Origin of the sequence: Pseudomonas sp. B40(2017) (assembly GCF_002112855.1) — a bacterium.
GTDB classification, from domain to species: Bacteria; Pseudomonadota; Gammaproteobacteria; order Pseudomonadales; family Pseudomonadaceae; genus Aquipseudomonas; species Aquipseudomonas pharyngis.
Genome location: NZ_NEIT01000008.1, coordinates 1 through 54869, shown reverse-complemented (window position 1 = coordinate 54869; position 54869 = coordinate 1). Strand labels below are relative to the sequence as shown.

Sequence of the window (54869 nt, the reverse complement as noted above, 5' to 3'; positions counted from 1 at the left end):
TCAGCCTGGTGTTGCTGGTGTACGGCGTGTCGGTGGCGGTCGGCAACCTCTGGGGCGGCAAACTGGCGGACAAACGCGGGCCGATCAGCGCGCTGAAAATCATCTTCGCCCTGCTCGCCGCCGTGCTGTTCGTGCTCACCTTCACCGCCGCCAACCCGTGGCTGGCACTGGCCACCGTGCTGGTCTGGGGCGCGGTCGCCTTCGGCAACGTGCCGGGCTTGCAGGTGTACGTGGTGCGGCAGGCTGAACATCACACACCGCACGCCGTGGACGTGGCATCGGGCCTGAACATTGCCGCGTTCAACCTCGGTATTGCCGGTGGCGCGTGGGGTGGTGGTCTGATCGTCGAGCACATCGGCCTGATTCACACCGCATGGATCGGCGGCCTGGTGGTGCTGGTCGCGTTGGCCCTGACGGCATGGAGCGGTCGCCTCGATCGCCTGGGCCCGGTGTACGCCGAACCCGCCGAAGGCTCGGCCCGGATCGTCACCGGGCACTGATCCGTAGCAGCCCGACCGTCCGTAATCCCGTCGAAACTTTCCGCGACCGCTCGCAGTCATCCACAGACAGAGGCCGTATGGGGACTTTCGACGGGAGGGCGGCATGGCAACGATTCATATCGGTATTTCAGGCTGGCGTTACGCCCCGTGGCGCGGGGACTTTTACCCGAAGGGGCTGGCGCAGAAACGCGAATTGCAGTTCGCCTCTCGGGCGGTCAACAGCATCGAAATCAACGGATCGTTCTACGCCTTGCAGCGGCCTGAACGTTATGCCCAGTGGTACGCCGAAACGCCGGACGATTTCGTGTTCAGCATCAAGGCGCCCCGCTTCATCACCCACATCCGCCGTCTGCGCGATATCGAAAAACCCCTGGCCAATTTTTTCGCCTCCGGGGTGCTGGAACTGAAGGAAAAACTCGGGCCGGTCCTTTGGCAATTTCCGCCCAACTTCACTTTCGACCCCGTGCGTTTCGAAGCCTTTCTCGACCAGTTGCCCCACGACACCCAGGCCGCTGCCGCCCTCGCCCGTCAGCACGACTCACACCTGCACGGCCACGCGAGCCTGAAGGCCTACGGCAAAAAACCGCTGCGCCATGCCGTGGAAATCCGCAACGACAGTTTCATCGATCCCGACTTCGTGCGCCTGCTCAAGCGCTACAACACTGCGCTGGTGATCGCCGACACCGCCGGGAAATGGCCGTACCGCGAAGACCTCACCAGCGACTTCGTCTACCTGCGCCTGCACGGTGCCGAAGAACTTTACGCCAGCGGCTACACCCCAGCTGCGCTGCAACGCTGGGCCGAACGGATTGATGACTGGCACCATGGCCGGCAACCGGGCGACGCCCATTTGATCGCCCCGCGCCTGAAGCCTCGGGCGCGTAAATCCCGTGAGGTTTTCTGCTACTTCGACAACGACATCAAGGTCCGCGCGCCGTTCGATGCCCGCAGCCTGCTGCAGCGCTTCGATCTGGATAAAACACTCGAAACCGTGCCCGGCGAACCGGCTGCCGAGGGGGTACTCGCATGAGCATTCCCGAGCCGCTCGGCTTCACCGACGAGCAGTCCACGGTCATCACCACCGAGCGCCGTTTCACTGTGCTGACGGTGAACACCCACAAGGGTTTCACCGCGCTGAACCGGCGCTTCATCCTGCCGGAATTGCGCGAAGCGGTGCGCAGCGTGTCCGCCGACGTGGTGTTTCTTCAGGAAGTTCACGGCACCCACGAACATCATCCCAAGCGCTACAACAATTGGCCGACGATGCCGCAGTACGAATTTCTCGCCGACAGTCTCTGGCCGCAGTTCGCCTACGGCCGCAACGCCGTGTACCCGGAGGGTGATCATGGCAATGCGGTGCTGTCGAAATTCCAGATCGTGCGCCATGACAACCTCGACGTGTCGATCAGCGGCCACGAAAACCGCGGGCTGCTGCATTGCGTGCTGCGCCTTCCGGGAGACGACCGTGAGGTGCACGCGATCTGCGTCCATCTGGGCCTGCGCGAAAGCCATCGCAACGATCAGTTGGCTCTGCTGAAAAAGCGCCTGGCCGAACTGCCTGAGGATGCGCCGGTGATCGTTGCCGGCGATTTCAACGACTGGCGCCAGCGCGCCGATGCCTTGCTTGAACCCTGCGGTCTGCGTGAGGTGTTCGCTGCGCATCATGGCCGGGCAGCGCGCAGTTTTCCCGCACGTCTGCCGTTGCTGCGCCTGGACCGGATCTACGTGCGCAACCTCAAAGCCAGCCAGCCCAAAGTGCTGGCGAACCGTCCCTGGTCACACCTTTCCGACCACGCGCCGCTGTCGGTGGAGATTGAACTATGAGCAGTGCACCGCTGGAGAAATCCGCCGTAGAGCCGGTCAGCATCAACCCACCCGTGCGCCAGCCCGGCACCGTCGATGTCGAGTATCGCTGGCAGGGTAACAACCGCGTCGAGTTGCTGGAAAACGGCGAAGAGTATTTCCCCCGGGTCTTCGAAGCGATGCGCGCAGCGAAAAGCGAAATCCTGCTGGAGACCTTCATCGTCTTCGAAGACAAGGTCGGGAAAGAGTTGCAGGAAATTCTGATCGATGCCGCCCGCCGTGGCGTGCGCACCACCGTCAGCCTCGACGGCTTCGGTTGCGGCGAACTGAGCACCGGTTATCTGGCCGCGCTGAGCGAAGCCGGCGTCCACCTGCAGATCTTCGATCCGGCCCCCAAGCATCTGGGTATTCGCACCAACTGGTTCCGCCGTTTGCACCGCAAGATTGTGGTGGTCGACGGGCTGGTTGCGTTCATCGGCGGGATCAATTTTTCCGGCGATCACCTGGCCGATTTCGGTCCCGAAGCGAAGCAGGATTACTCGGTGGAAATTCAGGGCCCGGCGGTGGCCGACATCCATCATTTCGCCCTGCTGCAAAGCGGCCGCCCGGGACGCGCAAGGTTCTGGTGGCAACGCCGTCGACAGCGGCGCGCCGAGATGGCATTCGATGATCACGACGGTCAGGTGCGTCTGGTGTTCCGCGACAACGACCGCCACCCCACCGATATCGAAGACGTCTATCTGCAGGTGCTGCGCCGCGCCAAACGGCGGGTGGTGATCGCCAACGCCTACTTCTTTCCTGGCTACCGCCTGCTGCGCGAGCTCCGCAACGCCGCCCGGCGCGGGGTCGAGGTGCGGCTGATTCTGCAGGGGCAGCCGGACATGCTGGTGGCCAAACTCGCCGCGCGCATGACCTACGACTACCTGCTCAAGGCCGGGGTGCAGATTCACGAATATTGCGAGCGGCCGCTGCACGGCAAAGTGGCACTGGTGGACGAGGAATGGAGCACCGTCGGCTCGAGCAATCTCGATCCGCTGAGCCTGTCGCTGAACCTGGAAGCCAACGTGCTGATCCGCGACCGCGCCTTCAATCGCCACCTGTTCGAACGCCTCGAAGACCTCAGCCACAACCACTGCAAGGCGATGGACGCCGCGAAGTCGCCGCGCGGGCGGATCTGGCACATGACCGTGGGCTTTCTGGTGTTTCACTTCCTGCGGCATTTTCCGGCCATGGCCGGTTGGCTGCCGGCGCACAAGCCACGACTCAAACCCTTTTCCCATGCCGCCGGGAGTGATCCTTCATGAGCCATTCCGAAGCCCACGCAGCCGTGCATCCGGCACCGGCGAGCAAGTCCCGCTGGAGTCGCTGGAAACGTCCGCTGACCCTGCTGTTTTTTCTGGCGCTGATCGTCCTGCTGACGATGTTCGCCAGCCGCATCGAATGGGCCGAGGTATTGCAAACCCTTGCCGACTTCAAGGTACGCACGCTGATCATCGCCTCCAGCCTGACCTTGCTGAGCTTTTTGGTGTACGCCAGTTTCGACCTGATCGGCCGCACTTATATTCGTCAGGACCTGACGTGGAAACAGATCCTGCCGGTGGGCGTCATCAGCTATGCATTCAACCTCAACCTCAGCGCATGGGTCGGCGGGATCGCCATGCGTTATCGGTTGTACTCGCGGCTCGGGGTGAGCAAAAGCAACATCGCCAAGATCCTCGGCCTGAGCCTGGCGACCAACTGGTTCGGCTACATGACCATCGCCGGCGTGGTGTTCGCCAGCGGGCTGGTGCGCATGCCACCGGGCTGGAAAGTCAGCAGCGGCGCGTTGCAGGGCATTGGCGTGTTGCTGCTGTTGGTCAGTGTCGGTTATCTGGTTGCCTGCCAGTTTTCCCGGCGTCGCGAGTGGTCGATTCGTGGGGTGGAAATCAACCTGCCGTCGCTGCGCATGGCGGTCCTGCAATTGCTGCTCGGGGCGCTCAACTGGTCGCTGATGGCGGCGGTGATTTTCACCTTGCTGCCGAGCAAGCTCGACTATCCGCTGGTGCTCGGGGTGCTGCTGATCAGTGCGATTGCCGGGGTCATCACCCACATTCCCGCCGGCCTCGGCGTACTGGAAGCGGTGTTTGTGGCGCTGCTGCAACACGAGGCTTCGCGCGGCAGTCTGGTGGCGGGGCTGCTGGCGTATCGGGCGATCTATTTTCTGCTGCCGCTGCTGATCACCGTGGTCATGTATCTGGTAGTAGAAGCCAAGGCCAAGGCGTTGCGGATCGAGAAGAAGCCGTCCTGATTTTTTTGTTATGGCTGGTGGCCCCTTCGCGAGCAAGCCCGCTCCCACAGGCAGAACGCATTTCAAACGTGGGAGCGGGCTTGCTCGCGAAGGCGTCCGAAGAGACACCACAAATCATGTGGACTGAATGATGCTCAACCGCTCACCCACCACCATCTCGGTGATCCAGTCGACCAGGATCGAGGTGTAGGCCTGCTGCGAGGTCGGATCGCTCAGGGCATGGTCGGCGCCATCGATGATGCGGTGGGTCAGTGAATGGGTCTGCTGGCACGCGGCGCGGTAACTCATGATGGTCGCGTGGGGCACGTAGTCATCGGTTTCCGACTGCACCAGCAGCACGTCCCCGGTGAATTGCGAGCAGGCGTGCAAGGCGCGGTTGCTGTCGGCGCGGATCAGCGTGCTGCGATAATCGCGCAGATCGGCCTTGTCCAGCTCGCGCTTGGGCGTGTGCCATTGCTCGTCGCGGTACAGCGCCGGCACCCGCAGCGCCAGCCAGCGCACCGGACGCAGCGAGGTAAGAATCGAGGCGAGGTAACCGCCATAGCTGGTGCCCACCACCGCGATGGCCGAAGTATCCAGCGCCGGGTGGGCGAGCAGCCGGTCGTAGGCCGCCAGCAAGTCACGCAGATTGTCTTCACGGGTGACCCGGCTCAGCGGAATGCCGGTACCGCCGGTGTGCCCGCGCAGGTCGAACGTCAGACACACACAGCCCAGACCGGCGATGCCTTTGGCCCGTTCCAGATCCCGCTCCTGGCTGCCACCCCAGCCGTGTACGAATAACACGCCGGGGACTTTCGATTTGGGACTGAGGAAGGTCCCGCTCATCTGCTCGTCATCAATGTCGATTTGAATGCTTTCGCTTCTAGCCGTCATAGGATTTGACCATCACGTATTTGAGAAGAAAGTCGCTGTTTTCGGCCGGCCCGCGATACACCTCAATGGCATCCGCCGGCAGGGCTTGATCGGTATAGGTTTCCACCGATGACACGCGGATCGCGCGCATCGAAGGATCGTTGACGAAACTTTGCAACGCCGCCACTTCCGCGCTGCTGGCGCCGCCCATGCGCCAGGACTGCTCGAGCACGCCACTGCGCGGCCGGCCTTCGCTGTCCAGGCCCTGGGCGATGTCGTAATTGCGCCGCGAGGCATAGAAGCGCGGATAGGCCTCGTCCGCCGCCCGGTCGAACACCTGCGCCTGCCGGATCGCCAGACGCACGTCGTCGGGCAGATCCAGCGCCAACAGATCCTCGTAACCGCCCTGCACCACCAGCAGGTTCGAGCCGCCGTACACCTCTTCGCCGTGGGCGTCCTTGGTCAAGTATTGATCACCGCAGTAACTCAGCACCCTGCCGCCGATGAACGACTGGCCGACGCTGTGGGTAACCACCTGACTCAAATCCTGCTCCAGCACCACGCCATCGCTGAACAGTTCTCCAGCCTCGGGTCGGGCGAGGATTTCGTCGAACGCATCGAGACTCTTGATCACTTCCTGCCCACGCCCGGCACAGGCATGGATCGGCTTGATCCGGATCGGCCCGCTGTACAACAGATGTTCGGCGGCGAGCCGTGCATCCTCAAGCGCAAAAACACTGAGCCCGTCCAGCACCACGGTGCGCACCCGCTCGGAGAACAATGGCGACCAGCCGTGCGGCGCATGGGCCTGATGGCTGCGCAAACCGTGGCTGATGGCTTTGGTGCAGATGAAATCGTGCTCGACAAAACCACCCCACAAATCGTCCGGGCCGCTCACGCCCAGTTCGCGGGCCGCAGCGCCAACGAGGGTCTGGGTCGGCAGCAGATAAATATCCCGGCCGCGATGTTTTTCAGCGTCGTAACTGCCGCCGAACTTGAGGCCGAGGATCTGCGCCAGCCATCGCGCGAGGGCCTTGTTGGTCTGCACTTCATGTTGTGGTGCGCCGGGCCGGACCGAATGGGCGACGACCACTTTCCTGCGGGATGTCGGGGTCATGCGTCCCCCTCCAACGGCGGGTTGAATGTAGGTCAGAGGGTGCAGAGATCAGGCCAACCGGGGCTCGCCTGAAACACTCTGAAAATCAGCCACTTGAAAAAACCGTACTGGCACCGCGCCCGTTTCAATCTGCACGACCGCGCTGCAGGGTCCGGCATTTTGCACGACAGATGCGTATTACTTCGCCACGGTCGCCTGCGGACTCACGCCGAATCGCGCTCGGTATTCACTCGGCGCCAGCCCGGTGATTTTCTTGAACGTCGCGCGAAAGGCGCCCGGATCCTGATAGCCCACCGTCCACGCGATGTGATCGATGGTGCCATTGGTGAATTCCAGCATCTCTCGCGCCTTGCCGACTCGCAGGTGCTGGCAGTATTCGGTGGGTTTCAGGCCGGTCGCCGCACGGAACCGGCGCAGGAATGTTCGCTCCTCCAGACCCGCACGTTCGGCCATTGCCGTCAGCGAGACATCGGTCGCGCCGGTGCCCTGCAGCCAATGCTGAACCTGAAGAATCGGCCCGTCGCCATGATTGAGAATCGGCGCAAAATTGCTGCCGCACGCACTGGCGCTGTCGCTGTGCTCCACCACCAGAAACCGCGCGGTGCTGCTGGCGATGCTCGGCCCGAGCAATCGGTCCACCAGACGCAAACCAAGCTCTGACCAGGCCATCAGCCCCGCCGTCGTTATCAGGTCACCGTCGTCGACAATCGGCGTGTCGGCCTTGAGCCTGATCTTCGGGTAACACTCGGCAAAGGCCTTGGCCGAAGTCCAGTGCGTGGTAGCGCTGCGACCATCGAGCAACCCGCTCTCCGCCAGCAGCCACGAGCCGACACAAACCCCGCCAAGCGTCGCGCCACGAGCATGTTGTTCACGCAGCCAGGGCAGCAGCCCGGCCGGCATCTGTGCCGCGGAAAAACCGGCAATGGACGGCGGGATCAACACCGCCAGCAAACCGTTGTCGGCTCCGGGATGACTGTCGTAAACCCGCACGGGCGGGTGGTCGTCATCGACCTGCCAGTGGCTGATCCGCAGCAGCGGCAGCTGTGTGGACTGGTGTTCGGCGGCGATCCGGTTGGCGACCCCGAACAGGTCGGTCAGGCCATGCACCGCCGCCATTTGCGCCCCGGGATACATCAGCACGCCCAGTTCCGCGACGGTCCTTTCTGCACCCATTGTCAGTTTTCCCCTGTGTATTGTCGGTGCGGCCAATCCTCGAAACCGTGGCCAGCGCCAATACTGAACCCACGCCAACCCACACTTCGAGGACACATCCATGGCCAAGCAAGCGCTCATCGTAGTCGATATCCAGAACGACTACTTCCCCCAAGGCAAGTGGCCGCTGGCCGGTGCCGACGCCGCCGCCGACAACGCCGCCCGGCTGATCGCGGCCTTCCGTGAAGCCGGTGATTCGGTGGTGCATATCCGCCACGAATTCACCTCGCCCGAGGCACCGTTTTTCACCCCGGGCTCCGAAGGCGCGAAACTGCATCCGAAAGTGCTCAACCGCACCGACGAGCCGGTGGTGCTCAAGCACTTCGTCAACTCGTTCCGCGAAACCGAGCTGCAATCGATCCTCGACGAACAAGGCATCAAGGAGCTCGTGGTGGTCGGCAGCATGAGCCACATGTGCGTCGATGGCATCACCCGTGCAGCGGCGGATCTGGGTTACACCGTTACGGTGATCCACGATGCCTGCGCCAGCCGTGACCTGGAATTCAACGGTCTGACCGTGCCCGCCGCCCACGTGCATGCGGCGTTCATGTCGGCGCTGGGCTTTGCCTACGCCAGCGTGGTGTCCACCGACGAGTTCCTCGCCGCCAGCCGCTGAGCCCGCTCTGATACAACTGGAAATACCTGCGCCCGCCTCGTTGCGGGCGTTTTTCCGTGGGTCATGAAAATCTCACGCGTGAGCCATTGATGGCATTTTGATTTGGTTGTAGTGTGGCTCACGCGTGAGATGTTCATAACGGAGTCATCGCCATGAAAAGCCGCTCCCCTGCCACCAAGTCAGAGAGCCCAAAGGGAGTGCGCTCGACACCGTCCGCGAAAAAACCGTCGAGCTTCTACATGAAGCAGATGCGCGCGGGCCTGGCTGCCGCCGGTTATGTGAAACACGAAACTTGGGTGCTTCCGGAAAACCGAAGCTTGCTCAAGCAAATGGAGCAACAGCTACGCCAACCGATTCTGGCTGGCTCTTTCATGTCGGAGAATTACATGAGCGCAGGCAACAACTGGGACATCGATAGCCTCTACAACGCTTTCAAGGCGCTGGACGAGGTGGCTTCGCAAGAGATCACGCTGTCTCTGATCCAGAGCTCCGAACCCAGCCTCAAGCTGGAAATGAACGAATTCGGCGGTCTGCCGATTCACATCGCCCTCGCCGGTCAGCAGATCATCGTCGACACCGTGCTGGTGGACATCGATTCGATCACCGACGTGCGCGCCTTCAACGACGCCGTGCTGCGCAGCCGGGAAATGTTCCCGCTGTCGTCGATCGGCATCGAGACCATGCCCAACGGCCAGACCGTCTACAACATGTTCGGTGCACTGAGTGCCGACTCGAGCCTGACCAACGTGGTCACCGAGGTGAAAACCCTGGTCGACAACGTACAGCGCGCCAGCGAAGCCTTCGAACACTTCTTCAAGTAATCAACAGGGAATATCCAATGACTCAGTCCATCTGGAGCAAGTTGTTCACCGCGCTGCGCGGCGGCGCCAACGAAGTCGGCGAAGCGATCGCCGATCAACAGGCCCTGCGCATCCTCGATCAGGAAATCCGTGACGCCGACAGCGCGCTGTCCAACGCCCGTCGCGAACTGGTCACCATCATGGCCAAGCACAAACTCTCCGCCGACCGCGTGAGCGAATACGAAGCCAAGATCAGGGACCTGGAAGCCAAGGCCGTTTCCGCCCTGAACGCCGGCCGCGAAGACCTGGCGCTGGAAGTGGCCGAAGCGATCTCGACCCTGACCAACGACCTGGGCGTCGAGAAGAAACAAAGCGACGAGTTCGGCACCTACGCCGACAACATGCGCAAGGACATCAACAAGGCCGAAGCGCGGATCAAGAGCCTGCGCCAGCAAGTGGACATGGCCAAGGCCCGTGACAGCGTGCAGAAGGCTCAGGTCAGCGCCTCGATCGCCAGCGGCGGCGCCAACGGCAAGCTGGAAACCGCCGTCGGCACCCTGAACCGTCTGCAAGCCAAGCAGCAGCAACGCGCTGCCGAGCTGAGCGCTGCCGACGAGCTGGCCGATGCGTCGACCGGCAACGACCTGGATCGCAAGCTGCGCGAAGCCGGCATCACGCCGAACGAAGGCAGCGCCAACGCCATCCTCGAGCGTCTGAAGCAGAAGTCCGCCCAGTAACGGCGGCGGGAGTAAAGAAGGGCACCGGGTGCCCTTCTTTTTTGCCTGCTCGTTCGCCGCGCGCCCGGTACACTAGCGGCGTTTTTGCAAACGAATACCTCCACCCGCTTCAAGGAATGTACCCATGGGATGGTTCAAAGATTTGCTCGGCACCAGCAACTGGCAGTCGGCCGCGCCGGCGTCCGGGTCTGCCGGCGGCCCCCTCGGACTGGCGCAGGGCAAGGCGATCCGCTTCGACACGACCCTCGGCCTGTTGCTCGACGGCAGCACTTCAGTGCGGGTTCCCGACGCCCAGGCCATCTGGAGCGCCGGCTGGCTCGACCTCGGACAGTCGAACAAACTGCATCGCTACTACCTGAACGATGAAGAATTCTGGGTACAGATACATGTCACGGGCGACGATCAGATCGAATCGGTGACGCTGTTCAATTACGTCAGCTATGTGACGGTCAACAGTGACGCCGAACTGCAACGCCTGGCCGGGCCGAACAGCCTGATCGGCCTGCCGACCTATCGCCACGAAGGTGTCGAATACACCCGTGAATGGGGCACCGAACGCGGCCAGACCGAACTGGTGCCGCTCACCGAACAGGTGATCAACCCCGACGAGTCCTACACCATCAACCATCACTCGATGCTCTACGCCCGGGAGACCGGCCTGACCGATCGCCGCGAGCTCTTGCTGTTCTCCGTCGAACAGGACGAAGAAGGCACCGTCAGCCTGAGCACCTCGCTGGGCATCTCGCTGTACACCACCGATTTGAGCACCATCTAAAAGGAAGTTTTCCATGCTGGAAGCGTTGTCCATCTCCCTGAACAAAGCCGCGCTGGTCGGTTTCGTCGCCTACCTGATCGGCGCCGTGCTGCTGTTCATGCTGTTTCAGTTCGTCTACACCCGCATCACGCCGCACAAGGAATTCGAGCTGATCCGTGCTGGCAACAGCGCCGCCGCGATCGCACTGTCCGGCGCAATCATCGGCTTCGCGATTCCGGCCAGCAACGTGATCGCTCATTCGATCAACGTCCTCGACTTCGTTCTCTGGGCGGTGATCGCGGCCGCGGTGCAATTGCTGGCTTTCCTGGCGACCGGGCTGGTGCTCAAAGGCACGTCCCAGCGCATCGTTAACGGTGAAATCGCCGCCGGCATCTATGTGGCGGCGGTGGCGATCAGCGTCGGCATGCTCAACGCCGCGTGCATGACCCCGTCCTACTGATCGGCAGGAAGCCTGAGATGAAACGAAGCAAGTACGTTCAACTGTCGCTGGCCGCTTCGGTAGCCCTGGCGATTTCCGCTGAAGTGGCCGCCCAGGAGCAGCAACGCAACTTCCAGAGCGTCGAACAATGCGTCGACGCCGAAGTGGCGCCGGATGTCTGCTCGAACGCCTACGTCGCAGCCCTGGCCGAACACCGGCGGATCTCCCCGGCCTACGACGACAAGGCTGCCTGCGACGCGGACTTCGCCGCCGACTGGTGTCAGAAAAATTCCGCCGGCCGTTTCGTACCGAAACTCGGTGGCTTCAAAGTGCCGCAGGACGGTGAGCCGGCGCAGAACCTCGATGCGATCGCCAATGCCCAGATGCCCGCCGGCGACGCGGCCGCCGTGCAGAGCAATCAGACCAGCACTTCGCACTCGTCCAGCGGTGCAGGCAACGGCTGGCTCACCGGATGGCTGATCGGCAATGCCATGAGCAACAACCGCGCGATCGACTCGCGGCCGGTTTATCGTGAGCGCAATACCCGCCAGACCTACGACACCTCGACGCTGAACCGTCGCATCGAATCGGCGCCGAGCCGCAGCCAGCGGGACTACGACAGCGATTACCGCAAACCGGTCAACGTCGCGGCGTCCACCTCTCGTGGCGGCTTCGGCAGCCAGTCCAGCGCACGCAGTGGTTGGGGCGGCTGGGGCCGTTCGAGCAGCTGACCATGAAGAAGATCCACTGCGCCGAGCGCCACGACTGGAAGCAGACCGCCGAGAGCCTCGGTTTTCTGTTTCACACCATCGACGACGAGCCCTACTGGGACGAGCGCGCCTATTACCAGTTCACGCTCGCACAGATCGAAAACGATCTGGAGGATCCAACCACCGAGCTGCACGAGATGTGCATGGACCTGGTCGACCGCGTCGTGCACAGCGAAGAACTGCTGGATCGCCTGAGCATTCCGGCGCCGTACTACGACATGATCCGAACGTCCTGGCTGGAAGGTCATCCGCATCTGTACGGGCGCATGGACTTCTCCTACAGCGGCAACGGCCCGGCGAAGCTGCTCGAACTCAACTACGACACGCCCACCAGCCTTTATGAAGCGGCGGCGTTCCAGTGGGGCTGGCTGGAGCAATGCATCGAGCGCGGGATGCTGCCGCGCCATGCCGACCAGTTCAACAGCATCGACACCCGGCTGCACGAAGCCTTCGCCCAACTGAAACTCACGCGGCCGTTTTACTTCGCCTCGATGAAAGACTCGGTCGAAGACAAGGGCACCACGGATTACCTGCGGCTGATCGCAGAAAAGGTCGGCATCGAATCTAGACACATTGACATTGAAGACATCGGCCTGAGCGCTGACGGTCGTTTCGTGGATCTCGAAGATCGCTGGATCCCGCACCTGTTCAAGCTGCACGCCTGGGAGTTCATCTTCCACGAACCGTTCGGCGCGGCGATCGCCGAATGCGACACCCAGTTTTTCGAACCGGCGTGGAAATCCATTCTCTCCAACAAGGGCGCCCTGCCCCTGCTATGGGAGTTTCACAAGGGCCACCCGAATCTGCTCGCCGCGCACCTCGACCCGAATCCGGGCAGCGCGGTGCCCAAGGGCTGGGTGCGTAAACCGTACTTCTCGCGGGAAGGCGCCAACATCGAGTTGCAGACCGCTGAAGGCCTGATCGTCAAAGAGGATGGGCCCTACACCGATGCGCCCTTCATCCTGCAGGAACTTGCCCCTTTGCCGAAGTTCGACGACAGCTACACGCTGATCGGTTCCTGGGTGATCGGCGACCAGGCGGCCGGGATTGGCGTGCGCGAAGACAACAGCCTGATCACCAAGGATTCGAGCCGGTTTTTGCCGCATTTGATTCTTGACTGAAAAACCTGCGGGCATGAAAAAGGCCCGTCGTGTTCAGCGACGGGCCTTTTTTATTCAGCGCGAATTCAGCAGCGACTCAGAACGGAATATCGTCATCGAAGCTGTCGAAATCCGGGGCCGGTTGCGGTGCGGCCTGCTGTGGAGCCGGGGCCGAACGCTGCTGAGGTGCCGACTGCTGCGGACGCGGAGCCTGCTGGCGTGGCGCCTGCTGCTGGTAGTTGTTGCCACCGCCTTGTTGGTCGCCCTGTTGTGGACGGCCGCCCAGTAGTTGCATGGTGCCCTGCATGTCGACCACGATCTCGGTGGTGTAACGCTTGATACCGTCTTTTTCCCACTCACGGGTCTGCAGCTTGCCTTCGATGTAGACCTGCGAACCCTTGCGCAGGTATTCGCCGGCGATTTCGGCAACCTTGCCGAACATCGATACGCGGTGCCACTCGGTCTTCTCGACCTTCTGACCGGTCTGCTTGTCGGTCCACTGCTCGCTGGTCGCCAGACTCAGGTTGGTCACGGCGTTACCGTTGGGCAGGTAGCGTACTTCGGGATCCTGGCCGCAAGTACCGACCAGAATGACTTTGTTAACCCCACGGGCCATAACGTTCTCCTAGGCTTCGCACGCAGTCTGCGCCGGGTTGTTCACCAGGCGTTCGAGAGTGGTGCGATCCATTAATTCGGTGTCCAGTTTGATGTAGATCGCCGCTTCATCAGCAACTATCACTGCATCAGTTACCCCTACGAGGGCCTTGAGACGCTCGACCAGACCCGCTTCGCGGATCGCTTCGGGCGACAACGGCAGGCGCAGGCTCGTCACGTAGGGAGGTTCGCGCATGGTAACAGCAAAGGCCAGCCAAAGTGCAGCCAGCCCGGCACATCCGAGGAACACAACCGACAGACCGCCATGCTGGAACATCCAGCCGCCGAGAATCCCGCCGAGTGCCGAACCGAGGAACTGACTGGTGGAGTACACGCCCATGGCCGTGCCCTTGCCACCTGCCGGTGAAACCTTGCTGATCAACGACGGCAGCGAAGCCTCCAGCAGATTGAACGCGGTGAAGAACACCACCGTCCCGATCACCAGAGCCCGCAGGCTGTCGCCGAACTGCCAGAAGAATAGCTCAGTCAGCATCAGCGTCATCACGGCGCCGAGCAGAACTCGTTTCATTTTGCGTCTCTTCTCGCCGTAGATGATGAACGGAATCATGGCGAAGAAGGAAATCAGCAGTGCGGTGAGGTACACCCACCAGTGCTGCTCCTTGGGCAGACCTGCCTTTTGGACCAGGGCCAGGGGCAGTGCGACGAAGCTCGACATCAACATCGCATGTAACACAAAAATGCCCAGGTCCAACCGCAGCAGGTCCGGGTGCTTGAGCGTCGGCATCAACGCCTGGCGTGCAACGCCGGACTCGCGATGACTCAGCGGCCCGGTGGACTTCGGCACCATGAACATCACGATCACGATCCCGACCAGGGCCATGCCGCCGGTGGCGAGAAACAGGCCGGACAGGCCGAACGCACGGGTCAGCAGCGGGCCGACCACCATGGCCACGGCGAACGACAGGCCGATGGTCATGCCGATCATGGCCATGGCTTTGGTGCGGTGCTGTTCGCGGGTCAGGTCGGAGAGCAGGGCCATGACCGCCGCGGAAATTGCCCCGGCGCCCTGCAGGATCCGCCCGGCGATCACGCCCCAGATCGAATCGGCCTGAGCCGCCAGCACGCTGCCGAGAGCGAAAACGATCAGCCCCAGGTAAATCACCGGACGCCGGCCAATGCGGTCGGAAATGATCCCGAACGGAATCTGGAAAATCGCCTGGGTCAGGCCATAAGCGCCGATCGCCAGCCCGATCAGGGCCGGGGTCGCTCCCGCCAGATCCATGCCGTAGGTCGCCAGTACCGGCAACACCATGAACATGCCAAGCATACGGAAGGCGAACACCAGGGCCAGACCGCTCGCCGCGCGGGTCTCGCTGCCACTCATGCGTTCGCTGTGGGGATCGTGCATGGAAAAACCTCGTGTGAACCGGCGGCGATTCTACCAGTCCCATCGAGAGACGGGGTATATCGCGACGCTTTGACGCGTACAGATGAAACTCTCTTCATGTAAGGCAAAAAACCCTTCACTTGATAGTGTGCATCCATCCAGTATTTGGCCGTATACTCCTGTGTTTTCGACGCCCGCCGAGCGAGGCCATTTTGGACAAGATCCTGATTCGTGGGGCCCGCACCCACAACCTGAAGAACATCGACCTGACCCTGCCACGGGACAAACTGATCGTCATCACCGGCCTGTCCGGATCCGGCAAGTCTTCCCTGGCTTTCGACACGCTGTACGCCGAAGGTCAGCGCCGCTATGTCGAATCCCTGTCGGCCTATGCCCGGCAGTTCCTGTCGATGATGGAAAAACCCGACGTCGACACCATCGAAGGCCTGTCGCCGGCGATCTCCATCGAACAGAAGTCGACCTCGCACAACCCGCGTTCCACGGTCGGCACCATCACCGAAATCTACGACTACCTGCGTCTGCTTTATGCGCGCGTCGGTACACCGCGCTGCCCGGATCACGACATTCCGCTGGAAGCGCAGACTGTAAGCCAGATGGTCGACCTGGTGCTGGCTCAGCCGGAAGGCAGCAAGCTGATGCTGCTGGCGCCGGTGATCCGCGAGCGCAAGGGCGAGCACCTGTCGGTGTTCGAAGAACTGCGTGCCCAGGGCTTCGTCCGGGCCCGGGTCAACGGTCGGCTCTGCGAGCTGGACGAACTGCCGAAGCTGGATAAACAGAAGAAGCACACGATTGAAGTGGTGGTCGACCGCTTCAAGGTCCGCGCCGATCTGCAACAGCGTCTGGCCGAATCCTTCGAAACCGCGCTGAAGCTGGCCGACGGCATCGCCTTGGTGGCGCCGATGGACGACGAGCCGGGCGAAGAGATGATCTTCTCCGCGCGCTTCGCCTGCCCGGTCTGCGGCCACGCGATCAGCGAGCTGGAACCCAAGCTGTTTTCCTTCAACAACCCGGCCGGCGCCTGCCCGACCTGCGATGGTCTGGGGGTGAAGCAGTTTTTCGACATCAAGCGACTGGTCAACGGTGATTTGACCCTGGCCGAAGGCGCGATCCGTGGCTGGGACAGGCGTAACGTCTATTACTTCCAGATGCTCGGCTCACTGGCCGCGCATTACGGCTTCAGTCTGGAGCAGCCGTTCAACGAACTGCCGGCCGATCAGCAGAAGTTCATCCTGCACGGCAGCGGTTCACAGAACGTCGATTTCAAATACCTCAACGACCGGGGCGACATCGTCAAACGCTCACACCCGTTCGAAGGCATCGTGCCGAACCTTGAGCGCCGCTACCGCGAAACCGAATCGGCCAGCGTGCGTGAAGAACTGGCGAAGTTCCTCAGCACCCAGTCGTGCCCGGATTGCCGTGGCACCCGCCTGCGTCGCGAAGCGCGGCATGTGTGGGTCGGCGAGAAAACCCTGCCGGCGGTGACCAACCTGCCGATCGGTGACGCCTGCGATTACTTCGGGGCGCTGAAGATGACCGGCCGCCGTGGCGAGATCGCCGACAAGATTCTCAAGGAAATCCGCGAGCGCCTGCAGTTTCTGGTTAACGTCGGTCTCGACTACCTGTCGCTGGATCGCAGTGCCGACACTTTGTCTGGCGGTGAAGCGCAGCGGATTCGTCTGGCCAGCCAGATCGGCGCGGGCCTTGTGGGTGTTCTGTACATCCTCGATGAACCGTCGATTGGTCTGCACCAGCGCGACAACGATCGGCTGCTCGGCACCCTCAAGCACCTGCGCGACATCGGCAACACGGTGATTGTGGTCGAACACGACGAAGACGCGATTCGACTGGCCGACTACGTAGTGGATATCGGCCCGGGCGCCGGTGTTCATGGTGGGCAGATCGTCGCTGAAGGCACGCCGGACGAGGTCATGGCGCACCCGGATTCGTTGACCGGTAAATACCTGTCGGGCCGGGTCAAGATCGAGGTGCCGGCCAAGCGCACGCCGCGCAACAAGAAACAGGTGCTGTCGCTCAAGGGCGCGCGGGGCAACAACCTGCGCAACGTCGACCTTGAAATCCCGATCGGCCTGCTGACCTGCGTGACCGGCGTCTCCGGCTCCGGCAAATCGACGCTGATCAACAACACGCTATTCCCGCTGAGTGCCACGGCACTCAATGGCGCGACTACCCTGGAAGCGGCAGCCCACGACAGCATCAAGGGCCTGGAACATCTGGACAAGGTCGTCGACATTGACCAGAGCCCGATCGGCCGCACGCCGCGCTCCAACCCGGCGACCTACACCGGCCTGTTCACGCCGATTCGCGAACTCTTCGCCGGCGTGCCCGAGTCCCGCTCCCGTGGTTACGGGCCGGGGCGTTTCTCGTTCAACGTCAAGGGCGGGCGTTGCGAGGCCTGCCAGGGCGACGGTCTGATCAAGGTGGAAATGCACTTCCTGCCGGACATCTACGTCCCGTGTGACGTGTGCAAGAGCAAGCGCTACAACCGCGAAACCCTGGAGATCAAATACAAGGGCAAGAGCATCCACGAAACCCTCGAGATGACTATCGAGGAAGCGCGGGAGTTCTTCGACGCGGTGCCGGCGCTGGCGCGCAAGCTGCAAACGCTGATGGATGTGGGCCTGTCGTACATCAAGCTCGGGCAGTCGGCCACGACGCTGTCTGGTGGTGAGGCCCAACGGGTCAAGTTGTCCCGCGAACTGTCCAAGCGCGATACCGGCAAAACCCTGTACATCCTCGATGAGCCGACCACCGGTCTGCACTTCGCGGATATCCAGCAACTGCTCGACGTACTGCATCGCCTGCGCGACCACGGCAACACCGTGGTGGTGATCGAGCACAACCTCGACGTGATCAAGACGGCCGACTGGCTGGTGGATCTTGGCCCCGAGGGTGGTTCGAAAGGTGGACAGATCATCGCCACCGGTACGCCGGAGGAAGTGGCCGAGATGAAGCAATCTCACACCGGTCACTATCTCAAGCCGCTGTTGATTCGCGATCGGGCCTGATTGCCGGGCATGAAAAAGCCCCTGTCACTTCGTCAGTGACAGGGGCTTTTTTTGTATCAATTGCAATCAGGACGCGTGGGACTGCAGGTAGTTCTGGATACCGATCAGCTTGATCAGGCCGAGCTGCTTTTCCAGCCAGTAGGTGTGATCTTCCTCGGTGTCATTGAGCTGAACCCGCAGGATCTCGCGGCTGACATAGTCGCCGTGCTGTTCGCACAGTTCGATGCCCTTGCACAGCGCGGCGCGCACCTTGTACTCCAGGCGCAGATCCGCTTCGAGCATGGTTTGCACCGTAGTGCCGACATCCAGATCATCCGGGCGCATGCGCGGGGTGCCTTCAAGCATCAGAATCCGGCGCATCAGCGCATCGGCATGACCGGCCTCTTCTTCCATCTCGTGGTTGATTCGTTCGTAGAGCTTGGTGAATCCCCAGTCCTCATACATCCGCGAGTGAACGAAATATTGGTCACGCGCGGCCAGTTCGCCGGTCAGCAACGTGTTGAGGTAATCGATAACGTCTGGGTGGCCTTGCATCGCCCTACATCTCCCTGCTTGAAAGTCTGTAGTTTGAACCAACCTGACTGGAAGGTCACTCACTTAGCGCAATAAAAGCGAAGATATTCCGAGAAAAGCAGCCTAAATAACGCAAAAACCGCCCAAATGAGGGCGGTTCTGCTTCTCGTTTAGACTTCGTTAAGCTGTACGTTGAGCAGCTTTGCGATTGCTTCTCCGTACGCCGGATCGGCCCTGTAGAAATGCTGCAGCTGACGATCGACGACGTCACTCGACACCCCCGCCATCGCCCCGGCGATGTTGCTGACCAGCAGCGCTTTCTGTTCGTTACTCATCAAGCGGAACAGCGCACCGGCGTGACTGTAGTAGTCAGTGTCTTCACGGTGATCGTAACGATCAGCCGCGCCGCTCAGGGCCAGTGCAGGCTCGGCGTAGTGCGGCGCTTGTTTCGGCGACTCCACGTAGCTGTTCGGCTCGTAGTTAGGCGCTGCGCCACCATTGCTCCCAAAAGCCATCGAACCATCACGCTGGTAAGTATTCACCGGGCTACGCGGAGCGTTCACTGGCAGTTGCTGGTGATTGGTACCTACGCGGTAGCGGTGGGCATCGGCGTACGCGAATACCCGACCTTGCAGCATGCGATCTGGCGACAGACCTACGCCAGGCACCATGTTGCTCGGGCCGAACGCGGCTTGCTCGACTTCGGCAAAGTAGTTGAGCGGGTTACGGTTCAGTTCCAGTTCACCCACTTCGATCAGTGGAAACTCCTTTTGCGACCAGGTCTTGGTCACGTCGAACGGGTTCTCATAGTGCGCAGCGGCTTGGGCTTCGGTCATGATCTGGATGCATACGCTCCATTTCGGGAAGTCACCACGCTCGATGGCTTCGAACAGGTCACGCTGTGCGTAATCCGGATCAGTGCCCGCCAGGCGTGCAGCGTCTGCCGGCGCAAGGTTCTTGATCCCTTGCTTGGTCTTGTAGTGCCACTTCACCCAGTGACGCTCGCCCTGAGCACTGATCAGGCTGTAGGTGTGACTGCCGAAACCGTGCATATGGCGATATCCGTCCGGAATACCGCGATCAGAGAACAGAATCGTGACCTGGTGCAGCGCTTCAGGCGAATGCGACCAGAAGTCCCACATCATCTGCGCGCTTTTCAGGTTGCTTTGCGGCAGGCGTTTCTGGGTGTGGATAAAGTCAGGGAATTTCAGTGGATCACGAATGAAGAACACGGGCGTATTGTTGCCAACGATGTCCCAGTTGCCTTCTTCGGTATAGAACTTGAGAGCGAAGCCACGTGGATCGCGCTCGGTGTCAGCCGAGCCACGCTCGCCACCTACAGTGGAGAAGCGCAGGAATGTCGGGGTTTGCTTGCCGACGGCAGAAAACAGTTTGGCGCTGGTGTACTGAGTAATGTCACGGGTGACGGTAAAAGTGCCGTAGGCACCCGACCCCTTGGCGTGTACACGACGCTCAGGAATGTTTTCCCGGTTGAAGTGGGCGAGCTTCTCGATCAAGTGGAAGTCATCGAGCAGCAACGGGCCACGAGGGCCAGCGGAGCGAGAGTTCTGGTTGTCGGCGACAGGTGCGCCACTGGCGGTCGTAAGCGTCTTGTTCTGGCTCATGCGATCTTCATCCTCTATCGGTCTTGAACTGCCGGCTAATCGGCTTGCTGGGGAGTATCAATCATCAATATGACAGCCACAAATTCATTAACTTATGGTCATCAATAGATAAAAACTAACGATCAATCCGCACACATAGTGCAGACCCAAACAGGGTAGAAGCTTGTACGAACAGCGCATTTCTTACAGGCACAAAAAACCGGGCACTAGGCCCGGTTCTTTGTTTCAGACTGACGTCTTACTCAGCGGATACAGCTTCACCGCCGACAGCACGATCAACCAGTTCGACGTACGCCATAGGCGCGTTGTCGCCAGCGCGGAAACCGCACTTGAGGATGCGCAGGTAGCCACCCTCACGGGTAGCGTAACGCTTGCCCAGGTCGTTGAAGAGCTTACCAACGATAGCTTTCGAACGAGTACGGTCGAAAGCCAGACGACGGTTAGCAACGCTGTCTGTCTTGGCCAGAGTGATCAGCGGCTCGGCAACGCGGCGCAGTTCTTTGGCTTTTGGCAGAGTAGTTTTGATCAGCTCGTGCTCGAACAGCGACACCGCCATGTTTTGGAACATGGCCTTGCGGTGCGAGCTGGTGCGGCTCAGGTGACGCCCACTTTTACGATGACGCATGGTTCATTCCTTACCAAACACTACGTTCGGTGATTACGACGATCAGGCAGTCGCCTTGTCGTCCTTCTTAAGACTTGCAGGCGGCCAGTTGTCGAGGCGCATGCCGAGGGACAGACCGCGGGAGGCCAGAACGTCCTTGATTTCAGTCAAGGATTTCTTGCCCAGGTTCGGAGTCTTCAACAGCTCTACTTCGGTACGCTGAATCAGGTCGCCGATGTAGTAGATGTTTTCCGCCTTAAGGCAGTTAGCCGAACGTACAGTCAGTTCCAGATCGTCAACCGGGCGAAGCAGGATCGGATCGATCTCGTCTTCCTGCTCGACAACCACTGGCTCACTGTCACCCTTGAGGTCGACGAACGCAGCCAACTGCTGTTGCAGGATGGTTGCAGCGCGGCGGATAGCCTCTTCAGGATCCAGGGTACCGTTGGTTTCCAGATCAATAACCAGCTTGTCCAGGTTGGTACGCTGCTCGACACGGGCGTTTTCCACCACGTATGCGATACGGCGAACCGGGCTGAACGAAGAGTCAAGCTGCAAGCGACCGATGCTGCGGCTTTCGTCTTCATCGCTCTGACGCGAGTCGGCTGGTTCATAACCACGACCACGAGCTACAGTGAGCTTCATGTTCAGGGCGCCGTTAGACGCCAGGTTAGCGATTACGTGATCGGGATTAACGATCTCGACATCATGATCCAGCTGAATATCGGCAGCGGTAACCACCCCCGAACCCTTCTTCGACAAGGTCAGCGTAACTTCGTCACGACCGTGCAGCTTGATGGCCAGACCTTTAAGGTTCAACAGGATTTCAATTACGTCTTCCTGTACACCTTCGATGGCGCTGTACTCGTGGAGCACACCGTCAATCTCGGCCTCGACTACTGCGCAGCCGGGCATTGAGGACAACAGGATGCGGCGCAGCGCGTTGCCCAGGGTGTGGCCAAAACCACGCTCGAGAGGCTCGAGAGTGATCTTGGCGCGGGTTGGACTGACAACCTGCACATCAATGTGGCGGGGTGTCAGGAACTCATTTACCGAAATCTGCATGGATGCACCTATTTTCTAGCCCTTACTTACTTGGAGTAGAGCTCGACAATCAGGCTTTCGTTGATGTCGGCGGACAGATCACTGCGAGCAGGAACGTTCTTGAAAACGCCCGACTTCTTCTCAGCATCTACCTCTACCCATTCTACGCGACCACGTTGGGCGCACAGCTCGAGAGCTTGGACAATGCGAAGTTGGTTCTTTGCCTTCTCGCGAACAGCAACCACGTCACCAGCACGAACCTGGTAGGACGGAACGTTTACGGTCTGGCCGTTAACGCTGATCGACTTGTGCGATACCAGCTGACGGGATTCGGCACGAGTCGAACCGAAGCCCATACGGTATACAACGTTGTCCAGACGGCATTCGAGCAGTTGCAGCAGGTTTTCACCAGTTGCACCTTTCTTGCTGGCAGCAGCTTTGTAGTAGCCGCTGAACTGACGCTCGAGAACGCCGTAGATACGACGGACCTTCTGCTTTTCGCGCAGTTGGGTGCCGTAATCGGACTGGCGACCGCGGCGTTGGCCGTGGATACCAGGTGCTGCTTCAATGTTGCACTTCGATTCGATCGCGCGCACGCCGCTCTTCAGGAAGAGATCGGTGCCTTCGCGACGAGCGAGTTTGCATTTTGGACCAATGTAACGAGCCATTCTTTACAATCTCCTGGATTACACGCGGCGCTTCTTCGGCGGACGGCACCCGTTGTGCGGGATTGGCGTCACGTCGGTGATGCTGGCGATCTTGTAGCCACAGCCGTTCAAAGCGCGGACTGCGGATTCACGACCTGGACCTGGGCCCTTGACGTTCACGTCGAGGTTTTTCAGGCCGTATTCCAGCGCAGCTTGACCAGCACGCTCAGCAGCTACTTGAGCAGCGAACGGGGTGGACTTGCGGGAACCGCGGAAACCCGAACCACCGGAGGTAGCCCAGGAAAGAGCGTTACCTTGACGGTCGGTGATGGTCACGATGGTGTTGTTAAAAGAGGCATGGATGTGGGCGATGCCATCAACCACTGTCTTTTTAACTTTTTTACGAGGACGAGCAGCAGGTTTTGCCATGATTAAATTCCTGTCGATTCGCTGGGGCGATTACTTGCGGATCGGCTTACGCGGACCTTTACGGGTACGCGCGTTGGTCTTGGTACGCTGACCGCGTACTGGCAGACCACGACGATGACGCAGACCGCGATAGCAACCGAGGTCCATCAAGCGCTTGATTTTCATGTTGATTTCGCGACGCAGGTCACCTTCAGTGGTGAACTTCGCCACTTCGCCACGCAGCTGTTCAATCTGCTCGTCGCTCAGATCCTTGATCTTTGCGGCTGGGTTTACCCCAGTCTCTGCACAGATCTTCTGTGCAGTAGTGCGACCAACACCATAGATGTAGGTCAGCGAGATAACAGTATGCTTGTTATCTGGAATGTTAACGCCTGCAATACGGGCCATTCAGTGGGACTCCAATTGACAGCTACCTACGCCCCGGAAGCCAAGAAATAGGGCGCGAGATAATATCGCTGTAATAACAAATAATCAACCCGGTAGCGCACTAGCTACCGGGCTTGAAGCACAATCACACTCAGCCTTGGCGCTGTTTGTGACGCGGTTCCGCGCTGCAAATTACTCGAACAACACCTTCGCGGCGAATAATCTTGCAGTTACGGCACAGCTTTTTCACCGATGCACGAACTTTCATCACCAACTCCTCGAACCTTATGGGTACTCAGCGCAACATGCCGCTGCCGTAACCCTTCAGGTTGGCTTTCTTCATCAGGGATTCGTACTGGTGCGAAACGAGGTGCGATTGTACTTGGGACATGAAGTCCATCACAACCACGACCACGATCAGCAACGAGGTCCCGCCAAGGTAGAACGGAACGTTTGCTGCAACCACCAGGAACTGGGGCAACAAGCACACGGCCGTCATGTAAAGAGCACCGAACATGGTCAAGCGAGTCAGAACGCCATCAATATAGCGTGCGGACTGCTCACCTGGACGGATGCCCGGAATAAAGGCACCGGACTTCTTCAGGTTTTCCGCTACGTCTTTCGGATTGAACATCAACGCCGTATAGAAGAAGCAGAAGAAAATAATCCCTGCACTAAACAGCAGAATATTCAACGGCTGACCAGGAGCGATCGACTGCGAGATGTCCTGCAACCAGCCCATACCTTCAGACTGACCGAACCAGGCACCCAGCGAAGCCGGGAACAGCAAAATGCTGCTCGCGAAAATAGCCGGAATAACACCGGCCATGTTCACCTTCAGCGGCAAGTGGCTTGTCTGCGCAGCAAAAACCTTGCGGCCCTGCTGACGCTTGGCGTAGTGAACAGCGATACGACGCTGACCACGCTCAATGAACACCACGAAACCGATAATCGCTACTGCCAGCAAACCGATGGCAACCAAGGCGAAGATATTGATATCGCCCTGACGCGCAGACTCGAAAGACTGCCCGATTGCTCTCGGAAGACCGGCGACGATACCCGAAAAAATCAACATCGAGATACCGTTGCCTACACCACGCTCAGTAATCTGCTCACCCAGCCACATCATGAACATCGCGCCAGCCACAAACGTGGAGACCGCGACGAAATGGAAGCCAAAGTCACCAGTGAACGCAACGCCCTGCCCCGCCAGACCAATGGACATGCCAATGGCCTGAACGAGAGCGAGGACGACGGTGCCGTAGCGGGTGTACTGGCTGATCTTGCGACGGCCAGCTTCACCTTCCTTCTTCAACTGCTCCAGCTGCGGGCTGACGGCGGTCATCAGCTGCATGATGATCGATGCCGAAATGTACGGCATGATCCCCAGTGCAAAGATGCTCATCCGCTCCAGCGCGCCGCCGGAAAACATGTTGAACAAGCTAAGAATGGTCCCCTCATTCTGTCGAAACAGGTCTGCGAGTCGGTCCGGGTTGATACCTGGAACCGGGATGTGTGCGCCTATTCGGTAGACGATAATCGCCAGGAACAGAAAACGCAGACGAGCCCAAAGTTCAGACATACCGCCTTTGCCGAGCGCAGAGAGAGCACCTTGCTTAGCCATTTATTCCTCGAACTTGCCGCCAGCTGCTTCGATAGCCGCACGCGCACCTTTGGTGGCGCCGATTCCCTTGCCGATAGTGACAGCGCGAGCCACTTCACCGGACAGCATGATTTTCACACGCTGCACGTTGACGTTGATCACGTTGGCATCTTTCAGGGACTGCACGGTGACGATGTCGCCTTCCACTTTAGCCAGCTCGGACAGACGCACTTCTGCGCGATCCATGGCTTTCAGGGAAACGAAACCGAACTTCGGCAGGCGACGATGCAGCGGCTGTTGACCGCCTTCAAAGCCTGGAGCAATGGTGCCACCGGAGCGGGAAGTCTGACCTTTGTGACCACGGCCACCAGTCTTACCCAAACCACTACCGATACCACGGCCCGGACGATGCTTTTCGCGACGGGAACCCGGCGCTGGACTCAGATCATTGAGTTTCATCGATTAACCCTCGACACGCAGCATGTAGTAAGCCTTGTTGATCATCCCGCGATTTTCGGGAGTATCCTGGACTTCTACAGTGTGACCGATGCGACGCAGACCCAGACCCTTCACGCACAGTTTGTGGTTAGGGATGCGGCCGGTCATGCTTTTGATCAGCGTAACTTTAACGGTAGCCATGATTACTTGATCTCCTCAACACGCAGGCCACGCTTGGCTGCAATGGACTCAGGAGACTGCATAGCCTTCAGACCCTTGAAAGTGGCGTGAACCACGTTTACCGGGTTAGTCGAGCCGTAGCACTTGGCCAGAACGTTCTGAACGCCAGCAACTTCGAGGACAGCACGCATAGCGCCGCCAGCGATGATACCGGTACCTTCAGAAGCAGGCTGCATGTACACCTTCGAAGCGCCGTGAGCGGACTTCATTGCGTACTGCAGAGTGGTGCCGTTCAGATCAACCTGGATCATGTTGCGGCGAGCAGCTTCCATTGCCTTCTGGATCGCAGCAGGCACTTCACGCGACTTGCCACGGCCGAAGCCAACACGCCCTTTACCATCACCAACCACGGTCAACGCGGTGAAAGTGAAGATACGGCCGCCTTTAACGGTTTTGGCTACGCGGTTAACTTGAACCAGCTTCTCGATGTAGCCTTCGTCGCGCTTTTGGTCGTTATTTGACATAACTTAGAACTCCAGCCCAGCTTCACGAGCAGCATCAGCCAGCGCTTTAACGCGGCCGTGGTACTTGAAGCCAGAGCGGTCGAAAGCCACCTGCGAGACGCCAGCGGCCTTAGCACGCGTAGCGACCAGCTGGCCAACCTTAGTGGCCGCGTCGATGTTGCCAGTGGCGCCATCACGCAGTTCTTTATCCAAAGTCGAGGCGCTTGCCAGGACTTTGTTGCCGTCGGCCGAAATGACCTGGGCGTAGATGTGCTGCGAAGAGCGGAACACGCAGAGACGCACGACTTCGAGTTCGTGCATTTTCAGGCGTGCTTTGCGAGCGCGACGCAGTCGAGTAACTTTTTTGTCGGTCATTTGCTATGCCCTACTTCTTCTTGGCTTCTTTACGACGGACGACTTCGTCCGCGTAGCGCACACCTTTGCCTTTGTACGGCTCTGGTGGACGGAAGTCGCGGATCTCGGCGGCCACTTGACCTACCAGCTGCTTGTCGATGCCCTTGATCAGGATATCGGTCTGGCTAGGAGTCTCAGCGGTGATGCCTTCCGGCAGTTCGTAATCCACTGGGTGCGAGAAGCCAAGAGCCAGGTTCAGCACCTGACCTTTTGCTTGCGCTTTGTAACCAACACCGACCAGCTGGAGCTTGCGCTCGAAGCCTTGGCTTACGCCCTGGACCATGTTGTTTACCAACGCACGAGTGGTACCGGCCATTGCGCGAGTCTGTTGATCGCCATTGCGAGCAGCAAAACGCAGCTCACCGGCTTCTTCAACGACTTCAACGGACGAATGGACGTTCAGTTCAAGAGTACCCTTGGCACCCTTCACCGAAAGCTGTTGGCCTGCGAATTTTACTTCGACACCGGCTGGCAGCTTAACGGGGTTCTTAGCGACGCGAGACATGCTTATCCCCCCTTAGAACACAGTGCAAAGAACTTCGCCGCCGACACCGGCAGCGCGCGCAGCACGATCAGTCATCACACCTTTGTTGGTGGAGACGATAGACACACCGAGGCCGCCACGTACTTTTGGCAGATCTTCGACGGACTTGTACTGACGCAGGCCTGGACGGCTAACGCGCTTCACTTCCTCGATGACCGGACGGCCTTCGAAGTATTTCAGCTCGATGGACAGCAGCGGCTTGGTTTCGCTGCTGATCTGATAACCCGCGATGTAACCTTCGTCCTTCAGGACTTTTGCTACAGCCACCTTCAACGTGGAAGACGGCATGCTTACGACGGACTTTTCAGCCATCTGGGCATTACGGATTCGAGTTAGCATGTCCGCTAACGGGTCCTGCATACTCATGGGCTAGACGCTCCTAATACAGAAAAATTAGCCTTGCGGCTACTACTTGTCGCCGAGGAATTCCGGGCGTAAAAAACACGGGCTCAGGCGAGCCGGTCATTCTAGACACACCCCAGAAATGAATCAAGCCCCAAAAGGGGCTTGATTCAAGTTCAAGGCCACCGATGGTCAGGTTCTTGCGACCTCGACCATCAAGGCTTTGACAGCAATTACCAGCTGGCTTTAACCAGACCTGGTACGTCACCACGCATTGCCGCTTCACGCAGTTTGTTACGGCCGAGGCCGAACTTGCGGTAAACGCCGTGCGGACGACCGGTCAGACGGCAACGGTTACGCATGCGCGAAGCGCTTGCGTCACGCGGTTGCTTCTGCAGAGCTACGGTAGCTTCCCAACGCGCTTCTGGACTTGCGTTCAGATCGACGATGATAGCTTTCAGCGCTGCACGCTTGACGGCGTATTTGGCAACGGTGAGCTGACGCTTCAGCTCACGGTTTTTCATGCTCTTCTTGGCCATTTTCCTACTCCAATCAGTTGCGGAACGGGAATTTGAAAGCACGCAGCAGAGCGCGGCCTTCATCATCGTTCTTGGCAGTGGTGGTCAGGGTAATGTCCAGACCGCGGAGAGCATCGATCTTGTCGTAGTCGATTTCCGGGAAAATGATCTGCTCTTTCACGCCCATGCTGTAGTTGCCACGACCATCGAAGGACTTGGCATTCAGGCCGCGGAAGTCGCGAACCCGAGGCAGGGAGATAGACAGCAGACGATCCAGGAACTCGTACATACGCTCACGGCGCAGGGTCACTTTGACGCCGATCGGCCAACCTTCACGGACTTTAAAGCCAGCGATGGATTTGCGAGCGTAGGTCACAACGACTTTCTGGCCGGTGATCTTTTCCAGGTCAGCAACAGCGTGCTCGATGACTTTTTTGTCGCCGATCGCTTCGCCCAGACCCATGTTCAGGGTGATCTTGGTAACGCGCGGAACTTCCATCACGTTCGAAAGCTTAAGTTCTTCCTTAAGTTTCGGAGCGATTTCCTTCCGGTAAATCTCTTTTAGTCGTGCCATGGTCTTCTACCTAGCAGTGTTCAAGCATCAACCGCTTTTTGGGTCGACTTGAAGACACGAATTTTCTTACCGTCTTCTACTTTGAAACCAACGCGGTCAGCCTTGTTGGTTTCGCCGTTGAAGATGGCGACGTTGGAAGCGTGCAGTGGCGCTTCTTTCTCGACGATACCGCCCTGTACGCCCGACATCGGGTTAGGCTTGGTATGACGCTTGACCAGGTTCAGACCACCAACAACCAGACGGTTGTCAGCAAGAACCTTCAGCACCTTACCGCGCTTACCTTTGTCTTTGCCGGCGATCACGATGATCTCGTCGTCACGACGAATCTTTTGCATGTCGGATCTCCTTACAGCACTTCTGGGGCGAGCGAGACGATCTTCATGAACTTCTCGGTACGAAGTTCACGGGTCACTGGCCCAAAGATACGGGTGCCGATCGGCTCTTGCTTGTTGTTCAGAAGAACAGCAGCGTTGCCATCAAAGCGGATAATGGAGCCATCAGCACGACGCACGCCGTGACGAGTGCGGACTACAACAGCAGTCATCACTTGGCCTTTTTTCACCTTACCGCGAGGAATTGCTTCCTTCACGGTAACTTTGATGATGTCACCGATACCAGCGTAACGACGATGGGAGCCACCCAGCACCTTGATGCACATAACACGGCGAGCGCCGCTGTTATCGGCCACATCGAGCATGGATTGAGTCTGAATCATATAATTTCTCCGACCCCTAGCCCTTAGACTTCCACAGCGCGTTCGAGAACATCAACCAGCGCCCAAGACTTGGTCTTGGCCATCGGACGAGTTTCACGAATAGTGACTTTGTCGCCGATGTGGCACTGATTGGTTTCGTCGTGCGCGTGCAGCTTAGTCGAACGCTTAACGTATTTACCGTAGATCGGGTGCTTAACGCGACGCTCGATCAGAACGGTGATGGTTTTGTCCATCTTGTCGCTGACAACACGGCCAGTCAGCGTACGGACAGTTTTTTCGGCTTCAGCCATGATCACTTACCTGCCTGCTGGTTGAGCACAGTCTTCACGCGAGCAATGTCACGCTTAACTTGCGAGAGCAGATGAGACTGCCCCAACTGGCCAGTTGCTTTCTGCATGCGCAGATTGAACTGGTCGCGCAGCAAGCCGAGCAGTTGCTCGTTCAGCTGCTGTGCGGATTTTTCACGAAGTTCATTCGCTTTCATCACATCACCGTCCGTTTAACAAAGGAGGTGGCGAGCGGCAGCTTTGCAGCAGCCAGGGCGAAAGCCTCACGCGCCAGCTCTTCAGAAACACCCTCGATTTCATACAGGACTTTGCCTGGCTGAATCTGGGCAACCCAGTACTCCACGTTACCCTTACCTTTACCCATACGAACCTCGAGAGGCTTCTTGGAGATCGGCTTGTCCGGGAATACACGGATCCAGATCTTGCCGCCACGTTTTACGTGACGGGTCAGTGCACGACGCGCTGACTCGATCTGACGAGCGGTGAGACGACCACGAGCTACAGACTTCAGCGCGAACTCGCCGAAGCTGACTTTGCTACCGCGCAGTGCCAGACCACGGTTGTGGCCGGTCATCTGCTTGCGGAACTTCGTACGCTTAGGTTGCAACATTTGGCGTACCCCTTACTTAGCAGCTTTTTTACGAGGCGCTGGTGCTTGTGGCTTCAGCTCTTCTTGGCGACCACCAATTACTTCGCCTTTGAAGATCCAAACCTTTACACCGATCACACCGTAAGTGGTGTGAGCTTCGTAGTTGGCATAGTCGATGTCGGCACGCAGGGTGTGCAGTGGCACACGACCTTCGCGATACCATTCAGTACGTGCGATTTCAGCACCGCCGAGACGACCGCTCACTTGGATTTTGATGCCTTTGGCACCAATGCGCATGGCGTTCTGTACAGCGCGCTTCATGGCGCGACGGAACATTACACGACGCTCCAGCTGCTGAGCTACGCTCTGCGCAACCAGCATACCGTCGAGCTCCGGCTTGCGGATCTCTTCGATATTGATGTGCACAGGCACACCCATTTGCTTGGTCAGGTCCTGACGCAGTTTCTCAACATCTTCACCTTTCTTCCCGATAACAATACCTGGACGAGCGGTGTGGATGGTGATGCGTGCAGTTTGGGCCGGACGATGGATATCGATACGGCTTACGGACGCGCTTTTTAGTTTGTCTTGGAGGTATTCACGCACCTTCAGATCAGCGAACAAGTAGTCCGCATAAGTCCGACCGTCTGCGTACCAGACGGAGGTGTGCTCCTTGACGATTCCCAGGCGAATGCCAATGGGATGTACTTTCTGACCCATCTCTTCGACTCCGTTACTTGTCAGCAACCTTGACAGTGATATGGCAAGACCGCTTGACGATGCGATCAGCACGGCCTTTGGCACGTGGCATGATGCGCTTCAGCGAACGCCCTTCGTTGACGAAAACGGTGCTGACCTTCAGATCATCAACGTCTGCGCCTTCGTTATGCTCGGCGTTGGCTACGGCCGACTCCAGCACTTTTTTCATGATCTCGGCGGCTTTCTTACTGCTGAAAGCCAACAGGTTGAGCGCTTCGCCCACCTTCTTCCCGCGGATCTGGTCGGCGACCAAGCGGGCTTTCTGGGCGGAGATTCGAGCGCCCGACAACTTAGCGGCTACTTCCATTTCCTTACCCCTTAACGCTTGGCTTTCTTGTCTGCCACGTGCCCGCGATAGTTGCGGGTACCGGCGAACTCGCCCAGTTTGTGGCCGACCATGTCTTCGTTAACGAGAACTGGGACGTGCTGACGACCGTTGTGTACTGCGATGGTCAGACCGACCATTTGTGGCAGGATCATCGAACGACGCGACCAAGTCTTAATTGGTTTGCGATCGTTCTTTTCCGCCGCCACTTCGATCTTCTTCAGTAGGTGAAGATCAATAAAAGGACCTTTTTTCAGAGAACGTGGCACTGTCGTATCCCTCTATTTACTTGCGACGACGGACGATCATTTTGTCGGTACGCTTATTACCACGAGTCTTCGCGCCCTTAGTCGGGAAGCCCCATGGCGATACCGGATGACGACCACCAGAGGTACGACCTTCACCACCACCATGTGGGTGGTCAACCGGGTTCATGGCAACACCACGAACGGTTGGGCGAACGCCACGCCAGCGCTTGGCACCAGCTTTACCCAGCGAACGCAGGCTGTGCTCGGAGTTCGAGACTTCGCCCAGGGTCGCACGGCACTCAGCCAGTACTTTACGCATTTCACCGGAACGCAGACGCAGGGTCACGTAAACGCCTTCACGAGCGATCAGCTGAGCCGAAGCGCCAGCGGAACGAGCGATTTGCGCGCCTTTACCTGGCTTCAGTTCGATGCCGTGTACGGTGCTACCAACTGGAATGTTGCGCAGTTGCAGAGCGTTGCCCGGCTTGATCGGTGCCAGAGCACCTGCGATCAGCTGGTCGCCAGCGCTCACGCCTTTAGGGGCGATGATGTAGCGACGCTCGCCATCTGCGTACAGCAGCAGAGCGATGTGAGCAGTACGGTTTGGATCGTATTCGATACGCTCGACAGTGGCAGCGATGCCATCTTTGTCGTTGCGACGGAAGTCGACCAGACGATAATGCTGCTTATGACCACCACCGATGTGACGAGTGGTAATACGGCCATTGTTGTTACGACCACCAGACTTCGATTTTTTCTCGAGCAGCGGTGCGTGAGGAGCGCCTTTATGCAGCTCCTGGTTGACCACCTTGACCACAAAACGGCGGCCAGGGGAAGTCGGTTTGCATTTAACGATTGCCATGATGCACCCCTTCCTTACTCAGCACTGCTGCTGAAATCGAGATCTTGGCCTGGCTGAAGGGAGATAACTGCCTTCTTCCAGTCATTACGCTTGCCCAGACCGCGAGCGGTGCGCTTGCTCTTACCCAGAACATTCAGGGTAGTAACACGCTCAACTTTCACGCTGAACAGGCTTTCGACGGCCTTCTTGATTTCCAGCTTGGTTGCATCAGTAGCAACCTTGAAAACGAACTGGCCTTTCTTGTCTGCCAGAACCGTAGCCTTCTCGGAAACGTGCGGGCCAAGCAGAACTTTAAATACGCGTTCCTGGTTCATCCCAGCAGCTCCTCGAATTTCTTCACGGCCGACACGGTGATCAACACCTTGTCGTATGCGATCAGACTAACTGGATCGGAACCTTGCACGTCACGTACATCAACGTGTGGCAGGTTGCGAGCAGCCAGGTACAGGTTCTGATCAACAGCGTCCGACACGATCAGAACATCGGTCAGGCTCATGTTGTTCAGTTTGCCCAGCAGGTCTTTGGTTTTCGGAGTTTCAACTGCGAAATCCTGAACCACGACCAGACGATCAGTACGCACCAGCTCAGCAAGGATGGAACGCATTGCTGCGCGATACATCTTCTTGTTCAGCTTCTGGGAGTGATCCTGTGGACGAGCTGCAAAGGTGGTGCCGCCGCCGCGCCAGATTGGGCTGCGGATAGTACCGGCACGAGCACGGCCAGTACCTTTCTGACGCCATGGGCGCTTGCCGCCACCACGAACGTCGGAACGGGTCTTCTGCTGCTTGCTACCCTGACGGCCGCCAGCCATGTAGGCCACGACTGCTTGGTGAACCAGCGTCTCGTTGAACTCGCCGCCAAATGTCAGTTCGGAAACTTCGATCGCTTGAGCGTCATTTACATTTAATTGCATGTCAGCTTCCCCTTAACCGCGAGCCTTGGCTGCCGGACGTACAACCAGGTTGCCGCCAGTAGCGCCAGGTACAGCGCCCTTGACCAACAACAGATTGCGTTCAGCGTCCACGCGCACTACTTCCAGGGACTGCACGGTCACGCGCTCAGCGCCCATATGACCGGACATTTTTTTGCCCTTGAATACACGACCAGGAGTCTGGCACTGGCCGATAGAGCCTGGGACGCGGTGGGATACGGAGTTACCGTGGGTGTTATCTTGCCCGCGGAAGTTCCAACGCTTGATCGTACCCTGGAAGCCTTTACCTTTGGACTGACCGGTTACATCAACCAGTTGACCAGCAGCGAAGATTTCAGCGTTGATCAGATCGCCGGCCTGGTACTCGCCTTCTTCAAGACGGAATTCCATTACGGTACGACCAGCGGCAACGTTCGCCTTGGCGAAGTGGCCAGCTTGAGCAGCTGTAACACGGGAAGCACGACGCTCGCCGACAGTGACTTGCACTGCACGATAGCCATCGGTTTCTTCAGTTTTGAACTGGGTGACGCGATTCGGCTCGATCTCAATGACCGTGACCGGAATGGAGACACCTTCTTCGGTGAAAATACGGGTCATACCCGCTTTACGACCGACTACACCAATAGTCATGTTGTAAACCTCATGAGTGTACGGGGCTTTCACCCGCTATGGCCGCCCATTTCAGAGCGTTACACGACCAAGACCGAGTCTTAGCCGAGGCTGATCTGCACTTCCACACCGGCCGCAAGATCAAGCTTCATAAGTGCATCAACGGTTTTATCCGTTGGCTGGACGATGTCCAGAACGCGCTTATGAGTGCGGATCTCGTACTGGTCACGCGCGTCTTTGTTGACGTGCGGAGAAACCAGAACGGTGAACCGCTCTTTACGGGTAGGCAGTGGAATTGGACCACGCACTTGAGCACCAGTACGTTTCGCGGTTTCCACGATTTCCTGGGTTGATTGGTCGATCAGACGATGGTCAAAAGCCTTCAACCTGATACGGATTTGCTGATTTTGCATTGGATTTCAGACTCCGGCTGCTATTCCCACCGGGCGCAATACGCCCGTTAAAAGGAGGCGCAATTCTATAGACGCCCCAGATAGGTGTCAACCCAATAAAAAAGCCCCCGCTAAGCGGGGGCTTTTTCAACTCATCAAAGCTGACTCAATAAAGAGATCACTCGATGATTTTAGCTACGACGCCAGCACCAACGGTACGGCCGCCTTCACGGATTGCGAAACGCAGACCGTCTTCCATCGCGATGGTTTTGATCAGGGTAACAGTCATCTGAATGTTGTCACCTGGCATTACCATTTCAACGCCTTCTGGCAGCTCGCAGTTACCAGTCACGTCAGTAGTACGGAAGTAGAACTGTGGACGGTAGCCTTTGAAGAACGGAGTGTGACGGCCGCCTTCTTCCTTGCTCAGAACGTAAACTTCTGCGGTGAACTTGGTGTGCGGCTTAACCGAACCCGGCTTAACCAGAACCTGACCACGTTCAACGTCGTCACGCTTGGTACCACGCAGCAGAACGCCGCAGTTCTCGCCAGCACGACCTTCGTCCAGCAGCTTGCGGAACATCTCAACACCGGTGCAGGTGGTGGTGGTGGTGTCACGCAGACCAACGATTTCCAGAGCATCTTGAACGCGAACGATACCGCGCTCGATACGACCGGTCACAACAGTACCGCGACCCGAGATCGAGAACACGTCTTCGATTGGCATCAGGAACGGCTTGTCGATAGCACGCTCTGGCTCTGGGATGTAGCTGTCCAGAGTTTCCACCAGCTTCTTAACAGCGGTGGTGCCCATTTCGTTGTCGTCTTTGCCTTCCAGCGCCATACGAGCAGAACCGATGATGATCGGAGTGTCGTCGCCTGGGAAGTCATAGGTGGACAGCAGGTCGCGAACTTCCATCTCAACCAGTTCCAGCAGCTCAGCGTCGTCTACCAGGTCAGCCTTGTTCAGGAAAACCACGATGTACGGAACGCCTACCTGACGGGACAGCAGGATGTGCTCACGGGTTTGCGGCATCGGACCATCAGCGGCCGAGCAAACCAGGATCGCGCCGTCCATCTGCGCAGCACCAGTGATCATGTTCTTCACGTAGTCAGCGTGACCTGGGCAGTCAACGTGAGCGTAGTGACGAATGTTCGAGTTGTACTCAACGTGCGCGGTGTTGATGGTGATACCGCGAGCTTTTTCTTCTGGTGCGCTGTCGATCTTGTCGAATTCAACTACGGCCGAACCGAAAACTTCGGAGCAGACGCGAGTCAGAGCAGCGGTCAGAGTGGTTTTACCGTGGTCAACGTGGCCGATGGTGCCAACGTTTACGTGCGGTAGGGAACGATCAAATTTTTCTTTAGCCACGACAATTAACTCCTAGCCTAAAGGGGCTGAATCAGCCTTGTTTTTTGGTAACGGATTCGACGATGTGCGACGGAGCCGTATCGTATTTTTTGAATTCCATAGAGTAGCTTGCGCGACCCTGGGACATGGAACGAACGTCGGTCGCATAACCGAACATCTCACCCAGTGGAACCTCGGCACGGATAACCTTGCCGGACACTGTGTCTTCCATACCCTGGATCATGCCGCGACGACGGTTAAGGTCGCCCATCACATCACCCATATAGTCTTCAGGCGTAACAACCTCTACCGCCATGATCGGCTCGAGCAACTCACCACCGCCCTTCTGGGCCAGTTGCTTGGTCGCCATGGAAGCAGCCACTTTAAACGCCATCTCGTTGGAGTCGACGTCGTGGTAAGAACCATCGAACACGGTAGCCTTCAGGCCGATCAGCGGATAGCCGGCAACAACGCCGTTCTTCATCTGCTCTTCGATACCCTTCTGGATAGCCGGGATGTATTCCTTAGGAACCACACCACCCACTACTTCGTTCAGGAATTGCAGACCTTCCTGACCTTCGTCAGCAGGAGCAAAGCGAATCCAGCAGTGACCGAACTGGCCACGACCGCCGGACTGACGAACGAACTTGCCTTCGATTTCGCAGTTCTTCGTGATGCGCTCACGGTACGAAACCTGTGGCTTGCCGATGTTGGCTTCGACGTTGAACTCACGGCGCATCCGGTCAACCAGGATGTCCAGGTGCAGCTCGCCCATGCCGGAGATGATCGTTTGACCAGTCTCTTCATCAGTCTTAACGCGGAAAGACGGGTCTTCCTGAGCAAGCTTGCCCAGAGCGATACCCATTTTTTCCTGGTCATCCTTGGTCTTAGGCTCTACGGCAACCGAAATAACCGGCTCCGGGAAGTCCATGCGAACCAGGATGATTGGCTTGTCAGCGTTGCAGAGGGTTTCACCAGTGGTGACGTCCTTCATGCCGATCAGGGCCGCGATGTCGCCAGCGCGCACTTCCTTGATCTCTTCACGGGCGTTTGCGTGCATTTGCACCATACGACCCACGCGCTCTTTCTTGCCTTTAACCGAGTTGATCACGCCGTCGCCGGAGTTCAACACGCCCGAGTAAACGCGGACGAAGGTCAAGGTACCCACGAATGGGTCGGTAGCGATCTTGAACGCCAGGGCCGCGAACGGCTCGTCGTCGCTTGCATGACGCTCCATCTCTTCTTCCTCGTTATCAGGGTTGGAACCCTTGATAGCAGGAATGTCGGTCGGAGCAGGCAGGAAGTCGATAACGGCGTCGAGAACCAGGGGAACACCCTTGTTCTTGAACGAAGAACCGCAAACAGCCAGAACGATTTCGCCGGCGATAGTACGCGCACGCAAAGCAGCCTTGATCTCTTCGATCGACAGCTCTTCACCTTCCAGGTACTTGTTCATCAACTCTTCGCTGGCTTCGGCGGCGGCTTCAACCATGTTGTTGCGCCATTCTTCAGCCAGTTCAAGCATGTCCGCAGGGATTTCCTTGCGAACCGGAACCATACCCTTGTCAGAGTCGTTCCAGTAGACAGCTTGCATGTTGATCAGGTCGATCTGGCCCTGGAAGTTATCTTCCGAACCGATAGCCAGCTGGATCGGCACCGGAGTGTGACCCAGACGCTGTTTGATCTGACCGATCACGCGCAGGAAGTTGGCACCAGCACGGTCCATCTTGTTTACGTAAACAAGACGTGGAACGCCGTATTTGTTGGCCTGACGCCATACGGTTTCCGACTGAGGCTCAACACCCGAAGTACCGCAGAACACAACAACAGCGCCGTCGAGTACACGCAGGGAACGCTCTACTTCAATAGTGAAGTCTACGTGGCCCGGGGTATCGATTACGTTGAAGCGATGCTCGTGTGGGTACTGCTTCTCGGAACCTTTCCAGAAGGCGGTAATGGCAGCAGAAGTAATGGTAATACCACGCTCCTGCTCCTGAACCATCCAGTCTGTGGTCGCGGCGCCATCATGCACCTCGCCCATTTTGTGACTTTTGCCAGTGTAAAAAAGGACGCGCTCGGTGGTGGTGGTTTTACCAGCATCCACGTGAGCGACGATACCGATGTTACGGTAGCGACTAATCGGAGTAGTACGAGCCATAAAGCCCTCGCAAAATTAGTGAAGCTAAAATTAGAAGCGGTAGTGCGAGAAAGCTTTGTTAGCTTCGGCCATACGGTGCACGTCTTCACGCTTCTTAACAGCAGCACCTTTACCTTCAGCAGCATCCAGCAGCTCGCCAGCCAAGCGCAGAGCCATAGACTTCTCGCCACGCTTGCGGGCGAAGTCTACCAACCAGCGCATTGCCAGAGCGTTACGACGGGACGGACGAACCTCGACCGGAACCTGGTAAGTAGCACCACCAACGCGGCGCGACTTCACTTCGACCAGCGGAGCGATGGCGTCGAGTGCTTTTTCGAAGAGTTCCAGGGGATCGGTGCCGGTTTTGCGAGCCGCAACGGTTTCCAGGGCACCATAAACGATACGCTCGGCAACGGCTTTCTTGCCGCTTTCCATAACGTGGTTCATGAATTTGGCGAGGATTTGGCTTCCGTATTTCGGATCGTCCAGAATCTCACGCTTTGCTGCTACGCGACGTCTTGGCATTGATAAGCCCTCAAACGGTCTTCAGGTTAGCTCGGGACAGATCCAATGGATGCGCGCCCGACCTTACTCTTATCGACTCAATAAAATGAAAATCTGCAAAACGGCCGATTACTTCGGACGCTTGGTACCGTACTTCGAACGACCCTGGTTACGGCCTTTAACGCCGGAAGTATCCAAGGAGCCGCGAACGGTGTGGTAACGAACACCTGGCAAGTCTTTTACACGACCGCCGCGGATCAGCACCACGCTGTGCTCTTGCAGGTTGTGGCCTTCACCACCGATGTACGAGGAAACCTCGAAACCGTTGGTCAGACGCACACGGCATACTTTACGCAGTGCCGAGTTAGGTTTTTTCGGCGTAGTGGTGTACACACGGGTGCACACGCCACGACGTTGCGGGCAGTTCTGCAGCGCAGGCACGTCGGATTTCTCGACGATACGCTTACGCGGCTGACGTACCAGCTGGTTGATAGTTGCCATCTACTAGCTCCACTGTTGTCTTGCGACGCTATTGTCTTGCAAGAAAAGCAAAATGGCAGGAACGAATCCCGCCAAATTTAGGGGATCAAGAGTCTAAAGAGGATCTTGTCCCCAGTCAAGGCAAGGCCCCGACCTCCCCGCTCGTCGAACCTCGACAAATTGTCTCGATTCGATGAACGGCTTGATCAGGGCCTCAGCTCATTTTTCGCAGAACTCAGTTACCGCTCGAGTTCAGCGCTTCGGTCAGTGCAGCTTCCACTTCACTGGCGCTTACGCGCAACGGCTTGTCTGCATCACGACGACGCTTGCGCTCGCTGTGATAAGCCAGACCGGTACCGGCCGGGATCAGACGACCCACAACCACGTTTTCTTTCAGGCCGCGCAGGTAATCGCGCTTGCCAGTTACCGCTGCTTCGGTCAGTACGCGAGTGGTCTCCTGGAAGGAGGCCGCCGAGATGAACGATTCAGTCGACAACGACGCCTTGGTGATACCCAGCAGCACGCGAGTGAACTTGGACACGAATTTGTCTTCGGTCGCCAAGCGCTCGTTTTCCACCAGTACGTGAGTCAGTTCCATCTGGTCGCCCTTGATGAAGCTGGAGTCGCCGGACTCGGAGATCTCAACTTTACGCAGCATCTGACGCAGGATGGTCTCGATGTGCTTGTCGTTGATCTTCACGCCTTGCAGGCGGTAAACGTCCTGGATCTCGTTGACGATGTACTTGGCCAACGCGCTTACACCCAGCAGACGCAGGATGTCGTGCGGATCGCTCGGACCGTCGGAGATAACTTCGCCGCGGTTTACCTGTTCGCCTTCGAACACGTTCAGGTGACGCCACTTCGGAATCAGCTCTTCGTACGGATCGCTACCGTCGTTCGGGGTAATGACCAGACGGCGCTTGCCCTTGGTCTCTTTACCGAACGCGATGGTGCCGCTGACTTCAGCCAGAATCGACGCTTCTTTCGGACGACGGGCTTCGAACAGGTCGGCAACACGCGGCAGACCACCGGTGATGTCACGGGTTTTCGAAGTTTCTTGCGGGATACGAGCGATAACGTCACCGATCGCAATCTTCGCACCGTCCGCAACACCGACCAGGGCGTTGGCTGGCAGGAAGTACTGAGCGATAACGTCAGTGCCTGGCAGCAACAGATCCTTGCCGTTGTCATCGACCATCTTCACCGCAGGACGGATGTCCTTGCCAGCGGCCGGACGGTCTTTGGCATCGAGTACTTCAATGTTGGTCATACCGGTCAATTCGTCAGTCTGACGCTTGATCGTGATGCCTTCTTCCATGCCCACGTAGGTCACGGTACCTTTCATTTCGGTAACGATCGGGTGAGTGTGCGGATCCCACTTGGCCACGATTGCGCCAGCGTCGACCTTGTCACCTTCTTTAACCGAAATCACGGCACCGTACGGCAGCTTGTAACGCTCGCGCTCACGACCGAAGTCGTCAGCGATTGCCAGCTCACCGGAACGAGACACGGCAACCAGGTTGCCATCCACACGCTCAACGTGTTTCAGGTTGTGCAGACGGACGGTACCGCCATTCTTCACCTGAACGCTGTCGGCTGCGGAAGTACGGCTTGCCGCACCACCGATGTGGAACGTACGCATCGTCAGCTGGGTACCCGGCTCACCGATGGACTGGGCAGCGATAACGCCGACCGCTTCACCGATGTTCACCTGGTGACCACGAGCCAGGTCACGGCCGTAGCACTTGGCGCAAATGCCATAGCGGGTTTCGCAGCTGATCGGCGAACGCACGATTACTTCGTCGATGCTGTTCAGCTCGATGAACTCAACCCACTTCTCGTCTACCAGAGTGCCTGCAGGAACGATAACGTCCTCGGTACCCGGCTTGAATACGTCACGGGCGATGACACGACCCAATACGCGCTCACCCAACGGTTCTACAACGTCACCGCCTTCAATGTGCGGAGTCATCAGCAGACCGTGTTCGGTGCCGCAATCGATCTCGGTCACGACCAGATCCTGCGCCACGTCTACCAGACGACGAGTCAGGTAACCGGAGTTCGCAGTTTTCAACGCGGTATCCGCCAGACCTTTACGAGCACCGTGAGTCGAGATGAAGTACTGGAGTACGCTCAGACCTTCACGGAAGTTCGCAGTAATCGGCGTTTCAATGATGGAACCGTCCGGCTTGGCCATCAGACCACGCATACCGGCCAGCTGACGAATCTGTGCTGCGGAACCCCGCGCACCCGAGTCGGCCATCATGTACATCGAGTTGAACGATTCTTGCTCGACTTCGTCGCCGTGACGGTCGATGACTTTCTCTTTCGAGAGGTTGGCCATCATCGCCTTGGAGACTTCGTCGTTCGCTTTCGACCAAAGGTCGATCACTTTGTTGTACTTCTCGCCCTGGGTTACCAGGCCGGAGGCGTACTGGCTCTCGATTTCTTTCACTTCGTCGGTGGCAGCACCGATGATGCGGGCTTTTTCGTCCGGGATAACGAAGTCGTTAACACCGATGGAAACGCCGGAAATGGTCGAGTAGGCAAAACCGGTGTACATCAACTGGTCAGCGAAGATCACGGTCTCTTTCAGACCAACCACGCGGTAGCACTGGTTGATCAGCTTGGAGATCGCCTTTTTCTTCATCGGCAGGTTGACGACGTCGAACGACAGACCTTTTGGCACAACCTGGAACAGCAGCGCACGGCCGACAGTGGTGTCGACGATACGGGTGTTGTTCACGCTGTTGCCGTCACGATCGTTCACGGTTTCGTTGATACGAACCTTGATCTTGGCGTGCAGTGCGGCTTCGCCGGCACGGAACACACGGTCAACTTCCTGCAGATCCGCGAACACACGACCTTCGCCCTTGGCGTTGATCGCTTCACGAGTCATGTAGTAGAGACCCAATACAACGTCCTGCGACGGAACGATGATTGGCTCACCGTTGGCTGGCGACAGAATGTTGTTGGTCGACATCATCAACGCACGCGCTTCGAGCTGGGCTTCCAGCGTCAGCGGTACGTGCACGGCCATTTGGTCGCCGTCGAAGTCGGCGTTGTACGCGGCGCAGACCAGAGGGTGCAGCTGGATAGCCTTACCTTCGATCAGTACCGGTTCAAACGCCTGGATACCCAGACGGTGAAGGGTCGGTGCACGGTTGAGCAGAACCGGGTGTTCGCGAATCACTTCAGCGAGAACGTCCCAAACCTCTGGCAGTTCGCGCTCGACCATTTTCTTGGCCGCTTTGATGGTGGTCGCCAGACCACGCATTTCCAGCTTGCCGAAAATGAACGGCTTGAACAGCTCGAGAGCCATCTTCTTCGGCAGACCGCACTGGTGCAGACGCAGGGTCGGACCAACGGTAATTACCGAACGACCGGAGTAGTCAACACGCTTACCGAGCAAGTTCTGACGGAAACGACCTTGCTTACCCTTGATCATGTCAGCCAGGGATTTCAGAGGACGCTTGTTGGAACCTGTGATAGCGCGGCCACGACGACCGTTGTCGAGCAGTGCATCGACAGCTTCCTGCAACATACGCTTTTCGTTGCGCACGATGATGTCCGGAGCGGACAGATCCAGCAGGCGCTTCAAACGGTTGTTACGGTTGATCACTCGACGATACAGATCGTTGAGGTCGGAAGTCGCGAAACGACCGCCATCCAGTGGAACCAGTGGACGCAGATCTGGCGGCAGAACCGGCAGAACGGTCAGCACCATCCACTCTGGCAGGTTGCCGGAGCCCTGGAAGGCTTCCATCAACTTCAGACGCTTGGACAGCTTCTTGATCTTGGTTTCGGAGTTGGTTTGCGGAATTTCTTCACGCAGACGGCCGATCTCGTGCTCCAAGTCGATAGCGTGCAGCAGTTCGCGGACAGCTTCGGCACCCATGCGGGCGTCGAAATCGTCACCGAACTCTTCCAGCGCTTCGAAGTACTGCTCGTCGTTCAGCAGCTGACCTTTTTCAAGAGTGGTCATGCCCGGATCGATAACGACATAGCTCTCGAAGTAGAGAACGCGTTCGATATCACGCAGGGTCATGTCCATCAGCAGGCCGATACGGGACGGCAGCGATTTCAGGAACCAGATGTGGGCAACCGGCGAAGCCAGTTCGATGTGCGCCATGCGCTCACGACGAACCTTGGCCAGTGCAACTTCAACGCCGCACTTCTCGCAGATCACACCACGGTGCTTCAAGCGCTTGTACTTACCGCACAGGCACTCGTAATCCTTTACCGGGCCAAAGATCTTGGCGCAGAACAGACCGTCACGCTCAGGTTTGAACGTACGGTAGTTGATGGTTTCCGGCTTTTTAACTTCACCGAACGACCACGAGCGGATCATCTCAGGCGAGGCCAATCCGATACGGATGGCGTCGAACTCTTCGACTTGACCCTGGTTTTTCAGCAAATTCAGTAGGTCTTTCAAGGCCTTTCCTCCTGGCGGAGCAGAGAGCGGGCAATCCTGCCCCGCTCTCGATCGCGTCACGTGTTATTCGGTTTCCAGATCGATATCGATGCCGAGGGAACGAATTTCCTTGATCAACACGTTGAAGGACTCGGGCATGCCCGGCTCCATACGGTGATCGCCGTCCACGATGTTTTTGTACATCTTGGTCCGGCCGTTCACATCGTCCGACTTCACTGTGAGCATTTCTTGCAGAGTGTAAGCAGCACCGTATGCTTCCAGTGCCCAGACCTCCATCTCCCCGAAACGCTGACCACCGAACTGCGCCTTACCACCCAGCGGCTGCTGGGTAACCAGGCTGTACGAACCGGTAGAACGCGCGTGCATCTTGTCGTCTACCAAGTGGTTCAGCTTCAGCATGTACATGTAGCCAACGGTAACTGGACGCTCGAACTTGTTGCCGGTACGGCCGTCGGTCAGCTGCATCTGGCCGCTTTCTGGCAGGTCTGCCAGTTTCAGCATGGCCTTGATTTCGCTTTCCTTGGCACCGTCGAACACTGGAGTGGCCATTGGAACACCGCCACGCAGGTTCTTAGCCAGATCCAGGATTTCCTGATCGGAGAAGCTGTCCAGATCTTCGTTACGACCGCCGATCTGGTTGTAGATCTCGTCCAGGAAGGTGCGCAGTTCAGCGACTTTACGCTGCTCTTCGACCATCCGGTTGATCTTCTCGCCCAGACCTTTGGCCGCGAGGCCGAGGTGGGTTTCAAGGATCTGACCAACGTTCATACGCGAAGGTACGCCCAGTGGGTTGAGGACGACGTCGACCGGTGTGCCATTGGCATCGTGCGGCATGTCTTCAACCGGCATGATCACGGAGACCACACCTTTGTTACCGTGACGACCGGCCATCTTGTCGCCCGGCTGGATGCGACGACGGATTGCCAGGTAAACCTTGACGATTTTCAGCACACCTGGAGCCAGGTCATCGCCCTGCTGCAGTTTGCGCTTCTTGTCTTCGAACTTGTCGTCCAGCAGACGGCGACGATCAACGATGTAGGCCTGGGCCTTCTCGAGCTGCTCGTTCAGAGCATCTTCAGCCATGCGCAGTTTGAACCACTGACCATGCTCAAGACCGTCGAGTACTTCGTCGGTGATGTCCTGACCTTTCTTCAGGCCCGCGCCACCTTCAGCCTTGTGGCCTACCAGAGCGGAACGCAGACGCTCGAAGGTCGCGCCTTCAACGATGCGGAACTCTTCGTTCAGATCCTTGCGGATCTCGTCCAGCTGGGACTTCTCGATCGACAGGGCACGAGCATCACGCTCAACGCCGTCACGAGTGAAGACCTGTACGTCGATGACAGTACCTTTGGTGCCGGTTGGCACACGCAGGGAAGTGTCTTTAACGTCGCTGGCTTTCTCACCGAAGATTGCGCGCAGCAGTTTTTCTTCCGGAGTGAGTTGGGTCTCGCCTTTCGGAGTGACCTTACCTACCAGGATGTCGCCTGCGCCGACTTCAGCACCTACGTAAACGATACCGGCTTCGTCCAGCTTGTTCAGCGCAGCTTCACCCACGTTAGGGATGTCCGCAGTGATTTCCTCTGGGCCAAGCTTGGTGTCACGAGCCACACAGGTCAGTTCCTGAATGTGGATCGTGGTGAAACGGTCTTCCTGAACCACACGCTCGGACAGGCAGATGGAGTCTTCGAAGTTGAAGCCGTTCCATGCCATGAACGCGATGCGCATGTTCTGACCCAGAGCCAGTTCACCCATGTCGGTGGACGGACCGTCGGCCATGATGTCGCCACGCTGAACACGATCACCCTTGCTCACCAGCGGACGCTGGTTGATGCAGGTGTTCTGGTTCGAGCGGGTGTATTTGGTCAGGTTGTAGATGTCGACACCAGCTTCGCCGGTTTCAACTTCGTCATCGGCAACGCGAACCACGATACGGCTGGCATCAACAGAGTCGATCACGCCGCCACGACGAGCCACGACGCAAACGCCGGAGTCGCGAGCCACGTTACGCTCCATGCCGGTACCGACCAGCGGCTTGTCAGCGCGCAGGGTTGGTACAGCTTGACGCTGCATGTTCGAACCCATCAACGCACGGTTGGCGTCGTCGTGCTCGAGGAACGGAATCAGCGACGCTGCAACCGAAACTACCTGCTTCGGCGAAACGTCCATCAAGGTGACGTCTTCCGGCGCCTTGACGGTGAATTCGTTCAGGTGACGTACGGCTACCAGTTCGTCGATCAGGACTTTCTGCTCGCTCATGGTCGCCGAAGCCTGCGCGATCACGTGATCGGCTTCTTCAATGGCGGACAGGAACACGATGTCGTCGGTGACCACACCCTCCTTCACCACGCGGTACGGGCTCTCGAGGAAGCCGTACTGGTTGGTGCGAGCGTAAGCAGCCAGAGAGTTGATCAGACCGATGTTCGGACCTTCCGGCGTTTCAATCGGGCAGACACGACCGTAATGAGTCGGGTGTACGTCACGGACTTCGAAGCCCGCGCGCTCACGAGTCAGACCGCCAGGGCCGAGTGCAGAGACACGACGCTTGTGGGTGATCTCGGACAGCGGGTTGTTCTGGTCCATGAACTGCGACAGCTGGCTGGAACCGAAGAACTCTTTCACCGCCGCAGCCACTGGCTTGGCGTTGATCAGGTCTTGCGGCATCAGGCCTTCGCTTTCAGCCATCGACAGACGCTCTTTGACCGCACGCTCAACACGTACCAGGCCAACGCGGAACTGGTTCTCTGCCATCTCGCCTACACAGCGAACACGACGGTTACCCAGGTGGTCGATGTCGTCGACGATGCCTTTACCGTTACGGATGTCGACCAGAGTCTTCAGTACCGCGACGATGTCTTCCTTGCACAGCACGCCCGAACCTTCGATCTCGGTACGACCGATACGACGGTTGAACTTCATCCGGCCGACCGCAGACAGGTCATAGCGCTCAGGGCTGAAGAACAGGTTGTTGAACAGGGTCTCGGCAGCGTCCTTGGTTGGCGGCTCGCCTGGACGCATCATGCGATAGATCTCGACCAGCGCTTCCAATTGGTTGCTGGTGGAGTCGATCTTCAGCGTGTCGGAGACGAACGGACCGCAGTCGATGTCGTTGGTGTACAGAGTTTCGATGCGTACGACGCCGGCCTTGGCGATTTTCGCCAGGATCTCGGTCGACAGCTCGGTGTTGCACTCTGCCAGGATTTCACCGGTAGCCGGGTGCACGATGGCCTTGGCGGTGGTACGACCCAGAACGTAATCCAGAGGCACGTCCAGCTCTTTGATCCCGGCTTTTTCCAGCTGGTTGATGTGGCGGGCAGTAATACGACGGCCCTGCTCAACGATCACCTTGCCTTTGTCATCCTGGATGTCGAGAACAGCAACTTCACCACGCAGGCGCTGAGGCACCAGCTCCAGGCTCAGGCCTTCGCCTTTCACGTGGAATACGTTGGTGGTGTAGAACGCGTCCAGCACTTCCTCGGTGGTATAACCGAGCGCGCGCAGCAGTACCGAGGCCGGCAGCTTGCGACGACGGTCGATACGCACGAATACGCAGTCTTTCGGGTCGAACTCGAAGTCCAGCCACGAACCGCGGTAAGGAATGATGCGCGCGGAGTACAGCAGCTTGCCGGAGCTGTGCGTCTTGCCACGGTCGTGGTCGAAGAACACGCCCGGGGAACGGTGCAGCTGGGAAACGATAACACGCTCGGTACCGTTGATTACGAAGGTACCGTTCTCAGTCATCAATGGGATTTCACCCATGTAGACTTCTTGCTCTTTGATGTCCTTGATCGCTTTGTTCGACGATTCTTTGTCGAAAATGATCAGGCGCACTTTTACCCGCAAAGGTACGGCGAAAGTTACACCGCGCAATACGCATTCTTTGACATCAAATGCCGGTTCGCCCAAGCGATAACCGACGTACTCCAGCGCAGCATTGCCGGAGTAGCTGATGATCGGGAAAACGGATTTGAAGGCCGCATGCAGGCCCACGTCGCGGAACTGATCTTTAGTCGCTCCCGCTTGCAAGAATTCACGATACGAATCCAGCTGGATGGCCAGGAGGTAAGGCACATCCATGACGTCCGGCAACTTGCTAAAGTCCTTGCGGATACGTTTTTTCTCAGTATATGAGTAAGCCATCAGCGTTCCCCAGCTTGGTCACCTGCTTGTTTGGCCCCTCCCGACGGGAGCAGCCAGAAAATCGTGCAAACCCCATGGTTTGCGCCACCGCATCGGGTGGTTACAGCTCGCTATCGACACCGACCCAGTCGGCTGCCAATAACGGAAAAAGGCCGGTGGCAAGAGCCACCAGCCATCAGCCTGTCGCTTGACGCTCGGGCTGGAGGTGCAAAGTCGATGCTTACTTCAGCTCGACTTTAGCGCCTGCTTCTTCCAGCTTCTTCTTAGCGTCTTCAGCCGCTTCTTTCGAAACGCCTTCAGCTACAACCTGAGGAGCGCCGTCGACTTTCTCTTTGGCTTCTTTCAGGCCCAGACCGGTCAGTTCACGAACTGCCTTGATCACGTTTACTTTCTTCTCGCCGGCTTCAACCAGAACAACGTTGAACTCGGTTTGCTCTTCAACAACAGCGGCAGCAGCAGCTGGACCAGCAGCAGCAACAGCAGCGGTCACGCCGAAGGTTTCTTCCATTGCTTTGATCAGCTCAACAACTTCCAGAACGGTTTTCTGGCCGATTGCTTCGATGATTTGTTCGTTAGTCAGAGACATGACTCAATTCCTGATTTGGTGGACAGCCTGTACGGCCGTCGAAATAAACAAAAATACGCGAGAGTGGAAACGCTCAGCCTCAGGCTGCAGCTGCTTCTTTCTGATCGCGAATTGCCGCCAGAGTACGAGCCAGCTTGCTGGTAGCGCCTTGAATCACGCTCATCAGTTTCGCAATAGCTTCGTCGCGAGTTGGCAGGCTTGCCAGCACGTCGATCTCATTCGCTGCGAGGAACTTGCCCTCAAACGATGCTGCCTTGATCTCGAACTTATCCTGACCCTTGGCAAATTCCTTGAACAGACGAGCAGCAGCGCCCGGGTGTTCGTTGGAGAATGCGATCAGGGTCGGGCCAGTGAACGCGTCGTTCAGCACTTCATACGAAGTGCCAGCAACAGCGCGCTTGAGCAGGGTGTTACGTACAACACGTACGTAAACGCCAGCTTCACGAGCCTCTTTACGGAGTCCGGTCATTGCGCCTACTGTTACGCCACGGGCATCAACCACGACAGCGGACAGAGCGACTTTGGCAGCCTCGTTGACTTCAGCGACGATGGCCTTCTTGTCTTCGAGATTAATTGCCACGGGTTTAACTCCTGCTTGTTACCGTTTCATTCGATCGAAACCGAATGTCGTTTTGGTGTCTGATTCGGTAAGGAACCGGGAGCACCATCTGCGTAGGCTTGAGGTTTAAGACTTGCGTCGCCTACGGTCTTGGATAGCCCCCGCCAGGCAGGGACCCCAATCTTTCAATTGGCGCAGTCAACTGCGCCAATTTTTGTCTTACGCGTCCAGCGAGCTCTGGTCGATAACCAGACCTGGGCCCATAGTGGTGCTCAGGGTAACGCGCTTGACGTAGATACCTTTCGAAGAAGCTGGCTTGATACGCTTCAGATCAGCGATCAGGGCTTCAACGTTTTCCTTCAGCTTGACGGCATCGAAGCCGATCTTGCCAACGGAAGTGTGGATGATGCCGTTTTTGTCGGTGCGATAACGAACCTGACCAGCCTTGGCATTTTTAACCGCGGTAGCGACGTCAGGGGTAACAGTGCCGACTTTCGGGTTAGGCATCAGACCACGTGGACCGAGGATCTGACCCAGTTGACCTACAACGCGCATGGCATCCGGGGATGCGATCACTACGTCATAGTTCAGGTCGCCGCCTTTCATTTCGGCAGCCAGGTCGTCCATACCTACACGGTCAGCGCCGGCAGCCAGAGCGGCCTCAGCAGCTGGACCCTGGGTGAACACAGCAACGCGAACAGTCTTGCCAGTGCCGTGTGGCAGCACAGTAGCGCTACGAACAACCTGGTCGGATTTACGCGGGTCTACGCCCAGGTTTACAGCTACGTCGAACGACTCGCTGAACTTGACAGTCGACAGCTCGGCCAGCAGTGCAGCGGCGTCTACAATGTTGTAGGCCTTGCCTGCTTCGATTTTGCCGGCGATAGCCTTTTGACGCTTGGTCAGCTTAGCCATTACACACCCTCCACGTTAAGGCCCATGCTACGAGCAGAACCGGCGATAGTACGCACGGCTGCATCCATATCAGCTGCAGTCAGATCCGCGTTTTTGGTTTTCGCGATTTCTTCCAGCTGAGCACGGGTAACAGTGCCAACCTTAACGGTGTTCGGACGAGCGGAACCGCTGGTCAGACCGGCCGCCTTCTTCAGCAGAACCGAAGCAGGGGTGGATTTGGTTTCGAAAGTGAAGCTACGGTCGCTGTAGACAGTGATGATCACTGGAGTCGGCAGACCAGCTTCCAGACCCTGGGTACGGGCGTTGAAAGCTTTGCAGAATTCCATGATGTTCACGCCGTGCTGACCCAGAGCAGGACCAACAGGTGGGCTTGGGTTAGCCTGAGCGGCCTTCACTTGCAGCTTGATGTAAGCGGTAATCTTCTTGGCCATGAGGCACTCCAATTACGGGTTCGAACGCCTCGAAAGGCTCCCCGGTTACTTGCGCGTTTATCCCAGTGACGACAAAACCCCACAGCCTAGGGCTGCGGGGTTGGGATGCTTGCTCAGCTAGACCTTTTCGACCTGACTGAACTCCAACTCTACCGGAGTAGAGCGTCCGAAAATGAGCACTGCCACTTGGATCCGGCTCTTTTCGTAGTTAACTTCTTCAACAACGCCGTTAAAGTCAGCGAACGGCCCGTCATTGACTCGAACGGTTTCGCCTGGCTCGAACAACGTCTTTGGCTTCGGCTTGTCGCTACCATCGGCAACGCGACGCAAAATCGCCTCAGCTTCTTTATCGGTGATTGGTGCCGGCTTATCAGCAGTACCGCCGATAAAACCCATCACCCGAGGAGTATCCTTGACCAAGTGCCAAGTACCCTCGTTCATATCCATCTGAACCAGCACATAACCTGGGAAGAATTTGCGCTCGCTTTTGCGTTTCTGGCCATTACGCATTTCAACCACTTCTTCAGTGGGAACCAGAATTTCGCCGAAGCCATCTTCCATGCCAGCCAGTTTTACACGCTCGATCAACGAACGCATGACATGCTTCTCGTAACCCGAGTAAGCATGCACAACGTACCAACGCTTAGCCACGGGACACCCTTAGCCGACAATCAAGGAAACAAGCCAACCGAGCAGGGAATCAAGCCCCCACAACAGCAACGCCATAACCAGGACAACAGCCACAACAATCAGTGTGGTCTGCGTGGTTTCTTGGCGAGTTGGCCATACGACTTTACGAATCTCGGTGCGAGCTTCCTTAACCAGTACAAAGAAAGATTTGCCCTTGGCAGTCTGCAGGCCTACAAAGGCAGCTACAGCAGCAATGACAAGCAATACGAGTACACGGTACAGGATCGGCGAAGCAGCGTAATACTGATTACCGACAACGCCAACAATTACCAAAGCGACTACTACAAGCCACTTGAGCAAATCGAAGCGAGAGCCTTGAGCTTCAGCTTTAGGAGTCATCTATGAAGATCCTGTGAAAAGAAAGCCAGACACACCAAGTGAATCTGGCAGGTCAGGAGGGAATCGAACCCCCAACCTACGGTTTTGGAGACCGTCGCTCTGCCAATTGAGCTACTGACCTAAAACAAAATCAGGCCGACCATTATGCCGGCCTGAAAAAGACATTACAACTGTTTACTCGATGATCTTGGCCACTACGCCAGCACCAACGGTACGACCACCTTCACGGATTGCGAAACGCAGACCGTCTTCCATCGCGATGGTTTTGATCAGGGTAACAGTCATCTGAATGTTGTCACCTGGCATTACCATTTCAACGCCTTCTGGCAGCTCGCAGTTACCAGTCACGTCAGTAGTACGGAAGTAGAACTGCGGACGGTAGCCCTTGAAGAACGGAGTGTGACGACCACCTTCTTCCTTGCTCAGAACGTAAACTTCTGCGGTGAACTTGGTGTGTGGCTTAACCGAACCCGGCTTAACCAGAACCTGACCACGCTCAACGTCGTCACGCTTGGTGCCACGCAGCAGAACGCCGCAGTTTTCGCCAGCACGACCTTCGTCCAGCAGCTTGCGGAACATCTCAACACCAGTGCAGGTGGTGGTGGTGGTGTCACGCAGACCAACGATTTCCAGGGCGTCTTGAACGCGAACGATACCGCGCTCGATACGACCAGTCACAACAGTACCGCGACCCGAGATCGAGAACACGTCTTCGATTGGCATCAGGAACGGCTTGTCGATAGCACGCTCTGGCTCTGGGATGTAGCTGTCCAGAGTTTCCACCAGCTTCTTAACAGCGGTGGTGCCCATTTCGTTGTCGTCTTTGCCTTCCAGCGCCATACGAGCAGAACCGATGATGATCGGAGTGTCGTCGCCTGGGAAGTCATAGGTGGACAGCAGGTCGCGAACTTCCATCTCAACCAGTTCCAGCAGCTCAGCGTCGTCTACCAGGTCAGCCTTGTTCAGGAAAACCACGATGTACGGAACGCCTACCTGACGGGACAGCAGGATGTGCTCACGGGTTTGCGGCATCGGACCATCAGCGGCCGAGCAAACCAGGATCGCGCCGTCCATCTGCGCAGCACCAGTGATCATGTTCTTCACGTAGTCAGCGTGACCTGGGCAGTCAACGTGAGCGTAGTGACGAATGTTCGAGTTGTACTCAACGTGCGCGGTGTTGATGGTAATACCGCGAGCCTTTTCTTCTGGAGCGCTGTCGATCTTGTCGAATTCAACTACGGCCGAACCGAAAACTTCGGAGCAGACGCGAGTCAGAGCAGCGGTCAGCGTGGTTTTACCGTGGTCTACGTGACCGATGGTGCCAACGTTGACGTGCGGCAGGGAACGATCAAATTTTTCCTTAGCCATCGATATCACCCCTAACAGAAGAAATTGAGCAAACAACACAAGCCATTAAAACAAAGGCAGATATTTTCATATCTGCCTTGTTATATGGAGCTCTTGAGCGGATTTGAACCGCTGACCTCACCCTTACCAAGGGTGTGCTCTACCAACTGAGCTACAAGAGCGTAACACTTTGCACAACCTGCAAACTTGGAGCGGGTAGCGGGAATCGAACCCGCATCATCAGCTTGGAAGGCTGAGGTTCTACCACTAAACTATACCCGCGGAGCCTGCAGCTCACGCTAAAATCTGGTGGAGGGAGAAGGATTCGAACCTTCGAAGTCGTAGACGTCAGATTTACAGTCTGATCCCTTTGGCCGCTCGGGAACCCCTCCTAATCAGGCCGGCATTCTATACTATGCCAAACCCCTGTCAAGCATTTTCTCATTTAAAAACCTGAGGTTAGCTGCATTGACACCACCCCGCTGCTGCTACCTTTTCAGGTCTTCGCTGTGGAGCGGGCGCCATTCTATGCAAACTATTCAGTAGGTGCAACCCCCTCGCACAGCATTATTTTATGTTTTAACTCATTGAATTCCTTGGAAAGGTTTTGCAGCTGAGCATCACCCAACAAACGCTGGGTTTCGGGCGTAACCTGGAACCAATATGAGCCGCCGGAAGACTCTTTTGACGAAGGAAGAACTTTTGCACCAAGCTCCGCCAAACGCTGCTCCAACGCCTGAGCAGACTCGGGGCGCGCCAAACCACCCACATAAAGGCACTGCCCATCAGGCTTTCCTCCAGTCCTTTTTTCACGGGAAGCATCACCACCAGCCTCACTCAGCAAGCGAATATCCTGTTGCGAGCCACGATAAAGACTGAGCGGCGTGACATCCTTTGCGCGTAGCGGGGCCTCCTGCTGATGCCAGACGTAATAAAAAACATTGAGTACCAGAAGCAGAAGGAACAACCAACGCATACAAACCTCAGGACAAAGGACACGCCATAGCCAAACCCACGAACACCAGATCGGAAACAACCCGAGCGTCAGGCGCAACATCCGAGACCAGTTCGGCATCACCACCCGTAATGAAGACACTGTAGTCATCACCCCAATAGGAATGCGCCATCTCCAGCTGCGTCAATACGAACCCCCTGAGCATCAACGAACAGCCACGCTCTACAGCCTCAGCCGTGTTGCGCCCAGGAGCCTGACTCGCCAATGCCCGCTCCGCCGCCAGATCCCCATAGCGAATTTTCCGAGTATGCGTACGCAACTGATTACGCATCAGCGGCATGCCAGGACAAATGAAGCCTCCCAGATGTTCACCGTCCGCGGAGACAAAGTCCGCGGTCACCGCCGTCCCGAAATCAAGAACCAGACAAGCACCTTTAGCCAGGTGAAAACCACCAAGCATCGCCAGCCAGCGATCGAGACCGAGGCGCTCATAGTCGTCGTAACCATTCGTTACGCCAGACATCTCACGAGCGGGCGACGCACAGACAACGGAAATGCCGAACTCGCGCCTGAGCAAGCCAATAAGCAAATTGGTCTCATCTTCAGTTCTTACGCTGACAAGGCGACATTTACCGAGAGATATCTTCTCAAGCGACCGAAGACTGTCGACCAAGGCGCCATCAGAGTCGACCACACCTTCTGCGACCAAGGCGCCCAACTCTGCACTCAGCACCCGCCATTTGATAAAACTGTTTCCACAATCGAGCTCAAGAATCATGACGCAACCTCAAGCTGAGCTCACCACCACTAAAGACCTTTTCCACACCATCTACCTTTAGCCGCAGCGCGCCTTGATTATCGATTCCCAGCACCACACCCTCTACCTGATTGACACCGGCAGTGAGAGAAACCTGCTGCCCCTGCCACAAATGGCTCGCCTCCCACTCCGCCTGAAGCGCAGAGAAGCCGCCTGACTGGTGACGTCGCAGATAGAATTGCAGCTGCTTACTCAGCTCAACCGCCAGAATATTGCGATCACAAGATTTACCCGACTCTAGACGCAGTGAAGTCCATTGCTGATCGACTTCGCCTGTAGCCTGCATGTTCACATTAATGCCCACGCCCAACACTACATGACAAACGTCCGCTGGATCTCCGACGAGCTCCAGCAGGATGCCTGCAATTTTTTTTCGCCCGACCAAAACATCATTGGGCCATTTCAGTCCCGCACCTGGCACCCCAAACGCGCGCAGGGTCTGCATGACCGCGAGACCGACAACGAGACTTAACCCCTCGAGCTGACGCATCCCTCCATCGATACGCAACACGAGGCTGTAATAAAGGTTTTCAGCAAACGGGCTTACCCATTTACGCCCCCTGCGCCCGCGCCCGGAACTCTGACGCTCAGCCAGTATTAGAAAAGGCGCAACCCGCCCTCGATCTACCGCTCGCAACGATTCAGCATTAGTTGAGTCGATGGAATCGAAGACACTGACAGACCAGCCGGCAAGACCTTCCTCTATTGCGAGCGAGTCAAGCAACGCCAGCGGCGAAGCCAATTGATAGCCCCGCCCTCGAACTTTATGTATGGATAACCCAAGCTCCGTCTCCAGATGCTGAAGCTGCTTCCACACCGCACTTCGACTAATTCCCAGAGCAACGCCCAGGGCCTGACCGGAATGGAATCGACCATCCTTCAGAAGGTTCAACAACGTCAGCATGCAGGTCTCGCCTCAGAATGAGGCCCGAATAATAGCCATGCACCGGGCCGCTGCATAGAATTCAAACAACCCATTTTCTTGCGGACAAAACAAAACCCCAACTGCTTTCGCAATTGGGGTTTCGGAATTTAATCTTGACGATGACCTACTCTCACATGGGGAAACCCCACACTACCATCGGCGAT

At 57.6% G+C, this 54869-nt stretch carries 64 protein-coding genes and 4 tRNA genes (1 of these 68 running past the window's edge); 13 read left to right on the top strand and 55 right to left on the bottom strand.

From position 1 onward, the window contains the following. From CAF76_RS22980 to CAF76_RS22960, 5 genes are all read left to right on the top strand, one after another. Positions 1-500 carry the 3' portion of an MFS transporter gene (locus CAF76_RS22980; RefSeq protein WP_039771949.1) on the top strand. It extends 712 nt beyond the left edge of the window, so only the last 500 of its 1212 coding nucleotides appear in the window; the start codon falls outside the window, past its left edge; the stop codon is at positions 498-500. A gap of 103 nt (positions 501-603) precedes the next feature. Further along, positions 604-1530 carry a DUF72 domain-containing protein gene (locus CAF76_RS22975; protein WP_085648654.1) on the top strand — a complete coding sequence of 309 codons (927 nt, stop codon included), beginning with the start codon at positions 604-606 and terminating at the stop codon, positions 1528-1530. After that, positions 1527-2324 (top strand): endonuclease/exonuclease/phosphatase family protein, encoded by a 798-nt coding sequence (locus tag CAF76_RS22970; RefSeq protein WP_085648653.1) that lies wholly within the window; start codon positions 1527-1529, stop codon positions 2322-2324. The genes CAF76_RS22975 and CAF76_RS22970 overlap by 4 nt, the downstream gene beginning before the upstream one ends. Then, on the top strand, positions 2321-3607 hold the full coding sequence (clsB, locus tag CAF76_RS22965; RefSeq protein ID WP_085648652.1) for a cardiolipin synthase ClsB: 1287 nt from the start codon (positions 2321-2323) through the stop codon (positions 3605-3607). Before CAF76_RS22970 ends, clsB begins: the two co-directional genes overlap by 4 nt. Further along, positions 3604-4590, top strand: a complete 987-nt coding sequence (locus tag CAF76_RS22960) for a lysylphosphatidylglycerol synthase domain-containing protein (protein WP_085648651.1) — start codon at positions 3604-3606, stop codon at positions 4588-4590. The genes clsB and CAF76_RS22960 overlap by 4 nt, the downstream gene beginning before the upstream one ends. Positions 4591-4704: 114 nt before the next feature. On the opposite strand, the gene CAF76_RS22955 is transcribed toward CAF76_RS22960, so the two are convergent. The 3 genes from CAF76_RS22955 to CAF76_RS22945 all read right to left on the bottom strand — a co-directional run bounded on the left by CAF76_RS22955 (position 4705) and on the right by CAF76_RS22945 (position 7732). Next, positions 4705-5463 carry a S9 family peptidase gene (locus tag CAF76_RS22955; RefSeq protein ID WP_085648650.1) on the bottom strand — a complete coding sequence of 253 codons (759 nt, stop codon included), beginning with the start codon at positions 5461-5463 and terminating at the stop codon, positions 4705-4707. Continuing rightward, positions 5453-6559 (bottom strand): DUF3182 family protein, encoded by a 1107-nt coding sequence (locus CAF76_RS22950; RefSeq protein ID WP_085648649.1) that lies wholly within the window; start codon positions 6557-6559, stop codon positions 5453-5455. Before CAF76_RS22950 ends, CAF76_RS22955 begins: the two co-directional genes overlap by 11 nt. Before the next feature lie 177 nt (positions 6560-6736). Further along, entirely contained in the window at positions 6737-7732 is a 996-nt protein-coding gene (locus tag CAF76_RS22945) for a GlxA family transcriptional regulator (RefSeq protein ID WP_085648648.1), read from the bottom strand. Positions 7733-7832: 100 nt separating this feature from the next. On the opposite strand from CAF76_RS22945, the gene CAF76_RS22940 reads away from it, so the two are divergent. The 7 genes from CAF76_RS22940 to CAF76_RS22910 all read left to right on the top strand — a co-directional run bounded on the left by CAF76_RS22940 (position 7833) and on the right by CAF76_RS22910 (position 13008). Continuing rightward, a complete protein-coding gene (locus CAF76_RS22940; protein ID WP_064599768.1) occupies positions 7833-8387 on the top strand; it encodes a cysteine hydrolase family protein in 555 nt (184 codons plus the stop codon). 152 nt (positions 8388-8539) lie between these two features. After that, positions 8540-9208, top strand: a complete 669-nt coding sequence (locus CAF76_RS22935; RefSeq protein ID WP_085648647.1) for a YjfI family protein — start codon at positions 8540-8542, stop codon at positions 9206-9208. A 17-nt stretch (positions 9209-9225) separates the two neighbouring features. Beyond that, the gene (locus tag CAF76_RS22930; protein WP_064599771.1) at positions 9226-9924 is read left to right on the top strand and encodes a PspA/IM30 family protein; all 699 of its coding nucleotides are present in this window, start codon (positions 9226-9228) and stop codon (positions 9922-9924) included. A gap of 124 nt (positions 9925-10048) precedes the next feature. Then, positions 10049-10699 carry a DUF2491 family protein gene (locus CAF76_RS22925; protein WP_085648646.1) on the top strand — a complete coding sequence of 217 codons (651 nt, stop codon included), beginning with the start codon at positions 10049-10051 and terminating at the stop codon, positions 10697-10699. A gap of 13 nt (positions 10700-10712) precedes the next feature. After that, positions 10713-11138: a DUF350 domain-containing protein gene (locus CAF76_RS22920; protein ID WP_064599775.1), complete on the top strand. Its 426-nt coding sequence runs from the start codon at positions 10713-10715 to the stop codon at positions 11136-11138. 17 nt (positions 11139-11155) lie between these two features. Continuing rightward, positions 11156-11848 (top strand): DUF1190 domain-containing protein, encoded by a 693-nt coding sequence (locus CAF76_RS22915; protein WP_011336163.1) that lies wholly within the window; start codon positions 11156-11158, stop codon positions 11846-11848. Positions 11849-11850: 2 nt separating this feature from the next. Continuing rightward, the gene (locus CAF76_RS22910; RefSeq protein WP_085648645.1) at positions 11851-13008 is read left to right on the top strand and encodes a glutathionylspermidine synthase family protein; all 1158 of its coding nucleotides are present in this window, start codon (positions 11851-11853) and stop codon (positions 13006-13008) included. A 76-nt stretch (positions 13009-13084) separates the two neighbouring features. Here the strand turns inward: CAF76_RS22910 and CAF76_RS22905 are convergent, their stop codons facing one another. Then, the gene (locus CAF76_RS22905; protein WP_003228709.1) at positions 13085-13603 is read right to left on the bottom strand and encodes a single-stranded DNA-binding protein; all 519 of its coding nucleotides are present in this window, start codon (positions 13601-13603) and stop codon (positions 13085-13087) included. Between the two features lie 9 nt (positions 13604-13612). Beyond that, positions 13613-15010 (bottom strand): MFS transporter, encoded by a 1398-nt coding sequence (locus CAF76_RS22900; protein ID WP_085648644.1) that lies wholly within the window; start codon positions 15008-15010, stop codon positions 13613-13615. Positions 15011-15201: 191 nt separating this feature from the next. Here CAF76_RS22900 and uvrA point away from each other — a divergent pair, with 191 nt between their 5' ends. Beyond that, on the top strand, positions 15202-18036 hold the full coding sequence (gene uvrA / locus CAF76_RS22895; protein ID WP_064599779.1) for an excinuclease ABC subunit UvrA: 2835 nt from the start codon (positions 15202-15204) through the stop codon (positions 18034-18036). A 66-nt stretch (positions 18037-18102) separates the two neighbouring features. Here uvrA and bfr read toward each other — a convergent pair whose 3' ends face one another. The 50 genes from bfr to birA all read right to left on the bottom strand — a co-directional run bounded on the left by bfr (position 18103) and on the right by birA (position 54684). Then, positions 18103-18570, bottom strand: coding sequence for a bacterioferritin (gene bfr, locus CAF76_RS22890; RefSeq protein WP_064382244.1), 468 nt, complete (start codon positions 18568-18570; stop codon positions 18103-18105). Positions 18571-18719: 149 nt separating this feature from the next. After that, a complete protein-coding gene (locus CAF76_RS22885; protein WP_085648643.1) occupies positions 18720-20174 on the bottom strand; it encodes a catalase in 1455 nt (484 codons plus the stop codon). 238 nt (positions 20175-20412) lie between these two features. Further along, positions 20413-20799: a 50S ribosomal protein L17 gene (gene rplQ / locus CAF76_RS22880; protein ID WP_007955635.1), complete on the bottom strand. Its 387-nt coding sequence runs from the start codon at positions 20797-20799 to the stop codon at positions 20413-20415. A 42-nt stretch (positions 20800-20841) separates the two neighbouring features. Then, entirely contained in the window at positions 20842-21843 is a 1002-nt protein-coding gene (gene rpoA, locus CAF76_RS22875) for a DNA-directed RNA polymerase subunit alpha (protein ID WP_003186012.1), read from the bottom strand. Positions 21844-21869: 26 nt separating this feature from the next. Continuing rightward, positions 21870-22490, bottom strand: coding sequence for a 30S ribosomal protein S4 (rpsD, locus tag CAF76_RS22870; protein ID WP_011336168.1), 621 nt, complete (start codon positions 22488-22490; stop codon positions 21870-21872). An 18-nt stretch (positions 22491-22508) separates the two neighbouring features. Further along, on the bottom strand, positions 22509-22898 hold the full coding sequence (gene rpsK, locus CAF76_RS22865; protein WP_002555466.1) for a 30S ribosomal protein S11: 390 nt from the start codon (positions 22896-22898) through the stop codon (positions 22509-22511). Positions 22899-22928: 30 nt separating this feature from the next. Continuing rightward, entirely contained in the window at positions 22929-23285 is a 357-nt protein-coding gene (gene rpsM / locus CAF76_RS22860; protein WP_009045849.1) for a 30S ribosomal protein S13, read from the bottom strand. Between the two features lie 130 nt (positions 23286-23415). Beyond that, complete coding sequence (rpmJ, locus tag CAF76_RS22855; RefSeq protein ID WP_002555468.1) at positions 23416-23532, bottom strand: 50S ribosomal protein L36; 117 nt, start codon at positions 23530-23532, stop codon at positions 23416-23418. Positions 23533-23559: 27 nt separating this feature from the next. Beyond that, positions 23560-24888 (bottom strand): preprotein translocase subunit SecY, encoded by a 1329-nt coding sequence (gene secY / locus CAF76_RS22850; protein ID WP_003228718.1) that lies wholly within the window; start codon positions 24886-24888, stop codon positions 23560-23562. Next, positions 24889-25326: a 50S ribosomal protein L15 gene (rplO, locus tag CAF76_RS22845; RefSeq protein ID WP_011336169.1), complete on the bottom strand. Its 438-nt coding sequence runs from the start codon at positions 25324-25326 to the stop codon at positions 24889-24891. It lies immediately after the preceding gene. A gap of 3 nt (positions 25327-25329) precedes the next feature. Next, positions 25330-25506, bottom strand: coding sequence for a 50S ribosomal protein L30 (rpmD, locus tag CAF76_RS22840; RefSeq protein ID WP_003176408.1), 177 nt, complete (start codon positions 25504-25506; stop codon positions 25330-25332). A 2-nt stretch (positions 25507-25508) separates the two neighbouring features. Further along, positions 25509-26009 carry a 30S ribosomal protein S5 gene (rpsE, locus tag CAF76_RS22835; RefSeq protein ID WP_007955637.1) on the bottom strand — a complete coding sequence of 167 codons (501 nt, stop codon included), beginning with the start codon at positions 26007-26009 and terminating at the stop codon, positions 25509-25511. 3 nt (positions 26010-26012) lie between these two features. Continuing rightward, complete coding sequence (rplR, locus tag CAF76_RS22830; RefSeq protein WP_003186037.1) at positions 26013-26363, bottom strand: 50S ribosomal protein L18; 351 nt, start codon at positions 26361-26363, stop codon at positions 26013-26015. 10 nt (positions 26364-26373) lie between these two features. Then, complete coding sequence (gene rplF / locus CAF76_RS22825; protein WP_011336170.1) at positions 26374-26907, bottom strand: 50S ribosomal protein L6; 534 nt, start codon at positions 26905-26907, stop codon at positions 26374-26376. Between the two features lie 12 nt (positions 26908-26919). Continuing rightward, positions 26920-27312 carry a 30S ribosomal protein S8 gene (gene rpsH / locus CAF76_RS22820; protein ID WP_003228724.1) on the bottom strand — a complete coding sequence of 131 codons (393 nt, stop codon included), beginning with the start codon at positions 27310-27312 and terminating at the stop codon, positions 26920-26922. A gap of 209 nt (positions 27313-27521) precedes the next feature. Continuing rightward, complete coding sequence (gene rpsN, locus CAF76_RS22815) at positions 27522-27827, bottom strand: 30S ribosomal protein S14 (RefSeq protein WP_007955639.1); 306 nt, start codon at positions 27825-27827, stop codon at positions 27522-27524. A 13-nt stretch (positions 27828-27840) separates the two neighbouring features. Beyond that, entirely contained in the window at positions 27841-28380 is a 540-nt protein-coding gene (rplE, locus tag CAF76_RS22810) for a 50S ribosomal protein L5 (RefSeq protein WP_003210069.1), read from the bottom strand. A gap of 20 nt (positions 28381-28400) precedes the next feature. Next, a complete protein-coding gene (gene rplX, locus CAF76_RS22805) occupies positions 28401-28715 on the bottom strand; it encodes a 50S ribosomal protein L24 (protein WP_003186046.1) in 315 nt (104 codons plus the stop codon). An 11-nt stretch (positions 28716-28726) separates the two neighbouring features. Next, entirely contained in the window at positions 28727-29095 is a 369-nt protein-coding gene (rplN, locus tag CAF76_RS22800; protein WP_002555479.1) for a 50S ribosomal protein L14, read from the bottom strand. A 23-nt stretch (positions 29096-29118) separates the two neighbouring features. Next, on the bottom strand, positions 29119-29385 hold the full coding sequence (gene rpsQ, locus CAF76_RS22795; protein ID WP_003194644.1) for a 30S ribosomal protein S17: 267 nt from the start codon (positions 29383-29385) through the stop codon (positions 29119-29121). Between the two features lie 2 nt (positions 29386-29387). Further along, positions 29388-29579 carry a 50S ribosomal protein L29 gene (gene rpmC / locus CAF76_RS22790; protein ID WP_002555481.1) on the bottom strand — a complete coding sequence of 64 codons (192 nt, stop codon included), beginning with the start codon at positions 29577-29579 and terminating at the stop codon, positions 29388-29390. Then, the gene (gene rplP / locus CAF76_RS22785; RefSeq protein WP_003228729.1) at positions 29579-29992 is read right to left on the bottom strand and encodes a 50S ribosomal protein L16; all 414 of its coding nucleotides are present in this window, start codon (positions 29990-29992) and stop codon (positions 29579-29581) included. The genes rpmC and rplP overlap by 1 nt, the downstream gene beginning before the upstream one ends. A 12-nt stretch (positions 29993-30004) precedes the next feature. After that, positions 30005-30691, bottom strand: coding sequence for a 30S ribosomal protein S3 (gene rpsC, locus CAF76_RS22780; RefSeq protein ID WP_003176422.1), 687 nt, complete (start codon positions 30689-30691; stop codon positions 30005-30007). Positions 30692-30704: 13 nt separating this feature from the next. After that, complete coding sequence (gene rplV / locus CAF76_RS22775; RefSeq protein ID WP_003103908.1) at positions 30705-31037, bottom strand: 50S ribosomal protein L22; 333 nt, start codon at positions 31035-31037, stop codon at positions 30705-30707. Positions 31038-31048: 11 nt separating this feature from the next. Next, positions 31049-31324: a 30S ribosomal protein S19 gene (rpsS, locus tag CAF76_RS22770; protein WP_011336172.1), complete on the bottom strand. Its 276-nt coding sequence runs from the start codon at positions 31322-31324 to the stop codon at positions 31049-31051. 16 nt (positions 31325-31340) lie between these two features. Next, a complete protein-coding gene (gene rplB, locus CAF76_RS22765) occupies positions 31341-32165 on the bottom strand; it encodes a 50S ribosomal protein L2 (RefSeq protein WP_003186055.1) in 825 nt (274 codons plus the stop codon). Positions 32166-32179: 14 nt separating this feature from the next. Next, positions 32180-32479, bottom strand: a complete 300-nt coding sequence (gene rplW, locus CAF76_RS22760) for a 50S ribosomal protein L23 (RefSeq protein ID WP_002555488.1) — start codon at positions 32477-32479, stop codon at positions 32180-32182. Next, entirely contained in the window at positions 32476-33078 is a 603-nt protein-coding gene (gene rplD / locus CAF76_RS22755) for a 50S ribosomal protein L4 (protein WP_003228735.1), read from the bottom strand. The genes rplW and rplD overlap by 4 nt, the downstream gene beginning before the upstream one ends. Before the next feature lie 12 nt (positions 33079-33090). Beyond that, a complete protein-coding gene (gene rplC, locus CAF76_RS22750; protein WP_007955641.1) occupies positions 33091-33726 on the bottom strand; it encodes a 50S ribosomal protein L3 in 636 nt (211 codons plus the stop codon). Positions 33727-33806: 80 nt separating this feature from the next. Continuing rightward, positions 33807-34118 (bottom strand): 30S ribosomal protein S10, encoded by a 312-nt coding sequence (gene rpsJ, locus CAF76_RS22745; protein WP_003186070.1) that lies wholly within the window; start codon positions 34116-34118, stop codon positions 33807-33809. A gap of 157 nt (positions 34119-34275) precedes the next feature. Then, positions 34276-35469 carry an elongation factor Tu gene (tuf, locus tag CAF76_RS22740; protein ID WP_010220303.1) on the bottom strand — a complete coding sequence of 398 codons (1194 nt, stop codon included), beginning with the start codon at positions 35467-35469 and terminating at the stop codon, positions 34276-34278. 31 nt (positions 35470-35500) lie between these two features. Continuing rightward, positions 35501-37606 carry an elongation factor G gene (gene fusA, locus CAF76_RS22735; RefSeq protein WP_064599781.1) on the bottom strand — a complete coding sequence of 702 codons (2106 nt, stop codon included), beginning with the start codon at positions 37604-37606 and terminating at the stop codon, positions 35501-35503. 30 nt (positions 37607-37636) lie between these two features. Next, complete coding sequence (gene rpsG / locus CAF76_RS22730) at positions 37637-38110, bottom strand: 30S ribosomal protein S7 (RefSeq protein WP_007957592.1); 474 nt, start codon at positions 38108-38110, stop codon at positions 37637-37639. Between the two features lie 108 nt (positions 38111-38218). Continuing rightward, entirely contained in the window at positions 38219-38590 is a 372-nt protein-coding gene (gene rpsL, locus CAF76_RS22725; protein WP_003186084.1) for a 30S ribosomal protein S12, read from the bottom strand. Positions 38591-38804: 214 nt separating this feature from the next. Continuing rightward, the gene (gene rpoC, locus CAF76_RS22720; protein WP_064599784.1) at positions 38805-43004 is read right to left on the bottom strand and encodes a DNA-directed RNA polymerase subunit beta'; all 4200 of its coding nucleotides are present in this window, start codon (positions 43002-43004) and stop codon (positions 38805-38807) included. 63 nt (positions 43005-43067) lie between these two features. Further along, on the bottom strand, positions 43068-47141 hold the full coding sequence (rpoB, locus tag CAF76_RS22715; RefSeq protein WP_085648642.1) for a DNA-directed RNA polymerase subunit beta: 4074 nt from the start codon (positions 47139-47141) through the stop codon (positions 43068-43070). 220 nt (positions 47142-47361) lie between these two features. After that, positions 47362-47727 carry a 50S ribosomal protein L7/L12 gene (rplL, locus tag CAF76_RS22710; protein ID WP_007957596.1) on the bottom strand — a complete coding sequence of 122 codons (366 nt, stop codon included), beginning with the start codon at positions 47725-47727 and terminating at the stop codon, positions 47362-47364. A gap of 79 nt (positions 47728-47806) precedes the next feature. Then, positions 47807-48307: a 50S ribosomal protein L10 gene (gene rplJ, locus CAF76_RS22705; RefSeq protein WP_011336174.1), complete on the bottom strand. Its 501-nt coding sequence runs from the start codon at positions 48305-48307 to the stop codon at positions 47807-47809. 198 nt (positions 48308-48505) lie between these two features. Beyond that, positions 48506-49201: a 50S ribosomal protein L1 gene (rplA, locus tag CAF76_RS22700; RefSeq protein WP_003228754.1), complete on the bottom strand. Its 696-nt coding sequence runs from the start codon at positions 49199-49201 to the stop codon at positions 48506-48508. After that, complete coding sequence (gene rplK, locus CAF76_RS22695) at positions 49201-49632, bottom strand: 50S ribosomal protein L11 (protein WP_003228756.1); 432 nt, start codon at positions 49630-49632, stop codon at positions 49201-49203. Before rplK ends, rplA begins: the two co-directional genes overlap by 1 nt. A gap of 117 nt (positions 49633-49749) precedes the next feature. Further along, on the bottom strand, positions 49750-50283 hold the full coding sequence (nusG, locus tag CAF76_RS22690; RefSeq protein WP_007957598.1) for a transcription termination/antitermination protein NusG: 534 nt from the start codon (positions 50281-50283) through the stop codon (positions 49750-49752). A 9-nt stretch (positions 50284-50292) separates the two neighbouring features. Continuing rightward, entirely contained in the window at positions 50293-50661 is a 369-nt protein-coding gene (gene secE, locus CAF76_RS22685; protein WP_064599786.1) for a preprotein translocase subunit SecE, read from the bottom strand. A gap of 45 nt (positions 50662-50706) precedes the next feature. After that, positions 50707-50782 (bottom strand) — tRNA-Trp (locus tag CAF76_RS22680). A gap of 53 nt (positions 50783-50835) precedes the next feature. Next, a complete protein-coding gene (gene tuf, locus CAF76_RS22675) occupies positions 50836-52029 on the bottom strand; it encodes an elongation factor Tu (protein ID WP_010220303.1) in 1194 nt (397 codons plus the stop codon). Between the two features lie 85 nt (positions 52030-52114). Next, positions 52115-52190 (bottom strand) — tRNA-Thr (locus tag CAF76_RS22670). Positions 52191-52216: 26 nt separating this feature from the next. After that, positions 52217-52290, bottom strand: a tRNA-Gly gene (locus CAF76_RS22665). Positions 52291-52315: 25 nt separating this feature from the next. Continuing rightward, positions 52316-52400 (bottom strand) — tRNA-Tyr (locus CAF76_RS22660). 143 nt (positions 52401-52543) lie between these two features. After that, positions 52544-52984, bottom strand: a complete 441-nt coding sequence (locus tag CAF76_RS22655; RefSeq protein WP_064599788.1) for a hypothetical protein — start codon at positions 52982-52984, stop codon at positions 52544-52546. Positions 52985-52991: 7 nt separating this feature from the next. Beyond that, the gene (locus CAF76_RS22650) at positions 52992-53741 is read right to left on the bottom strand and encodes a pantothenate kinase (RefSeq protein ID WP_064599790.1); all 750 of its coding nucleotides are present in this window, start codon (positions 53739-53741) and stop codon (positions 52992-52994) included. Continuing rightward, complete coding sequence (gene birA, locus CAF76_RS22645; RefSeq protein WP_085648641.1) at positions 53731-54684, bottom strand: bifunctional biotin--[acetyl-CoA-carboxylase] ligase/biotin operon repressor BirA; 954 nt, start codon at positions 54682-54684, stop codon at positions 53731-53733. The genes CAF76_RS22650 and birA overlap by 11 nt, the downstream gene beginning before the upstream one ends. Positions 54685-54869: the final 185 nt, after the last annotated feature.

What these genes read in the sequence shown, in the direction of transcription:
- fusA (WP_064599781.1), bottom strand. Translation starts at nt 37,606, where the DNA reads ATGGCTCGTACTACTCCGATTAGTCGCTACCGTAACATCGGTATCGTC.
- rpsL (WP_003186084.1), bottom strand. Translation starts at nt 38,590, where the DNA reads ATGGCAACTATCAACCAGCTGGTACGTCAGCCGCGTAAGCGTATCGTC.
- rplD (WP_003228735.1), bottom strand. Translation starts at nt 33,078, where the DNA reads ATGCAATTAAATGTAAATGACGCTCAAGCGATCGAAGTTTCCGAACTG.
- CAF76_RS22975 (WP_085648654.1), top strand. Translation starts at nt 604, where the DNA reads ATGGCAACGATTCATATCGGTATTTCAGGCTGGCGTTACGCCCCGTGG.
- CAF76_RS22930 (WP_064599771.1), top strand. Translation starts at nt 9,226, where the DNA reads ATGACTCAGTCCATCTGGAGCAAGTTGTTCACCGCGCTGCGCGGCGGC.
- tuf (WP_010220303.1), bottom strand. Translation starts at nt 52,029, where the DNA reads ATGGCTAAGGAAAAATTTGATCGTTCCCTGCCGCACGTCAACGTTGGC.
- rplA (WP_003228754.1), bottom strand. Translation starts at nt 49,201, where the DNA reads ATGGCTAAGCTGACCAAGCGTCAAAAGGCTATCGCCGGCAAAATCGAA.
- rplQ (WP_007955635.1), bottom strand. Translation starts at nt 20,799, where the DNA reads ATGCGTCATCGTAAAAGTGGGCGTCACCTGAGCCGCACCAGCTCGCAC.
- rpsC (WP_003176422.1), bottom strand. Translation starts at nt 30,691, where the DNA reads ATGGGTCAGAAAGTACATCCCATTGGCATTCGCCTGGGAATCGTCAAG.
- secY (WP_003228718.1), bottom strand. Translation starts at nt 24,888, where the DNA reads ATGGCTAAGCAAGGTGCTCTCTCTGCGCTCGGCAAAGGCGGTATGTCT.
- rplE (WP_003210069.1), bottom strand. Translation starts at nt 28,380, where the DNA reads ATGGCACGACTAAAAGAGATTTACCGGAAGGAAATCGCTCCGAAACTT.
- rpoB (WP_085648642.1), bottom strand. Translation starts at nt 47,141, where the DNA reads ATGGCTTACTCATATACTGAGAAAAAACGTATCCGCAAGGACTTTAGC.
- rplO (WP_011336169.1), bottom strand. Translation starts at nt 25,326, where the DNA reads ATGAAACTCAATGATCTGAGTCCAGCGCCGGGTTCCCGTCGCGAAAAG.
- rpsE (WP_007955637.1), bottom strand. Translation starts at nt 26,009, where the DNA reads ATGTCAAATAACGACCAAAAGCGCGACGAAGGCTACATCGAGAAGCTG.
- rpsQ (WP_003194644.1), bottom strand. Translation starts at nt 29,385, where the DNA reads ATGGCTGAAGCCGAAAAAACTGTCCGTACGCTGACTGGCCGTGTTGTC.
- rplP (WP_003228729.1), bottom strand. Translation starts at nt 29,992, where the DNA reads ATGTTGCAACCTAAGCGTACGAAGTTCCGCAAGCAGATGACCGGCCAC.
- rplV (WP_003103908.1), bottom strand. Translation starts at nt 31,037, where the DNA reads ATGGAAGTAGCCGCTAAGTTGTCGGGCGCTCGAATCTCCGCCCAGAAA.
- CAF76_RS22960 (WP_085648651.1), top strand. Translation starts at nt 3,604, where the DNA reads ATGAGCCATTCCGAAGCCCACGCAGCCGTGCATCCGGCACCGGCGAGC.
- CAF76_RS22910 (WP_085648645.1), top strand. Translation starts at nt 11,851, where the DNA reads ATGAAGAAGATCCACTGCGCCGAGCGCCACGACTGGAAGCAGACCGCC.
- rplB (WP_003186055.1), bottom strand. Translation starts at nt 32,165, where the DNA reads ATGGCAATCGTTAAATGCAAACCGACTTCCCCTGGCCGCCGTTTTGTG.
- CAF76_RS22955 (WP_085648650.1), bottom strand. Translation starts at nt 5,463, where the DNA reads ATGACGGCTAGAAGCGAAAGCATTCAAATCGACATTGATGACGAGCAG.
- rpsG (WP_007957592.1), bottom strand. Translation starts at nt 38,110, where the DNA reads ATGCCAAGACGTCGCGTAGCAGCAAAGCGTGAGATTCTGGACGATCCG.
- rpsM (WP_009045849.1), bottom strand. Translation starts at nt 23,285, where the DNA reads ATGGCCCGTATTGCAGGCGTTAACATTCCAGATAACAAGCATACTGTT.
- CAF76_RS22915 (WP_011336163.1), top strand. Translation starts at nt 11,156, where the DNA reads ATGAAACGAAGCAAGTACGTTCAACTGTCGCTGGCCGCTTCGGTAGCC.
- rplX (WP_003186046.1), bottom strand. Translation starts at nt 28,715, where the DNA reads ATGCAAAAGATTCGTCGTGACGACGAGATCATCGTGATCGCCGGCAAA.
- CAF76_RS22925 (WP_085648646.1), top strand. Translation starts at nt 10,049, where the DNA reads ATGGGATGGTTCAAAGATTTGCTCGGCACCAGCAACTGGCAGTCGGCC.
- rpsK (WP_002555466.1), bottom strand. Translation starts at nt 22,898, where the DNA reads ATGGCAAAACCTGCTGCTCGTCCTCGTAAAAAAGTTAAAAAGACAGTG.
- CAF76_RS22905 (WP_003228709.1), bottom strand. Translation starts at nt 13,603, where the DNA reads ATGGCCCGTGGGGTTAACAAAGTCATTCTGGTCGGTACTTGCGGCCAG.
- rplC (WP_007955641.1), bottom strand. Translation starts at nt 33,726, where the DNA reads ATGACTATTGGTGTAGTCGGTCGTAAAGCGGGTATGACCCGTATTTTC.
- CAF76_RS22900 (WP_085648644.1), bottom strand. Translation starts at nt 15,010, where the DNA reads ATGCACGATCCCCACAGCGAACGCATGAGTGGCAGCGAGACCCGCGCG.
- CAF76_RS22655 (WP_064599788.1), bottom strand. Translation starts at nt 52,984, where the DNA reads ATGCGTTGGTTGTTCCTTCTGCTTCTGGTACTCAATGTTTTTTATTAC.
- rpsJ (WP_003186070.1), bottom strand. Translation starts at nt 34,118, where the DNA reads ATGCAAAATCAGCAAATCCGTATCAGGTTGAAGGCTTTTGACCATCGT.
- rplF (WP_011336170.1), bottom strand. Translation starts at nt 26,907, where the DNA reads ATGTCTCGCGTCGCTAAGAACCCCGTTAAGCTGCCAGCCGGTGTCGAA.
- rpmD (WP_003176408.1), bottom strand. Translation starts at nt 25,506, where the DNA reads ATGGCTACCGTTAAAGTTACGCTGATCAAAAGCATGACCGGCCGCATC.
- rpmJ (WP_002555468.1), bottom strand. Translation starts at nt 23,532, where the DNA reads ATGAAAGTTCGTGCATCGGTGAAAAAGCTGTGCCGTAACTGCAAGATT.
- rplL (WP_007957596.1), bottom strand. Translation starts at nt 47,727, where the DNA reads ATGTCTCTGACTAACGAACAAATCATCGAAGCAATCGGCCAGAAAACC.
- rpsD (WP_011336168.1), bottom strand. Translation starts at nt 22,490, where the DNA reads ATGGCTCGTTACATTGGTCCAAAATGCAAACTCGCTCGTCGCGAAGGC.
- CAF76_RS22885 (WP_085648643.1), bottom strand. Translation starts at nt 20,174, where the DNA reads ATGAGCCAGAACAAGACGCTTACGACCGCCAGTGGCGCACCTGTCGCC.
- CAF76_RS22950 (WP_085648649.1), bottom strand. Translation starts at nt 6,559, where the DNA reads ATGACCCCGACATCCCGCAGGAAAGTGGTCGTCGCCCATTCGGTCCGG.
- CAF76_RS22945 (WP_085648648.1), bottom strand. Translation starts at nt 7,732, where the DNA reads ATGGGTGCAGAAAGGACCGTCGCGGAACTGGGCGTGCTGATGTATCCC.
- rplN (WP_002555479.1), bottom strand. Translation starts at nt 29,095, where the DNA reads ATGATTCAGACTCAATCCATGCTCGATGTGGCCGATAACAGCGGCGCT.
- CAF76_RS22970 (WP_085648653.1), top strand. Translation starts at nt 1,527, where the DNA reads ATGAGCATTCCCGAGCCGCTCGGCTTCACCGACGAGCAGTCCACGGTC.
- bfr (WP_064382244.1), bottom strand. Translation starts at nt 18,570, where the DNA reads ATGCAAGGCCACCCAGACGTTATCGATTACCTCAACACGTTGCTGACC.
- CAF76_RS22935 (WP_085648647.1), top strand. Translation starts at nt 8,540, where the DNA reads ATGAAAAGCCGCTCCCCTGCCACCAAGTCAGAGAGCCCAAAGGGAGTG.
- rpmC (WP_002555481.1), bottom strand. Translation starts at nt 29,579, where the DNA reads ATGAAAGCGAATGAACTTCGTGAAAAATCCGCACAGCAGCTGAACGAG.
- rplK (WP_003228756.1), bottom strand. Translation starts at nt 49,632, where the DNA reads ATGGCCAAGAAGATTACCGCTTACATCAAGCTGCAAGTGAAGGCCGCT.
- CAF76_RS22650 (WP_064599790.1), bottom strand. Translation starts at nt 53,741, where the DNA reads ATGATTCTTGAGCTCGATTGTGGAAACAGTTTTATCAAATGGCGGGTG.
- rpoA (WP_003186012.1), bottom strand. Translation starts at nt 21,843, where the DNA reads ATGCAGATTTCGGTAAATGAGTTCCTGACACCCCGCCACATTGATGTG.
- CAF76_RS22940 (WP_064599768.1), top strand. Translation starts at nt 7,833, where the DNA reads ATGGCCAAGCAAGCGCTCATCGTAGTCGATATCCAGAACGACTACTTC.
- CAF76_RS22920 (WP_064599775.1), top strand. Translation starts at nt 10,713, where the DNA reads ATGCTGGAAGCGTTGTCCATCTCCCTGAACAAAGCCGCGCTGGTCGGT.
- clsB (WP_085648652.1), top strand. Translation starts at nt 2,321, where the DNA reads ATGAGCAGTGCACCGCTGGAGAAATCCGCCGTAGAGCCGGTCAGCATC.
- birA (WP_085648641.1), bottom strand. Translation starts at nt 54,684, where the DNA reads ATGCTGACGTTGTTGAACCTTCTGAAGGATGGTCGATTCCATTCCGGT.
- rplR (WP_003186037.1), bottom strand. Translation starts at nt 26,363, where the DNA reads ATGACCGACAAAAAAGTTACTCGACTGCGTCGCGCTCGCAAAGCACGC.
- rpsH (WP_003228724.1), bottom strand. Translation starts at nt 27,312, where the DNA reads ATGAGTATGCAGGACCCGTTAGCGGACATGCTAACTCGAATCCGTAAT.
- secE (WP_064599786.1), bottom strand. Translation starts at nt 50,661, where the DNA reads ATGACTCCTAAAGCTGAAGCTCAAGGCTCTCGCTTCGATTTGCTCAAG.
- rplW (WP_002555488.1), bottom strand. Translation starts at nt 32,479, where the DNA reads ATGAACCAGGAACGCGTATTTAAAGTTCTGCTTGGCCCGCACGTTTCC.
- rpsN (WP_007955639.1), bottom strand. Translation starts at nt 27,827, where the DNA reads ATGGCCAAGAAGAGCATGAAAAACCGTGAGCTGAAGCGTCAGCTCACC.